This window comes from Pseudoduganella rhizocola, assembly GCF_045984285.3.
In the GTDB taxonomy this organism is placed as follows: domain Bacteria; phylum Pseudomonadota; class Gammaproteobacteria; order Burkholderiales; family Burkholderiaceae_D; genus Rugamonas.
Genome location: NZ_JBJQIK030000003.1, coordinates 224,237 through 281,085, shown reverse-complemented (window position 1 = coordinate 281,085; position 56,849 = coordinate 224,237). Strand labels below are relative to the sequence as shown.

Here is a 56,849-nt window from a genome sequence, read left to right as displayed (position 1 = left end):
ACAGCTCCGCTGCCTGGTCCGGATGGCGCAGCACGGATTCCGTCATGCGGTCGTGCAGCAGCGCAGCGACGCTTTGCAGCTCTTCCGTATCCAGCTTCTTGGCGGCGCCCAGGCCGGTGCCGAGAATGCCGCCCTTGAGAACCACACGGTAAGCCACGCCGCGCTCAACGCGGTGGATATGGCCCATGCCGCAGTTATGCACGATGTCGGTCGCCTTGGAGGCCCATGGCGAAATGGTGCCGAAGCGCGGAATGACGAAGAACTCTTCCACCACGCCGTCGTTCTGCTCCGGCAGCGCAGGCTCGCCGTAGGTCAGCAGGCCGTTGAGGCGTGCTTCATCATCGCTGGAAAGCGGCGCGGAAGCGTCAACGAAGTGGATGTATCGTGCCTGGATGGCCGTTACAGACGGCAGCACGGCTTGGAGTTGCGAGAGCAGGCGTTGGCTACGGAACGCGGACAGGGCGTTGGAGCCCGGCAGAATCAACATGTTTGGAGGGCGTTTGATGCAGCGTGGCTGCGGATTAAAAGAAGAATGGGCACGAGCTGATTGGTCTTGCTGAATTTCCTTTTGCGGGCATTATACTCGCAGTCACCCCTTCCCGTCCCGCCCTTCTCCCTCTGGCCGAGGGTGCATTTACTGCCATCGATGCAACATTTTCGCCTCTTATTGCACTAAATAAGGGCGTCCCCTATGAGAAATAGCTGATTTTTCCCGAAATTGGCATATTCTTGGCATATTCAATTATTTACTGCTTCATGATGCAAGAATTCCGCGATTTGTCGGTGCTGATTGTCGACCCGAATCCGGGCATGCGCGGCAACCTGCACAATATGCTGAGCCAGGCCTCGATCACCCGCATCGAGTACGCCGTGAGCTCCGGCACGGCAATCCGTCAGCTGGCCAAGGGCGGCTTCGACATCATCCTGTGCGAATACGATCTGGGGAACGGCAACGATGACGGCCAGGATGGCCAGCAGCTGCTGGAAGACCTGCGCCACCACAAGCTGATTACCCCCGCCGCCATCTTCATCATGCTGACCTCCGAGGGGATCTACAGCAAGGTGATTGGCGCCGCCGAGCTCACGCCGACCGACTACGTACTGAAGCCCTTCACGGCGGACGCGCTGCTGCAGCGGATCACCCGTGCCGTGGAACGCCGCGCCGCCCTGCTGCCCGTCTATAACCAGCTGGGCCAGGGCAACCTGCGCGAAGCCGTCAGGGTTGCGGTCGAGGGCTCCGAGAAATCGCAGCGCTATGCGGGCGATTTCGCGCGGGTGCGCGCAGAAACGCTGATGGAGCTGGGCGAACTGGCCGAAGCGGAAGTCGTCTACCAGAGCATCCTGCTGGGCCGCGCGCTGGGCTGGGCGCAACTGGGCCTGGCGCGCTGCCAGTTCCTGCAACAGCGCTACGAGGAAGCGCGCCAGACGCTGTCCGAACTGCTGCAGCAAAACCCGCGCTTCATGGCGGCATACGACCTGATGGCGCGCACGCTGGAAGCGCTGGACGAGGTTGTCGAAGCGAAGAAGGTGCTGGAAGAAGCAGTATCCATTTCGCCCCATATGGTGCGGCGCCTGCGGCACCTGGGCGAAGTAGCCTACCGCACCGACGATATCGGCGTTGCCGAGCGCGCGTTCAAGCAGGTGGTAACGAAGGCGAAGTACTCCGAATTCCGCGACCCCGAAGACCACGTGAACCTGGTGAAGGCCCTGATCCGCAAGGGCGACGCCTCGCAGGCCAGCGGCGTGATCCGCGACCTGGAGCGCAGCATGCGGGGCAACGCGAGCGCGGAAGTATGCCGTGCGCTGTCCTCCGCCCTGCTGCTCGACCTGTCCGGCAACCCCGCCGGCGCAAGCGAGGAACTGGCGAAGGCTGCCAGCGCGGTCAGCGCGGCGCAGGGACTGTCCGCACGGCTGAAAACCGGACTGGTGGAAGCCTGCATCAAGCACAACCTGGACAAAGATGCCTCCGACCTCGTGTTCGGCATGATGAACGAGAACCAGGGCATGTCCGCCGACGAAGCGATGGCGCTGTTCGAGAAGAACGGCCGCCAGGACCTGGCCGAGGGTCTGGGCGAACAGGTCACGCAGAAAGTGGCCGAGCTGATGTCGGACGCCGAGGCGAGTGCCGAACAGGGCGACCACCGCGCCGCAGTCAGCGCGCTCAATCAGGCGCTGCGCCGCACGCCGGGCAATGTGCCGGTGCTGATCGCCGCCGCCAAGGCCAGCATCCGCCAACTCGACGAACTGGGGTGGGAAGCGCCGCTGGGCGAGTCCGCCGGCGCCCTGCTCGCCCGCATCCGCGGCCTCGATCCCTCCAATGCGGCGCTGGAAATCCTGCTCCAGCAGTACGGCGCCACCCAGCGCAAATACGGTATCTCGACCACTGCTTAAAGCGATTGCCGCCATTTTTCTAAGGACAGACGTGAGCTTTTTCCCGGATTTGCAGCATCCGCTTCATTTGTGCGAGGTGAAGGTCGGTACGGACGATTCTCTGGAAATCATCGTCCGTCATGCTGTAGGGCAGCGCGAGACACCGGTTATCGGCCGCAATGGCTGGGACATCATGTCTCATCCTACTCAGATCGAACCCTCAAAAACTTTCTCCATTTCGTTCCGCTCGTATGTGGCAATGACTGTCCGAGTAGAGCACTTCGCTATGGAGGACACAAATGCGGAATTTGAAGGGAAACAGTTTGTCCGTTTTAAAGCATCGCGCTATCTGAGCTACATTAACGGGACTAGCTGGGGCGAAGAAGTACATCCTGGAACCAGCTTCCACTACGGCCTATATTGCCTGAATCAGCTTATTGATATCGTATCGAAGGAAGCTCCATACGTCGCATTCCTGGGGCATACCGCGCGTTAAAGAGTACCGTCAAACGGCCATACGGAGGTGCAAATGGTTTATGTTCTGATTGTGGTTTGCGCATGCCTGTTCTTTCTGACTTTATCTAAACGCGAATCGGGCCTTCCTCACATCTATCGGCTCCGCGCTTGTCAAGGGCGTTACTGGGGGCAGGCCTTCCCGTCAGCATCGAAACATGAGCTGCGCGCGTTTCTTCTGCTGTTCACCTCTGCCTTCGCGTTTAAGGACCAAGATAAGCTGAAGTTCGGGCCGGATGACGGGATTCTCGACATTTACCGAAACCTCTACCCGAACCGCTGGACGCCTGACGTGCTCGAAGTGGAAACCTTGGCCGCCCACCTTCACAAGCGCCATGCAATCAAGTTAGGCTCTGTTTGGAAGGATGATCTGACCTTAGGCGAGCTGTTTTCCCACATACATTCATCACCCTCAAGGGGAATCTGATGCGCCCTCTCCGCTATTCGATCAATATCAGCCTGGACGGTTGTTGCGACCACACCGCAGGGTTTGTCGATGAGGAACTGCATCGCTACTGGACCGAGCGCGTTGCCGAGGCGGATGCCGTCATCTATGGCCGGACCACTTACGAAATGATGGAAACGGCCTGGCGCCCCACGGCGCAAACGGGCGTGCGGCCGGATTGGATGACCGACTGGATGGAGCCCTTCGCCTACACCATCGACGCGGCAAAGAAGTATGTGGTGTCGAGCACATTGGAGCAGGTTGACTGGAACGCCGAACTGCTGCGCGGAGATCTCGCCACAGCAGTCCGGCAGCTGAAGCAAGCGCCCGGCAAGCTGCTTTCCGTCGGCGGCGTCACGCTCCCACTGGCCCTGGCTAAGTTGGGATTGATCGATGAGTACGAGTTCGTCGTGCACCCGACCATTGCAGGCCGGGGGCCGACCTTATTTGCGGGACTGCCGGAACGGCTTGACCTGAAGCTCGTAGACCGGTTTGAGTTTGGTTCAGGCGCATTGGCACTGCACTATGAAACGCGGAGCAGATAGGGCCAGCCGGGCTACGGTTTGATTGCAAGAGTTGCCTCTTCAATCCGATTGAATCGTCCATCCTGACTTCGTTCAGCAAACAAATACACCTCCTGGAGCATCCTTCCCCCGTCACGTTTCAGCAGGTCGATGACATGGCGTTCTGCGTAACGACTCTCCTCGGAAAATTCGTCCAGCACGGTGACGGTGACGCGATCCGCAATCTCCCGGAGCGAAACAATGGCAGCCAGGAAGCTGGCGTAGTCGATCCAATTCCCGTTCACCCGTTGCCGAAACGAGGGGGTAAAGTGCTGCGCCACCGCCTCTTCAACCTTCAGCCGCGGGTTGAATAAGTCGTCGATAGCGTCTTTGATCGAGGCCATAGCGCTCACCCTTCACCGGTGACAGAGAGAACTATCTTCCCCCGGATATGCCCCTGCGCCGCACGCTCATGTGCTTTTCTTGCGTCCTGCAAGGCGAAGGTGCTGTCGATTGCAACGCGAATCACTCCTCTGTCGAGCAAGGTGGCAAGCTGCTGAAGCTGCGCGCCACTTGAACGGACCTGCGTTGTCGAGACCATGACACCCAGTTTCTTTGCCTCTTCGGCGCCAGAAAAACCGAGGGGGAAAATCGGAAACAGCGCCCCGCCTCGCTTCAGTGTCCGCAAAAAGCGGCCAGTGGTGGGGCCGCCTACTGCGTCGACCACCAAGTCAACGTCACGGACGACTTCCTCGGCGGCGGTTTTTGTGTAATCGATGAATTCATCGGCGCCGAGCTCTCGCAGGAACGCTTCATGCACACCCGATCCCACGGCGATGACGCGCGCCCCCTTCCATTTCGCCAGTTGCAGCGCGAAATGGCCGACGCCACCCGCAGCGCCATTGACCAGGACTGTTTTTCCTTTGAGCGGAACCGGCTCATGTTTGTGCTGCTGCAGCGGGTTCTGTACGTCGTGCCCCTCTTCAATCAGGAACTGCCATGCGGTGAGCAGCGACATGGGGGCTGCGGCAGCTTGCTCGTGACTGATCATCTTTGGTTTGCGTGCGATCTCCTTCACCGGCACGGCGACATATTCGGCATACGCGCGGCTGCCGCCGGCCAGGCCGCTGGGGAAGCGAACCATTGAATACACTTCATCACCGGCCGCGAAATCCTTGACGTCATCGGCCACGGCTTCGATCACGCCCGAGATGTCAGTCCCAAGAATCACCGGGAAGGATACTTTCGGCTGCCATTCAGGGGGCAACATCTTGTACCCGTCGCGCAAGTACCAGTCGGGCGGATTCAGGCCGACCGCGTGCACCCGGACCAGTACTTCCCCCGCCTGCATTTCGGGAACGGGAGCGTTTTCATAATGCAATACGTCCGGTCCGCCGAACGCGTGCTGCTGGATTGCTTTCATCGTTTTAGGTGCCATGACTTTCTCCTTGGGCGGAAATCAGCTATATTTAACGGAACACTGATCCGAATATACGGATCACCGCTCCGTTTGTCAAGGAAACTTATGCGCGCTGATGCCAGAAAGAATTACGAACACCTGCTGACTGTTGCCAGGAAAGTCTTTACTGAACAGGGAAACGATGCCTCGCTACGCGATATTGCCCGCAGGGCTGAGGTAGGCTTAGGGACCCTGTACCGTCACTTCCCGACCCGCGAGGCCTTGCTGGAAGCCTTGCTGCGGACAAGTTTTGGGGCATTGGCTAAAAGGGCCGATGAACTTCAGGCATCGAGCGATTCCGCCGATGCACTAATAACGTGGTTACAGGAAATCATTGCATTCACTCACGAGCATCGTGGTGTCATTGCGCCGATGGTGAGCGCCATCGAAGATCACGAATCGGCTCTTCACGCGTCATGCGTCACCCTGCGAAGTGCGGGCGCCGCGCTCCTCGCTCGCGCACAGGCCGATGGCAAAGCGCGGGCCGATCTTGATGGTTCGGAATTGTTCGACCTGATTGCGGCACTCGCCTGGCTTCGCGAGCAGCCTTCGCATGCATCACGCGCGGATCGGATTTTCGGCGTTATTTCTGGCGCTATTCTTGCCAGACGTCCGTAGCGAACATGGGGTTAGCTGGTTCGGTGGCCGGTCCCGTAGCCTCCGCCACCGGGCGTTTCGATAACGAAGGTATCGCCCCGCTGCATGGAGGTCTTACCGATGTGTCCCAATTCTTCTACGCTACCATCTACACGCTCGACCCGGTTGCGCCCAAGTGCTCCGGGCTCTCCGCCTGCGGCGCCGAATGGCGGGTGGATGCGGTTATTTGAGAGGATGGCGGCCGTCATCTCTTCCAGGAAGCGCACCTTGCGGATGCCGCCGTTGCCGCCCCGCCAGCGGCCTGCACCACCCGAGCCTTGGCGGATCTCGTAACTTTCAAGGCGCACCGGGAAGCGGAATTCGAGCACTTCGGGGTCGGTCAGGCGCGAGTTGGTCATATTGGTTTGCACGACATCCGTGCCGTCGAAGCCCTGGCCTGCGCCCGAGCCGCCGCTGATCGTTTCGTAGTACTGATAGCGCGCGTTCCCGAAGGTGAAGTTGTTCATGGTGCCCTGCGAGGCGGCCAGCACGCCGAGTGCGCCGTACAGCGCGTTGGTGATGCAGGTGGAGGTTTCCACGTTGCCGGAGACGACCGAGGCGGGATAGTGCGGGTTCAGCATCGACCCTTTGGGGATGATGACTTTCAGCGGCTTAAGGCAGCCCGCATTCAGCGGAATCTCGTCATCGACCAGCGTGCGGAACACATACAGTACCGCCGCCATGCATACGGCGGATGGCGCGTTGAAGTTGTTGTCCAGCTGCGGCGAGGTGCCGGTGAAGTCAATTTCGGCGCTGCGCTCGTCCTTGTTCAGGCGCACGGCGACCTGGATCTGCGCGCCATTATCCAGCGGCAGGAGGAAGCTGCCGTTGCGCAGCGCGCCGATCACGCGGCGCACGGCTTCTTCGGCGTTGTCCTGCACATGTCCCATGTAGGCCCGCACTACACCGAGGCCGAAATGTTCGACCATCTTCAGCAGCTCTTCGGCGCCCTTCTGGTTGGCGGCGACCTGTGCGCGCAGGTCGGCCAGGTTCTGGTCGGGGTTGCGTGCCGGGTACCGTGCACCAGCCAGCAGTTCCCGCGTTTCCGCCTCACGGATGCTGCCGCTCGCCCCGTCCACCAACAGGAAGTTGCTGATCAGGACGCCCTCTTCTTCCACACTGCGCGAATCAGGTGGCATGGAGCCCGGTGTGGTGCCACCAATGTCTGCGTGGTGGCCGCGCGAGCCAACGTAGAACAGGATCTCCGTGCCTGCCTTGTTGAAAACGGGCGAAATCACCGTTACGTCGGGCAGGTGCGTGCCGCCGTTGTATGGATCGTTCAGCATGAAGACATCGCCGGGCCGCATCTTGCCTGCGTTCTCGCGCATCACGGTGCGGATGCTCTCGCCCATTGAGCCAAGGTGCACCGGCATGTGCGGCGCGTTGGCAATGAGGTTGCCGTCGGCATCGAAGATGGCGCAGCTGAAGTCCAGGCGCTCCTTGATGTTCACCGAGTACGCGGTATTCTGCAGGCGCAGGCCCATCTGGTTGGCGATGGACATGAACAGGTTGTTGAAGATCTCCAGCATGATGGGATCGGCTTCGGTTCCGATGGCCCGGCGTTCCGGCAGCGGCACTACTCGCGTCAGCACAAGGTCACCCTGATCCGTCGCCTGCGCACGCCAGCCTGGTTCCACAACCGTTGTCGCATTCGCTTCGGCGATAATCGCGGGACCATTTACGCATTCACCGGCTCGCAAGCTGTCACGCAAATAAAGTCCCGCATCCAGCCAGGCGCCGCCGCTATACATGCTGACCGTATGCTCTGCGCGCGCCTCGGGTCCGTGGCCTGCGGTCCCGCCATCGGCAGATATCGGCCCGGCGCTGCTTTGCCCGGAATGGCCGACTGCCTCGACCGAAACCGCTTCAACCACCAGGGCCTTGTGCGGCATGAGGAAGGAGAAGCGCTTGCGGTATGCCTGCTCGAACTCCACCTTCATCGCCGCCGCATCGCCATACTGGACCACAATCGCCGAATCCGTGCCTTCGTAGCGCAGGTGCACACGCGGCAGAAGCGTAATGCGTTCGTCCGGCACGCCCTGTGCGTGCAATTCGCCGCGGGCCTGCCCTCCAAGGATATCGAGCCGTGCGGCGAGATCGGCAGAATCGGCCAGGCGTGCCTCAACGGAGGCCTCGCGCATCACCGTCTGGTCTGCGAGCCCCATGCCGTATGCCGACAGCACGCCGGCCAGCGAATGAATGAACACGGTCTTCATGCCCAGGGCATCGGCAACCAGGCAGGCGTGCTGTCCGCCCGCGCCGCCGAAGCTCACCAGCGCGTATCCCGTGACGTCATGCCCGCGCTGCACGGAGATTTGCTTGATGGCGTTCGCCATATTGCCGACGGCGATTTCAATGAAACCTTCGGCTACCTGTTCCGGCGTTACGGCCTTGCCGCTGGCCGCACCGATATCCGATGCCATCGCCGCGAAGCCCGCACGTACCGCTTCCACATCAAGCGGCTGGTGGCCGTCCGCACCGAACACGCTCGGGAAGTGCCGGGGCTGGATTTTTCCCAGCATGACATTGCAGTCCGTAACCGCCAATGGCCCGCCACGGCGGTAGCTGGCCGGGCCGGGATTGGCGCCGGCGCTGTCCGGGCCTACCCGGAAGCGCGTGCCGTCAAAATGCAGTACAGAGCCGCCACCCGCTGCTACAGTGTGAATGCTCATCATCGGCGCACGCATGCGCACACCGGCTACCTGCGTCTCGAATTCGCGTTCAAACTCGCCCGCATAATGCGATACATCGGTCGACGTGCCGCCCATGTCGAATCCGATAATGCGGTGGAATCCCGCGCGTTCGGAGGCGCGCACCATGCCGACGATGCCGCCCGCAGGTCCGCTCAGGATGCTGTCTTTACCCTGGAAGGACCGCCCGTCCGTCAAGCCGCCATTGGACTGCATGAACTGCAGCGGAACGCCCGGCAGTTCAATCGCCACCTGCTCGACATAGCGCCGCAGCACAGGCGACAGGTAGGCATCGACCACCGTAGTGTCGCCGCGCGACACGAATTTCATCAGCGGGCTCACTTCGTGCGAGACCGATACCTGCGTAAAGCCAGTCTCACGCGCAATCTGCGCCACCGCCGCCTCGTGGGCACTATAGCGGTAGCCGTGCATGAATACGATCGCCACCGAACGCAGGCCGCGGCTGTACGCCGCCTGCAAAGCGCGGCGTGCGGCGCCGGCATTCAACGGCAGCACCACATCGCCGTGCGCGCCCATGCGCTCGTCGACCTCGATCACTTCGCTGTAGAGCAGCTCCGGCAACACGATATGGCGGTCGAACAGGCGTGGACGGTTCTGGTACGCGATGCGCAGCGCATCGCGGAAACCGCGCGTCACCAGCAGCAGCGTGGGTTCCCCTTTGCGCTCCAGCAGGGCATTCGTGGCCACCGTGGTGCCCATCTTGACGGCTTCCACCTGCGCGGCAGGAATCGCGTCGCCTGCCGCAATCCCCATCAGATGGCGAATGCCGGCGATGGCGGCATCACGGTACTGCTCCGGATTTTCCGACAGCAGCTTGTACGTTTGCAGCGCGCCATCAGGCCGCCGGGCCACAATGTCCGTGAAGGTACCGCCACGATCGATCCAGAATTGCCAGCGCATTGCGTCCCGTCCGAAAGCCAGAAAAAGCTATTGTAGACCGGAGTTGGTTCGATGCTAAAATTGCTCGTCTAATAACTGAACAGGGGTTGCGATCCGCTATGCACCCGCTCTATTCCGTCGCCGAGATTCGCGGCATTGAACACCTGGCTGCCCAGCGGCTGCCGGAGGGCGCGCTGATGCAGCGCGCCGGACAGGCGGGCGCCAACGCCGCGCTCGATTTGCTCCCGTTCTCGACCAGCCGCGCACGCGTGCTGGTGCTGGCCGGCCCCGGCAACAATGGCGGCGATGCGCTGGAAACGGCGGCGCACCTGGCCCACGCCGGCGCCCAGGTCACGCTCATGCACTTCGCGCCGAACGGCGAGCCGTCGCCGGAGCGTGCTGCGGCCCTGTTCCGGGCCCGCCATAGCGCGGTAACGTTCGCCGATCTCTCGCTGGCCGAGATTTCCGGCGGCGACTGGAGCCTTGTCATCGACGGCCTGTTCGGGATTGGTCTGAGCCGTCCGCTGGAAGGCGCCATGGCCATTCTGGTCAGCACCATCAACCAGCTGGGCTGCCCTCTCCTGGCCCTGGATGTGCCGAGCGGGCTCGATGCGGACAAGGGCTGTGTGATCGGCCCAAATGGCATTGCCGTACGCGCCACCCATACCGTGACCTTCATCGGCAACAAGCCCGGCCTGCACACCTGCGATGGCCGCGACCATGCGGGGCTGGTCCAGGTTAACAACCTCGACCTGGAAGCTTCACTGTTCCCCTCCTCGCGCACCCACCTGAACGACGTCAAGTTCTTCGCGCGGCATATCCACTCCCGCCGCCACAATTCGCACAAGGGCAGCTTCGGCAACGTGGCGGTGCTGGGCGGTGCAAACGGCATGGTCGGCGCCCCGGTGCTGGCGGGCCGCACCGCGCTGCTGACCGGCGCCGGCCGGGTTTACCTGTGCTTTGCAGGCGAGGCGCTGCCGTATGACAGCGGACAGCCGGAACTGATGTGCCGCTCGGCGCTGGGCTTCGATTTCGACAGTGCGATCGTGGTTGCGGGGCCCGGCCTGGGCACCAGCAGCGATTCGCGCGCGGTGCTTGCGCTTGCGGCATCGGGCGCACAGGCGCTGGTGCTGGATGCGGATGCGCTGAACATCATGTCCGAGGATTCCGCGCTATGCGATGCAATCGCCCAGCGCAGCGCAGAAACGGTGCTCACCCCGCACCCTCTGGAAGCGGCCCGCTTGCTCGGCGCTTCCGCTGCCTCGGTGCAGTCGGACCGGCTGCGTGCGGCCCGCGAGCTGGCATCGCGTTTCAAGGCCACCGTCGTACTCAAAGGCTCCGGAACCGTGCTGGCATCGCCGCGCGGCGACGTAGTCATCAACAATACCGGGAATCCCGGACTTGCCACCGCAGGCACCGGCGACGTGCTGGCCGGCCTGTGCGGCAGCCTGCTGGCGCAAGGCTGGCCTGGCTGGGAAGCGGCGCTGGCCGGCGTCTGGCTGCATGGCATGGCGGCCGATGTACTGGTAACGGAAGGCACCGGGCCAATCGGCCTCACCGCCAGCGAACTGGTGCCCGCGATCCGCGTGGCGCTCAACCGGATGGTCGAGCACCACGGCCGTTAAACCAGGCGGCCTGCCGCGATGGTGATGGTGCGGCCGCAGCGTGCCGCAATCGACGGGTCGTGCGTGACCAGCACCAGCGTGGAACCGCGTTCCCGGTTCAGCTCAAACATCAGCTGGATCACGGCTTCGCCGGTGGCGGCGTCGAGGCTGCCGGTCGGTTCGTCGGCCAGCAGCAGCGGCGGCTCGGTGACGAAGGCGCGCGCCAGCGCCACGCGCTGCTGCTCGCCGCCGGACAGGAATTTCGGATAGTGCTTCAAACGGCTGGACAGCCCAACGCGGCCCAGCATGGCCTCGGCCTTGGCGCGCGCATTGCCGTCTCCCGCCAGTTCCAGCGGCAGCATCACATTCTCCAACGCCGTGAGGTGGGCGAGCAGCTGGAAGGACTGGAACACGAAGCCCAGCTTTTCCTTGCGCAGCGCGGCACGGCCGTCCTCGTCCAGCGCGTAGATGTCGGCGCCGTCCAGGATCACTTTGCCGGTGCTGGGCGTATCGAGGCCGGCCAGCAGGCCGAGCAGGGTCGATTTGCCCGATCCGGAAGCGCCGACGATGGCGAGCGTCTCGGCCTTTTGCACTGTAAAATCCACGCTATGCAAAATGGTGAGCTCGCCGCTGGCATCGGCCACACGCTTGCTCAGCCCTGAGACGACGATTGCCGCCTGCGCGGCGCCGACGGGCGCCACGGATGGCATGGCGGGGGAATCGGGAATGAAATTGCTGGACGCTTTAGGAAAATCAGGCATGGTCTTATTCATCAGTTTGCGGAACCTCTCAGTAGCGCTGCTCGCTATGCTCAGCTGGAGCGTCAGCGCGAGCGCCTATTCTGCCCCAAAAACCGTGCTCGTGGTGGGCGATAGCCTGTCGGCCGAATATGGTATCGCGCGCGGCGCGGGCTGGGTGGCGCTGGCGGAGCAGAAACTCAAGGCGCAGAAAATGGATGTCAACGTGGTCAACGCCAGTGTGAGCGGCGAAACCACCAGCGGCGGGCGCACGCGCCTGCCGCAGCTGCTGGCGAAGCACAAACCGGATATCGTGGTGATTGAACTGGGCGCCAACGATGGCCTGCGCGGCCTGCCTGTCGCCGCCGCCGACTCCAATCTGCGCGCCATGGTCGACACGGCGAAGAAGGCCGGCGCCCGGGTGCTGCTGGTCGGTATCCGCATTCCGCCGAACTATGGCCGCGATTATTCGGAGAAGTTCTTTGCCATGTATGACACCATCAGCAAGGCCGCCAAGGTGCCGCTGGCGCCCTTCATGCTCGAAGGCGTGGTCACGCACCCGGAACTGTTCCAGCAGGACCGCCTCCATCCTCTGGCGGAGGCGCATCCGATTATCCTTGCTAATATCTGGCCTCATCTCCTCGCGATTGTGAAAGCAAAATGAAGTATCCAGAAATCCTGCGTATCGAAGACGTGCTGGCGCGGCTTGACGAATTCGACACCATCATCGATGCGCGCAGCGAGTCCGAATATGCGCTGGACCACCTGCCGAACGCGATCAACTGCCCGGTGCTCGACGACCAGCAGCGCATCCGGGTCGGCACCTTGTACAAGCAAGCCAGCGCCTTCGAGGCGAAGAAGATCGGCGCGGCGCTGGTGGCGCGCAATATTGGCGACCATATCGAGGCGCTGTGGCTCGGCAAGCCGCGCGAGTGGAAACCCCTGGTCTATTGCTGGCGCGGAGGGAACCGCAGCGGTTCGATGGCAACCGTGCTGGCCAAGATCGGCTGGCCCGTGGTGCAGCTGGAAGGCGGCTACAAGGCGTTCCGCAACCAGGTCAACCTGGACCTGGAAAAAACGCCCCAGCTGGACTTCCGCGTGATCTGCGGCACCACCGGCAGCGGCAAGACGCGCCTGCTCGATACGCTGGAATCCATCGGCGCGCAGGTGCTGGACCTGGAACAGCTGGCGGCGCACCGCGGCTCGGTGCTGGGCAATATTCCCTGCCAGCCGCAGCCCTCGCAGAAGGCGTTTGAAACCTCGATCTGGGACCGCCTGCGCCGCTTCGATCCGTCGCAGCCGGTGTTCGTGGAGTCGGAGAGCAAGAAGGTAGGCTCGCTGCGTGTGCCGGCGGCGCTGATGGACCGCATGCGCGCGTCCCCTTGCGTGGCGATGCAGGTGTCGCGCGCTGAACGCGTGAAGCTGCTGATCGAGGATTACCAGCATTTTGCGTGCAATGCGCCTGCGCTGAATGCCCAGCTGGACTACCTCACGCCGCTGCACGGACGCGAGAAGATTGCGAAGTGGCAGGAGATGTCCTCCGCCGGCGAAATGCCGGAGCTGGTGGATCAGCTGCTGGTGGATCATTACGATCCGGCTTATCTGAAATCGATCGACAAGAATTTCCAGCAGTTTGGCAAGGCAGTGCAAGTCGAGCTGGCGGATATTTCGCCCGCGTCGTTCCTCGCCGCAGCCCGCAAGCTTCACTCACAATAAACCGGGTCTGACCCCAATTAACAAAAAGCCGCCTCCGGGCGGCTTTTTTGCTGGGGCGAAGAGAATTATTTGGCTTCTTCGGTCTTCGCGGTCAGCGATGGACGCAGCATCTTCACTTTGGCCTTGGCCTTCAGCGATTCCACGTAGCCGTACATTTCCTGCTGCGAGATGATGTTGCCGATCTGTTCCTGCTCGGCCTTGCGGCGCGCTTCGTCCTGCTGCGCAGGCTGGTGCACCTTGCCGATGCGGTACAGGCCATAGCCCTGGCCCGGCAGGTCCACGCCAACATAGGCCGGCAGCTTGCTCACGTCGGCCTTCAGCACGGCCAGCGCAGCGGCCTGGTTGATGCCTTCCACTTTCGAGCGCGAGATGGATTTCACTTCGCCGAAGCCTTCGGTATTGCCATCCTTCTTCGCTGCGGCCAGTTTCGCTTCGCCGGCCTTGCGGGCCATGGACAGCGCTTCTTCCATCGTCACGCGCTGGCGGATCGCCGCGTCGACTTCGGCCAGCGGACGCTTGGATGCAGGCTTGTATTCAACGATGCGGCCTGCAATCAGCGTGCTCGGTGCGATTTCAACGGCTTCGGTGTTGCGCTTGTTCTTCAGCGAATCTTCCGAGAACAACGCGGTCAGGAACTTGGCGTTGTTGAACGGCGCAGCGCCCAGCATCGGCGACGGCGTGCGGCTCAGGCCAGCGGCAGATTCGATCTTCAGGCCGGTTTTGTCCGCAGCCGGCTTCAGGCTGTCAGCCTGTTCGTACACAGTGTTGGAGAAGGCTTCGGCCATTTCGGAATACTTCTTCGCTGCCTTCTGCTTTTTCAGGTCCGCAGCAATGTCGCCCTTCACTTCGTCCAGCGGCTTGGTGGTGGCCGCTTTCAGTTCGGTCACGGTCAGCACGTGATAGCCGAATTCGGATTCCACCGGCGTGCTGATGTCGCCCTGCTTCAGCGCGAAGATCGCGTCTTCCACAGCCTTCGGCAGCGCGCCCTTCTCGATCACGTTCAGGTCGCCGCCCAGTTCAGCGGATGCCGGATCTTCCGACTTGGCCTTGGCCACGGCAGCGAAGGTTGCCGGCGCCTTGCGCACTTCGGCGGCAATCGCGTCGGCCTTGGCCTTGGCGGCGGCCTTCTGCGCTGCGGTAGCGTCCTTGTTCACGGCCACCAGGATATGGCTGGCGCGGCGGGTCTCCGGCGCGGTGAAGCGCGCGGCGTTCGACTTGTAGTAGGCGGCGACTTCTTCGTCGCTCACCGTTACCTGCGCCGCAACCGCGTCGGCGTTCAGCAGCAGGTATTCGATTTTCGCCTGTTCAGGCAGTTCGAACAGCTTCGGGTTCTTGTCGTAGAACGCCTTCACCATCTCGTCGGTGACTTTCACCTGCGGCAGGAATTCGCTGATCGGCAGCACCAGTTCCTGCACGTCGCGTTCCTGCGCGCCGATGTCCGAAATCATTTTGGACACGGTGCGCGGCGCGAAGCCGGAGCTCTCGATGCCCGAGGTCAGCTGCTGGAAAGCCAGCTCCTGGCGCACGCGCGCTTCGTACATCTGCGGCGTCATGCCCTGGGCAGCGAGCAGCGCCTGGTAGCGCTCCATGTCGAAGGAGCCGTCGGCCTTGGTCAGGCCCTGGCCGAGGATGTATTTCTGCAGTGCCGCGTCGCCGATGGTCATGTGCGAACGGATCACTTCCGCATTGATCGAGCGCTCGGCGACCAGCGTTTCCAGGATGTTCTGTTTGAACTCGGGCGTGTCGAACAGCTTCTGGTCGTATTGCTGGCCCATGCGCTGGCGCAGGTTGTCCAGCTGGCGGCGCTGAGCGGCTTCCCAATCCTGCTGCGACAGCGTTTTGCCGTCGATCTTGGCGACGGCGGTTGCGCTGTCGTCAAACGACTGATAACCGCTCACGCCCACGAAGACGAAAGACGGGACGATCACGATCGCCAGAAGAATCTGCATCAGCTTTTGATGCGTGCGGATATATTCAAACATGTTCAGCCAGTTCCGGTGTGTGGATCTCTTCAAGAAAAAAGGCGAACCTTATGTTCGCCCTCTTTCAGCTCACGCGATTTTACAGTGCACTTTTCACTATAGCAAGGATGTACGGGGAAGGCGCAAAAGAAAAACCCCGCAGTCATTTCTGGCTGCGGGGTATCTGTTCTGGCGGAGCGGACGGGGCTCGAACCCGCGACCCCCGGCGTGACAGGCCGGTATTCTAACCAACTGAACTACCGCTCCTGGTTAGACGTTTCGTTGTATTTGCTGGCGGAGCGGACGGGGCTCGAACCCGCGACCCCCGGCGTGACAGGCCGGTATTCTAACCAACTGAACTACCGCTCCTGCAAATACAAGGTACTACGTGCTCCGGTTTAACTGGTGGGCGCTGAGAGGGTCGAACTCCCGACCTAATCCTTGTAAGGGATCCGCTCTACCAACTGAGCTAAGCGCCCGTTAAACCGGCCTGGTGAGCTGTCAAGCTCACCGAAGTCCGTTAGTTTACAGCATCTTTCAGCGCTTTACCAGCTTTAAATTTCGGTACTTTCGCTGCTTCGATGGTGATCTCTTCCTTGGTGCGTGGGTTGCGGCCGGTACGGGCTGCGCGCTCGCTCACCATGAAGGTGCCAAAACCGACCAGGGTGACGCTGTCGTTCTTGGCCAGAGTAGTGGTAACGCCATCGATCATTGCGTCCAGCGCGCGTGCTGCTGCCGCTTTCGAAATGTCTGCGGAAGTAGCGATATGGTCGATCAATTCAGTCTTGTTCACAAGCAGTCCCCGTCACAAAGGTTTATATCGTTTATACCGTTTTTGTGCCTGATTAACAGGCAGTAAAAAAGGGCAGAGAAAATCTCAGGCGGTATTAAACAGGCCACGATCACTTTGTGTCAAGGTTTCACACAGAGAAAACACGGAGAAAAATAAAAACAGGCGCCCGAAAGCGCCTGTTTTGTTTGCTGCGGATAAAGACTGCTTAGTGTTTTACCACCTCGCTCTGGCCTTCCGGCTTCGCCACCGCGGCCGCCACGGCTTCCACCGCAGGCGTTTCCACGATCGGCTCCGGCTGGCGTTCCAGCGCCACTTCCAGCACCTTGTCGATCCAGCGCACCGGCACGATTTCCAGCTTGTTCTTCACATTGTCCGGAATCTCGGCCAGGTCCTTCACGTTCTGCTCGGGAATCAGCACCGTCTTGATGCCGCCGCGATGCGCCGCCAGCAGCTTCTCTTTCAGGCCGCCGATCGGCAGCACTTCGCCACGCAGCGTGATCTCGCCCGTCATCGCCACGTCGGCCCGCACAGGAATGCCCGTGAACACGGACACCATGGCGGTCGTCATCGCGATACCTGCCGAAGGACCATCCTTCGGCGTCGCGCCTTCCGGCACGTGGATGTGGATGTCGGTCTTCTCGAACTGCTCCGGCTTGATGCCGAGGCGCGAGGCGCGGCTGCGCACCACGGTGCGGGCTGCCTCGATCGATTCCTTCATCACGTCGCCCAGCGTACCGGTTCGGATCACATTGCCCTTGCCCGGCATCGTCACGGATTCGATGGTCAGCAGGTCGCCGCCCACTTCGGTCCATGCGAGGCCGACAACCTGGCCAACCTGGTTCTCCTTCTCGGCCACGCCGAAGTCGTAGCGGCGCACGCCCAGGAACTTGTCCAGGTTTTTCGGCGTGACGGTCACTTTCTTTTCCGACTTCTTCAGCAGCAGCATCTTCACGACCTTGCGGCAGATCTTCGACACTTCGCGTTCCAGCGAGCGCACGCCGGCTTCACGGGTGTAGTAGCGGATGATGTCGCGCACGGCCGCTTCGCTCACCGCGATCTCGCCTTCTTTCAGACCGTTGTTCTTGATCTGTTTCGGCAGCAGGTAGCGCAGCGCGATGCTGGTTTTCTCGTCTTCCGTGTAACCCGACAGGCGGATCACTTCCATCCGGTCCAGCAGCGCCGGCGGGATGTTGTAGGAGTTCGAGGTGGCCACGAACATCACGTCCGACAGGTCGAAGTCCACTTCGATGTAGTGGTCGCTGAAGGTGTGGTTCTGTTCCGGATCCAGCACTTCCAGCAGGGCCGACGATGGATCGCCGCGGAAGTCCGCACCCATCTTGTCGATTTCGTCCAGCAGGAACAGCGGATTGCGCACGCCGACCTTGGCCAGCGACTGCAGCACCTTGCCCGGCATGGAGCCGATATAGGTGCGGCGGTGGCCGCGGATCTCGGCTTCATCGCGCACGCCGCCCAGCGCCATGCGCACGAACTTGCGGTTCGTGGCGCGGGCAATGGACTGGCCCAGCGAGGTTTTACCCACGCCTGGTGGGCCCACGAAGCACAGGATCGGCGCTTTCAGCTTGTCCACGCGCTGCTGCACCGCGAGGTATTCCAGGATGCGTTCCTTGATCTTGTCCAGGCCGTAGTGATCGGCTTCCAGCACCTTCTCGGCATTGGCCAGGTCGTTGTTGACCTTGGACTTTTTCTTCCACGGCAGCGACACCAGGGTGTCGATGTAGTTGCGCACCACGGTGGCTTCGGCCGACATCGGCGACATCAGCTTCAGCTTCTTCAGCTCGGCCTGGGCCTTTTCCAGCGCTTCCTTCGGCATCTTGGCGGCGGCTACCTTCTTCTCGAGTTCGTCGAGATCGGCGCCCTCTTCGCCTTCGCCCAGCTCTTTCTGGATCGCCTTGACCTGTTCGTTCAGGTAGTACTCGCGCTGCGACTTCTCCATCTGGCGCTTGACGCGGCCACGGATGCGCTTTTCCACCTGCAGGATGTCGAGTTCGCCTTCCAGCTGGCCGAGCAGGTGCTCAAGACGCTTGGCGACGTTGAAGATCTCCAGGATCACCTGTTTCTGTTCCAGCTTCAGCGGCAGGTGCGCGGCCACGGTATCGGCCAGGCGGCCGGCATCGTCGATGCCGGACAGCGATGCCAGGATCTCGGGCGGGATCTTCTTGTTCAGTTTTACGTACTGGTCGAACTGCTGCACGATGGCGCGGCGCATGGCTTCGATTTCGGAATCGTCGCCGATTTCCGATTCGAGCGGCACCAGGTCAGCCACAAAGTGCGTTGGCGAGTCCGTGATCTTGCGGATGCGCGCGCGCTGGGAACCCTCGACCAGCACCTTTACGGTGCCGTCCGGCAGTTTCAGCATCTGGAGGATATTCGCGACGCAGCCGATTTCATAAATATCGGTTGGAGAAGGTTCGTCCTTGGCAGCAGCTTTCTGTGCGGCAAGCATAATGCTCTTGCCCTGCTCCATTGCGGCTTCCAGCGCCTTGATCGATTTTGGGCGACCGACGAACAGAGGTATCACCATATGCGGGAAAACGACGACATCCCGTAAAGGCAACAACGGCAGTTGAGTCTGCTCAGTTAATTTGGAAGTTGTCATGGCGTACCTTATGTAAAAGCATGTTCATGATGTAGGCATTTAATGCCGAATCACAAGACCCCTAAAGCCCTGAAATAAATACGGCTTTAGTGCTATAAAAAAAGGCAGGCTCTTTTAATGAAAAAAAGCCACGCACGGCCTGCGCCGCGAGTGGCTTTTCGATTGAAGCCTGCTTCTCTTATTGGTTTTGATTGTACTGCCTTGCCCCACGGATTCAAAACGAATTTTGCGGGAGTGTGCAACCCTTAATTAGTTTTCACCTGACGCTTTGGCAGGTTCCTGGTAAATCAGCAAAGGTTTCGCGCCGCTGGTAATCGTATTCTCGTCGATCACCACCTTGGTCACGTTCTGCTGGTTCGGCAGGTCGTACATCACGTCCAGCAGCGCATGCTCCAGGATGGAACGCAGGCCGCGCGCGCCGGTCTTGCGGGCCAGCGCCTTGCGGGCGATGGCATGCAGTGCGGCCGGGCGGATTTCCAGCTCCGCGCCTTCCATTTCCAGCAGCTTCGAGTATTGCTTGATCAGCGCATTCTTCGGCTCCACCAGGATCTGGATCAGCGCCTCTTCGGTCAGCTCGGCCAGGGTGGCGACCACCGGCAGGCGGCCCACCAGTTCCGGAATCAGGCCGAACTTGATCAGGTCTTCCGGTTCCGCGTCCATCAGGATCTCGCTGGCAGCGCGCTGCTCCTGCGATTTGACGATGGCCGAGAAGCCGATGCCGCTCTTTTCCGAGCGGTTGGAGATGATCTTGGCCAGGCCGTCGAAGGCGCCGCCGCAGATGAACATGATGTTCGTGGTGTCGATCTGCACGAAGTCCTGGTTCGGGTGCTTGCGGCCGCCCTGCGGCGGCACCGAGGCCATGGTGCCCTCGATCAGCTTCAGCAGCGCCTGCTGCACGCCCTCGCCCGACACGTCGCGGGTGATGGACGGGTTGTCCGACTTGCGGGAAATCTTGTCGATCTCGTCGATATAAACGATGCCGCGTTGAGCTTTCTCAACATCGTAGTTGCAGCTCTGCAACAGTTTCTGGATGATGTTCTCAACGTCCTCGCCCACATAGCCGGCTTCCGTCAGCGTGGTGGCGTCGGCGATCACGAAAGGCACGTTCAGCATGCGGGCCAGGGTCTGCGCCAGCAGGGTCTTGCCGGAGCCGGTCGGGCCCACCAGCAGGATATTGGATTTCGCCAGTTCGACGTCATCCTTCTTGCCCAGGTGCTTGAGGCGCTTGTAGTGGTTGTACACGGCCACGGACAGGATGCGCTTGGCAGTCTGCTGGCCGATGACATACTGGTTCAGCAGTTCCGCGATTTCATGCGGCGTCGGCAGGTCCGACTTGGCGCCCGTGACAGATTCGATGCTGGAGGTTTCATCGCGGATGATGTCATTGCACAGGTCAATGCATTCGTCGCAGATGAAGACCGACGGACCGGCGATGAGCTTCTTCACCTCATGCTGGCTCTTGCCGCAGAACGAGCAATACAGGAGTTTTTCGCCGCTGGAGGATTTTTTCTCTGACATGGGACGGTATCGTTAGTTGCTATCAGTAAAACTTTTGCACTGTACAGAGGAAACATTCCCTCTACATAGGCACCATGCTACCCGATTTGAATGCAAAACGCCCGGAACGTTGTAGCGTCCGGGCGCTTTTTGTCACAGATGAGGCTGGGACAGATCAGGCACGGGTGGTCAGCACCTTGTCAATCAGGCCATACTCGGCTGCTTCGTCGCCGGACATGAAGCGGTCGCGGTCGGTGTCCTTGGCAATCTGCTCGATGGACTGGCCGGTGCGTTCCGCCAGGATGCTGTTCAGGCGATGGCGCAGGTAGAGGATTTCCTTGGCCTGGATTTCGATGTCCGAGGCCTGGCCCTGGGAGCCGCCCGAGGGCTGGTGAATCATGATGCGGGAGTTCGGCAGCGAGAAACGCTTGCCCTTCGCGCCGGCAGCCAGCAGGAAGGCGCCCATCGAAGCCGCCATGCCGGTGCACAGGGTCGACACGTCCGGCTTGATGAACTGCATGGTATCGAAGATGGCGAGGCCGGCCGAAACCGAGCCGCCCGGCGAGTTGATGTACAGGGAAATGTCCTTGTCAGGATTTTCACTTTCCAGGAACAGCAGCTGCGCCACGATCAGGTTGGCCATCTGGTCATTGACCGGGCCCACCATGAAGATCACGCGCTCTTTCAGCAGGCGCGAGTAGATGTCATAGGAGCGCTCGCCACGGCCGCTCTGTTCGATGACCATCGGCACCAGGCCGAGCATTTCGGTGTCGAGTGCCGGATTACGGTTCATTCCAGTCATTCCTTTTCCTTGTGAAGCAGCGCCGGACACCGCCGGCGCTGGAATACGCAAACCTTATGCCTGCGCTGCACTGCCCATCAGCTCGTCGAAAGGAATCTCTTTCGCGGTCGTCTTGGCCAGGCCCAGGACATAAGTAACGACGTTTTCTTCCAATACAAGAGCTTCCACTTCGCCCAGGCGGCGGCGGTCGCTGTAGTAGTACTTCAGCACTTCGCGCGGATCTTCGTAGCTCTGCGCGAAATCTTCCACCTGCGCCTTGACCTGCTCAGGGGTTGCCTGCAGGTTGTTGTCGCCAACCAGCTGGGACAGGATCAGGCCCAGGCGCACGCGGCGCTCGGCTTTGTCCTTGAACAGCTCTGGAGGGAATGGTACATCTTTTACGTTCATGCCGCGGGCGGCCATGTCCTGGCGGGTCATTTCGGCCAGGCGCTCGGTGTCCTGGGCTACCAGGGCTTGCGGCACGTCCAGGGTGGCGGTCTTCACCAGCGCATCCATCACGGCTTCCTTGTTGCGCGCTTTCACGCGGCCGGCCACTTCACGCTCCAGGTTGACCTTGATGTCTTCGCGCATTTTGGCCAGGTCGCCGTTTTCCACGCCCAGCGATTTGGCGAACTCGGCGTCCACTTCCGGCAGGTGGGCCCACTCCAGCTTCTGCAGGGTGATGGTGAACTCGGCGGTTTTGCCGGCCACGTCCTTGCCGTGGTAGTCCTCAGGGAAAGCCAGCGGGAAGGTCTTGGACTCGCCCACTTTCAGGCCCACGGTGGCGGCTTCGAATTCCGGCAGCATGCGGCCTTCGCCCAGCACGAAGGCGTAGCCGTCGGCTTTACCGCCCGGGAATTCCACGCCGTCGATCTTGCCCACGAAGTCCACGGTCACGCGGTCGCCGTTGGCAGCGATAGCCTCGCCGCCGTCGCCGTGCTCGCCGGCTTCGCCCTTGGTGTGGAAGTGCACACGCTGCTTGCGCAGGATGTCGATGGTCTTGTCGATTTCGGCGTCGGTAACAGTGGACTTCACGGTCTCGATGTCAACCTTGGTCAGGTCGCCGATTTCGACTTCAGGATACACCTCGAAGGTGGCGTCGAAGGCCAGCTGGCCTTCAGCGGAATCCTGCTTCGGTTCGATTTTCGGGAAACCGGCGACGCGCAGGTTGTTCTCGTTGGCGGCGTCGTTGAAAGCGCGGCCGACTTTGTCGTTCAGCACTTCGGTTTCGATTTGGTAGCCGTATTGCGCAGCAACCATCTTCATTGGCACTTTGCCTGGACGGAAGCCTGGCGCACGGGCGCTGCGGGCTTGCACTTTCAGGCGCTTCTCCACTTCGGTGCGGACATCCGACAGCGGGAAGGAGATGGTCATGCGACGTTCAAGTTTGCCCAGGGTTTCGACTGCAGTTGCCATGTAAAAATCGTCCAATGAAATAAGAATACTGTTGGTGCGAGGAGGGGGACTCGAACCCCCACACCATTGCTGGCGTCAGGACCTAAACCTGGTGCGTCTACCAATTTCGCCATCCTCGCGGCGTATTTGCACAAAAGCAAAGGGCGACCATTAAGTGAAAACGGGTCGCCCTACCCTGTTTACAAACAGGGGCTTTCAACTTCAACGCGGTATTTTACTGTGTTTTTCCTCAGCGGGGAGGTTTTTTTGACTGAACCACAACATTCGCCGCCTGGAGTTTGCCGCCGAACAGGCGGGCCGGTTTGAACAGTGCCCCTTCCCCCTCTTTCAAAGGCGGATTATCAGGATCGGCCAGCGCTGCAGCAGTGATTGCTGCATCCTCTTCCTCAGTAGGCCAGACCGCAGACCGCATCAGCTCCCGGCGCAACTCTGCTCGTTGCGCATCATCAAGCTCACGCTCGGTTTGCGGTTTCATTTGATCAGTAGTTCTCTTCATATTCCCGGTACTCACGACGACTTGCCTTACGGAGGCTAATTATCCGCCTTAGATTGTTCCGATCCACATAAACGACCGCATAGAGCAGGCCTTCAATGAAACCAAGCACCTTGTATCTGTCTTCCCCATAGTCGTCGCGGTCGTCCAGCTTTTCCAGTACTGCCGCCCAGTTTATCCGGGCGGCTACGGCGAGCGAGATGCCATGCCGCTGCACATTAGCGCGATCCTTCGCTGCATCGTATGCGATGTCCATATCATTATGGACCTATTGCGGGAGCTGGCAAGTGGGCGGATGCATGCGGGACCATGGGTAGCCGTTGTTCAGGCTACCTATGAGATCACCGCACGCGAGCGACAGGATTGTCGCGGAACAAACTCAGGCGGGCTTTTTGACGCGGAACCAGGCGGCGTAGAGGGCCGGCAGGAACAGCAGCGTCAACGCGGTGGCGAGCACCAGGCCGCCCATGATGGCCACCGCCATCGGCCCCCAGAACACGGAGCGTGAGAGCGGGATCATGGCCAGCGCGGCGGCCGCGGCCGTCAGCAGGATCGGGCGGCAGCGGCGCACCGCGGACTCCACGATCGCATCCCAGGCCGAGTGCCCCGCCGCGATGTCCTGCTCGATCTGGTCGACCAGGATCACCGAGTTCCGGATGATCATGCCGAACAGCGCGATGATGCCGAGGTTGGCCACGAAGCCCAGCGGACGTCCCAGCAAGAGCAGCGCAAACGCGGCGCCCGCCACGCCCAGCGGACCGGTGAGGAAGACCAGCAGCGAACGCGAGAAGCTATGCAGCTGCAGCATCAGCAAGGTGAAGATAATGAACAGGGCGAGCGGCAAGTTGGCCGCAATCGAGGCTTCGGCCTCCGCGCTGTCCGATGCGGCGCCCTTCACCTTGATGCGGTAGCCCGGCGGCAGCTTGGCGCGCAGGTCGGCCAGTTTCGCGTTTACCTGGTCGGATACGGTCGGGCCCTGGATGCCCTCCACTACGTCCGACTGCACGGTGATCGCCCATTCGCGGCCCAAACGCCACACCACACCGGGCTCCCAAACGAAGTGCACGCGCGCCAGCTGCGAGATCGGCACCGACTTGCCGCTGGCGGTCGGAATGTTCGTGTTGTTCAGCACCGAGATCGTGGCGCGCTCGTCCAGCGGCTGGCGCACCTGGATATCGATCAGGCGGATGCCTTCGCGGAACTGGCCGATCGGCGTGCCGGACAGGATGGTGTTGGCGGCCCGCATCACGGTCTGCGAAGTCACGCCAAGCGCGCGCATGCGGTCCTGGTCCAGGTCGAGGCGCAACACCTTCACCGACTCGTTCCAGTTGTCGTTCACGCCCACGGTATTCGGGTTGGCGCGCATGATGTCCTTCACCTGGTCGGCGATATGGCGCACCTGCTCCACCTCGGTGCCGGTCACGCGGAACTGCACCGGATACGGCACCGGCGGACCATTAGGCAGCAGCTTTACGCGGCCGCGCACTTCCGGGAAGCCGGTCTTGAAGGCCTGCGTGATCTTCTGGCGCAACTCCTCGCGCGCTTTCAGGTCCTTCGGCAGCACCACGATCTGCGATACGTTCGTCTGCGGGAAAATCTGGTCCAGCGGCAGGTAGAAGCGCGGGCTGCCGGTGCCCACATAGCTGGTCACGCTCACCACGCCCGGCTGCTGGCGGATGAAGGCCTCGAACTTCTTCACCTGCGCCTCATTGGCCTTGAAGGCAGTGCCTTCCGGAGACCACATCTCCACCATCAGCTCCGGACGGCTGGAATCGGGAAAGAACTGCTTCTCGATGAAGTTGAAGCCGTAGATGCCGAGCGCGAAGACCAGCATGGTCAGGGCAATGGTCGTTTTGCGGAACTCAACGCACCACGTTACCAGGCGGCGGAAGCGCATGTAGCCGGGGGTGTCGAACAGTTCGTGGCCATGCTCGCCTTCCGCGTGCGGCTTCACTTTCAGCAGCAGATAGCCGATATAGGGCGTGAATACCACCGCCACGAACCAGGACATGATCAGCGCAATCGCGTTCACCGAGAACAGCGAGAAGGTGTATTCGCCGGCGGCCGATTTGGCGAGGCCGATCGGCACAAAGCCCGCCACGGTAATCAGCGTGCCGGTCAGCATCGGCATGGCCGTGGAGGTATAGGCAAACGTGGCCGCCTCGAAGCGGGACATGCCCTCCTCCATCTTCCGCACCATCATTTCAACGGCAATGATCGCATCGTCCACCAGCAGGCCGAGGGCGATGATCAGCGCACCGAGCGAGATCTTGTGCAGGTCGATATCCAGCATGCGCATGAACAGGAACGTCACGGCCAGCACCAGCGGGATGGTGAGCGCCACCACCAGGCCGGGGCGCACGTCCAGGCGCAGCCTGGGTTTGGTATGCAGGCCGAGCGCAACGAAGCTCACCGCCAGCACGATCAGCACCGCCTCAATCAGCGTATGCACGAACTCACCGACCGATGCGGTAACGGCCTGCGGCTGGTCGGACACGCGCTCAAGCTCGATCCCCACCGGCAGCTTGCGCTTCAGGTCCGAGACAGTCGCTTCCAGCGCTTTGCCCATCTCGATGATGTTTCCGCCCTTTTCCATCGACACGCCAAGGCCGATGACTTCCTTGCCATTGAAGCGCATCTTGTCGCCGGGCGGATCCTGGTATTCGCGCTTGACGGTAGCGAAATCGCCGAGGCGGAAGGTGGTGCCATTGGCGCGCAGCTCGAGGTCTTCCAGATCCTTGACCGTCTTGAGCGCGCCAGTGACACGCACCTGCAGGTTATCAGTCGGCGTTACCAGCACGCCGGTGGATTGCACCGTATTCTGCGCCGCGATCTGGTTAACAATCTGCTCGAAAGGCACACCGAGCTGGGCGAACTTCTGGTGCGAGAACTCAATATTGATCTTCTCGTCCTGCACGCCGAACAGTTCAACCTTGGATACCTTGCCGACGCTGAGGAGCTGCTGGCGCACGAAGTCCGCATAATCCTTCATCTCCGCGTAAGTGAAGCCATCGCCGGAGAGTGCGAAGATGGAGCCGTAGGTATCGCCGAATTCGTCGTTGAACATCGGGCCGATCACACCTTGCGGCAGCGTGGCCTTGATATCGCCGATCTTCTTGCGCACCTGGTACCAGGACGCCGAGGTCTCTTTCGGCGGCGTGGACTCCCTCAGGCTGATGAGCACCAGGGTCTGGCCGGGCTTGGAATAGCTGCTGATCTCATTCACATAAGGGACTTCCTGCAGCTTCTTCTCCAGTTTGTCCGTCACCTGGTCGGCCATCTGCAGCGCCGTGGCGCCGGGCCAGAAGGCCTGCACCACCATCACGCGGAAGGTGAACGGCGGATCTTCGTCCTGCCCCAGATTCTTATAACTGAGCATGCCGCCGATGAGGATCACGGCGATCAGGTAGCGCGCGAGCGGAATATGTTCCAGCGCCCAGCGCGAGAGGTTGAAGCCTTTCATTGAGCGGCCTCCGCGCCCAGGATCTTCACTTTCTGCCCCGGCTTCAGCATATGCACGCCGGCCGTCACCACGGTCTGGCCGGGCTTCACGCCGCTGCCCAGCACCAGCTCATTGCCGGCGGCGCCGGCAACGGTGACAGGCACCAGCTTCGCGACGCCGTTTTCAACCGCCCACACCGACGTAGCGCCCTTCTCATGGAACAGCGCGGTCAGCGGCACCTTGATCTGCGGCTGCGCAGTCTTCGAGGAGAAGGAAACCACGGCGGTCATGCCCAGCTTCGCCTCCGCCAGTTCCTGCGGAATGGTGACTTTGAAGGTATAGGTGCGGGTCGCCGGGTCGGCCACCGGCGAAACTTCGCGGATCTTGCCGGGCACCGCGCGCTGGGGATCCGCCCACAGGCGTACCTGCACATCGCTGATCTTGCGCAGCTCATCGACCCGGCCTTCCGGCACGCCGATCACGACTTCCTTCTCGTCCGTGCGCGCCACGCCGACCACCGGCGTACCGGCGGCAACCACCTGCCCCACTTCCGCGCTGACGCTCGTCACTACGCCGTCGATATCAGCCACCAGGGCGGAATATCCGGCCTGGTTCGACTGGCCGCGATAAGCTGCCTGCGCGGAATCCACCGTGGCCTGCGCCGCCTTGTAGGCCGACTCCTTACTATCCAATACGGTCTGGCTGACGAAATTCTGGGTCTTCAGGTCCTGGTAGCGCTTCAATTCGGCGCGCGCGAAGTCGCGGTTGGTTTCGGCGGCACGCAGGGAAGCCAAAGCCTGGGCCTGCGAGAGCTTCAGATCCTGCGGATCCAGCTGCATCAGCACCTGGCCGCGCTTGACCACGGTGCCTGTGTCCACCTTGCGCGAAACGATTTTGCCGCCGACCCGGAAGCCCAGGCGCGACTCCACGCGCGGCCGCACCTCGCCGGAGAACTCGGCATTCACGTCGATATCGCTGCTCTTGAGCACAATCGCGCGCACGGGACGGATATCCTCCGTCTTTTCGGCGGGCCTGGAGCAGGCCGCAAGCAGCGCCGCCATGCCGAAAAGTGTGACTAAAGTGAGACGGTGCGGGGTTTTCGGGTCATACACGGTATTTTTCCTTCGTTAAGGCCACAGCCGAATTGCAGTAGTGCCAGATTGCCACTATGATTGCGTGCTGAAAATTAAATGACTTTCCGTTAAGTTAGAAAATTATAGACAAGTAACAACCATTTGAAAATGACTTTTGCGTCATTTATTTGAGATTGCTGCCTCCATGCCCGTCGAGCACTACGAAAATTTCCCGGTTGCGTCCTACCTCCTGCCTCGCCGCCTGATCCCGGCGGTGGAGGCGATTTACGCCTTTGCGCGCAGCGCCGACGATATTGCGGACGAAGGCGATGACGGCCCGGAGCTGCGCCTGGCAGGGCTGGCCGCCTATGACATGGAGCTGGACCGCATCGAACGCGGCGAGGCCAGCGCGGACCCGATGTTCCAGCGCCTGGCTGGCGTGATCGCGCAGTACGAACTGCCGCTCAAGCCCTTCCGCGACCTGTTGTCGGCCTTCCGGCAGGACATCACCGTGCAGCGTTATACGACCTACAACGACCTGCTGGACTACTGCGCGCGTTCGGCCAATCCAGTGGGCTACCTGATGCTCTGCCTTTACGGCGCGGCGGACGAAGACAACGTGCGCGACTCGAATGCCATCTGTTCCGCGCTCCAGATCATCAACTTCCTGCAGGACGTGGCGATCGACGAAACCAAGGAACGCATCTACATTCCGATGGAAGACCTGGCCCGCTTTGCCGTGCCGCCCGCAGCCATGCACAGCCTGGAAGGCCAGGCCAAGTGGCGCGCGCTGATGCGCTTTGAAGTGCAGCGCGCCCGGGCCCTGATGCTGAGCGGCGCCCCGCTGGCGCTGCGCCTGAAAGGCCGTATCGGCCTTGAACTGCGCATGATCGTGCAGGGCGGCCTGCGCGTGCTGGAACTGATTGAGGAAGTGGATTACGACGTATTCCGGCGCCGCCCGGCGCTGGAAAAGCGGGACTGGCTCAAAGTTTTCTGGCGCGCGCTTCGGATGCGGGCGGCTTCCCTGTAGAATTGCGGGTTTGACAGCATCATCCTTGCAAACCGTACATGTCTCCTGACGAATACTGCCAGCAGAAGGCCGCGCAAAGCGGCTCCAGCTTCTATTACAGCTTCCTCTTCCTGCCGCCCGAACGCCGGCGCGCGATCACGGCGCTGTACGCCTTCTGCCGCGAAGTGGACGACACGGTCGACGAGTGCTCGGACGAATCGCTGGCGCGCATCAAGCTGGCCTGGTGGCGCACCGAGATTGCGGCCATGTACGCCGGCAATCCAACGCACCCGGTGACGAAGGCGATGCAGCCGCATCTCGCCGCCTATGACCTCAAGCAGGAACATATGCAGGCCATTATCGACGGCATGGAGATGGACCTGAACCAGACGCGCTACCTCGATTACGCAGGCCTGAGCAAATACTGCTGGCATGTGGCGAGCGTGGTGGGCATCCTGTCCGCCAGCATTTTCGGCGTGACGCGTCCGGAGACGCTGGCCTACGCGGAGAAACTGGGACTCGCATTCCAGCTGACGAATATCATCCGCGACGTGGGCGAAGACGCGCGCAAGGGGCGCATCTACCTGCCGGTCAATGAACTGCAGCAGTTCAATGTGACGGCCGCGGATCTGCTGAATGCGCGCCATACCGAAAACTTCGAAAAACTGATGGCTTTCCAGGCCGAGCGTGCGCAGCGCACCTACGACGAAGCGCTGGCGCTGCTGCCGAAGGAAGACCGGCGCGCGCAGCGCCCGGGCCTGATCATGTCCGCCATCTACCGCACGGTGCTCGAAGAAGTGCAGCGCGACGGCTACCATGTGCTCACGCAGCGCATCTCGCTCACGCCGATCCGCAAGCTGTGGCTGGCGTGGAAGACCTGGGTTCGTGGCTAAGCAGGTAGCCGTTATCGGCGGCGGCTGGGCGGGCTGCGCGGCGGCCGTGGAGCTGGTGCGCGGCGGTGCGCAGGTCACGCTGTTCGAAGCGGCACGCACGCTGGGCGGCCGGGCACGGCGTGTATCGGTGGACGGCCGCACGCTGGACAACGGGCAGCACATCCTGCTCGGCGCCTATGCCGAATCGCTGCGGCTCATGAAGCTGGTGGGCGTGGATCCCGGCGCCGCCATCCTCAAGCTTCCGCTCCAGATGCGCTATGCATCCGGCAGCGGCATGGACTTCATCGCGCCGCGGCTGCCCGCGCCGCTGCACCTGGCGGTCGCGCTGCTGCGGGCGCGTGGCCTGGAGCGCGAAGACAAGCTCGCCTTGGCGCGCTTCTCGACCACCGCGCGCTGGATGGGCTGGCGCCTGGACGTGGACTGCACGGTCAGCGAGCTGCTGGAACGCTTCGACCAGACGCCGCGGCTGATCCAGCTGATGTGGCGTCCACTATGCCTCGCCGCACTCAATACGGTGCCGGAAAAAGCGTCGGCCAGGGTATTCCTCGCCGTGCTGCGCGACAGCCTCGGTGCGCGCCGCTCGGCCTCGGACATGCTGATCCCCCGCATCGACCTGAGCGCCCTCTTCCCCGACGCCGCCGCCGCTTGGCTGGCGCAGCGCGGCGCCACCGTCCATAGCGGCGCCAAAGCACGCCTGGCGCGCAGCGCCGGCGGCTGGTCCATATCCACTGCCGAGCCCGTGTCCACCTTGGGGTCAGACCCCAAAGTGGACACGGGCTCGGCCGTGGCCTCGCAGTTTGATGCGGTAGTGCTCGCTACTTCCCCCGCCGCCGCAGGGCATCTGCTGGCGCCACTGGACGAGGCCGGCGCACTGTGCGCGACATTGTCGGCGCTGCAACCGGAACCGATCACCACCTGCTACCTGCAATACGAGGCCAGCGAATCGCTGCCGCTCCCCTTCTGCGCGCTGATCGACGATCCGGCCCGCCAACACTGGGGCCAGTTCGTCTTCGACCGCGGCCAGCTCGATCCCGCCCAGCGCGGCCTGCTGGCGGTGGTCATCAGCGCCTCCGAAGCAGCCTCGGACCTGCCGCAAAGCGAGCTGGCCGCGCAACTGGCAGCCCAGCTGGCTGGCGTTTTCGGGCGTGCCCAGCTTGCCGCGCCGCAGTCCAGCCGCGTGATCACCGAAAAACGCGCGACCTTTTCCTGCACGCCGGATCTGGCCAGGCCGGGCAACCGGACACCGTTGCCCGGCCTCTGGCTGGCAGGCGACTACACGGCCGGCGACTACCCTGCCACCATCGAAATGGCCGTCCGCAGTGGCATTGCCGCAGCGAAAGGCATTCTCAAGGAGAAGACGGCATGATTTCTGCTCGCCGTCCGTCCCGGCTCCCTGCATCCTGCTCCCCGAATAGTGCAGCCCGTCGCACTCCGGTGGTCTATACCGCTTCCCTTCCGTACGATGGCACCATCGAAAAAGGTTTTGATACGGAGAAGCACCATGAAACTCGGATTGAGCACTATTGCTGTTTTGACAATCGTCGCCCTCAGCACCGCATCCATCATCTGCATGGAACTGCACACCGGTCCCGGTCCGGCGTTCGCCCAGCAAATGGCCATGAAATAAGCGGGAGCAAGTGATGGGCAAGCAGGAATACCTCGACGCGCTGAAGAAGGCCATGACCGGCCTGCCGCCGGAACTGGTGGCCAAGACGCTGGCCTACTACGAGCAGCGCTTCATCGATGGCCTGACGGTCGGCCGCAGCGAGGAGGAGATCTACAAGGAGCTCGACGAGCCCCGCAAGATCGCCATGACCTTGCGCGCCAACGCCCACCTGAGCGCATTCGAACAGAAGAAAACCCCGGCCACGGCGGCGCGCATGATCGTGTCGCTGGCCGGGCTGGCCGTGTTCAACCTGTTCATGGTGATTCCGGCCATCGTCTTCTCGGCACTGCTGATTGCGGTGTACACCAGCTCCTTCGTGTTCTACGTGAGCGGCATCGCCATGACGGCCAGCGGCATGGCGGGCGCCAACGAAATGGTGTTCAACGGCCCGCTGCGCCACCTTACCGTGTATGACGAAGACGGCGAGGCGCATTACGAGCGCCTGCCCACCAAGGTATCGATCGGCGCGGACGGCATCCAGGTGTTCCAGGATCCTTCGCCCGAGCTGAACGCCGAACTGGATGATGAAACCAGCCGCTCCGGCAAATTCCTCGACCGCGCCGAAGCCATGGCGGACAGCGGCGTGCGTATCAGCATCGACCCCGACAATGAATCGCGCACCACGCAGACCCTGATCGGCGGCGGCCTGATCCTGGGCGGGATTACCCTCTTCCTCCTGAGCCTGGTGGTGACGCGCTACACGATGTCCGGCATCAAACGCTACGTACAGATGAACAAAACCTTGCTGCGGGGACGCTGACATGCGCTTCCGTACCTTAACCAAGGTCGGCCTCGGCCTTCTCCTCCTCGCGGGCGTGCTGGTCGCCATCTCCTACAGCATGCTGCGCACCAAAGGCGTGGTGAACCCGACCAGCACGGCGGGCAGCGTGCTGCGTACCGAAATGCGCGAGATCGGGCGCGGCATCTCCTCGGTGGAACTGGTCGGCCCGATCGACCTCACGCTGCGCCAGGGCGACGTGCCCTCGCTCAAGGTCAAGGGCGAACAACGCCGCCTGGGCAATGTGGAAACCGTGCAGGAAGGCAACCGCCTGCGCATCGGCATCACCGGCGTGCTCCTGTACCACCGCCGCCCGCTGCAGGTGGAGCTGGTGCTGCCATCGATCAACGAACTTGAGATTCACGGCAACGGCGACAGCGTGGTGCAGGGCTTCAGCGGCGAGCGCCTGTCGGTGCGGCTGGATGGCGCGGGCAGCCTGGAATTCGTGGGCCGCTACCGCCACATCGACGCCGGCCTGAACGGCAGCGGCGACATGAAACTCAACACCGGCGGCAGCGAGCGCGTGGTGCTCGAGCTGTCGGGCTCCGGCCAGATCAGCTCCAGCGGCAACTGCAAGGCGCTGACGGTAGACGTGACCGGCTCGGGCAAGCTGGACGCCGAACACATGGCCTCGGACGTGGTGCAGGTCAGCCTGAAAGGCAGCGGCACCGCGCAGGTCTTCGCCCGCAAAGTCGCCGAAATCGAAATCGAAGGCACTGGCGACATCACGGTCTACGGCAACCCCGACCAGCGCCGCGTCAGCCGCACCGGCAGCGGCAGCGTCAGCTGGGCCAACTGATCAGCCCGCGACACCATGGGGCCAGGCCCCAACTGTCGCGAACCCAACCATTGCGGAGAACCGCCGAACGTCCGCTGGCGAAGGCCGCGACGCTCGAGTTCGCGACAGGAGGGGCCTGGCCCCACGGTGTTGCGGACTCGGCTATTTGAGGCGGGCGGCGGCCTGGTGGCCGGCGGCGAGGCCGGTGGCGAGGCAGGCGGTGAGGAGGTAGCCGCCGGTCGGGGCTTCCCAGTCGAGCATTTCGCCGGCGATGTAGATGCCGGGCTGGGATCTGAGCATCAGGCCGTCCAGCGCGTCAAAACGAATGCCGCCGGCGGTGCTGATGGCTTCGTCGATTGGCCGGGTGGCCCGCAAAGTCAGCGGCAGCGCTTTCAGGGCCTGCGCCACACGCCGCGGATTCGCATAGTCTTCCTTGCCCAGCGCTTCATGCAGCAGCCCCGCCTTCACGCCCTTGATGCCCAGGCGCCCCTGCAGATGGCTCGCCATCGACCGCGAGCCGCGCGGCTTGCTGGCTTCGTCCAGTACGCGCTCTGCGCTCAGGTCGGGCAGCAGGTCGAGTTCCAGATGCGCCGTGCCGTTCGCCAGCAGCTCGTCGCGCAACGCGGCGGACAGCGCATAGATCAAACTGCCTTCGATACCGGTCGCGGTAATCACGAACTGCCCCTTCTTCCCGCGCGCGGCCACGGTCGTCAGCGGATGTCCGGCATACTTTTCCATGAAGTGCCGGCTCCAGCCGACATCAAATCCGCAGTTCGATGGCCGCAGCGGCGCCACCGGTACGCCGCGCCCTTCGAACAGCGGCGCCCACGCGCCATCCGACCCCAAACGCGCCCAGCTTGCGCCGCCGAGGGCGAAAATCGCCGCCTCCGCCTGCACGGTGCGCTCGCCATCCGGCGTGGCGAAGCGCAAGGCGTCATCCTGCCAGCCGAGCCAGCGGTGGCGCTGGTGGAACTGCACGCCGCTTTCGCGCAGCTGGTGCAGCCATGCGCGCAGCATCGGCGCCGCCTTCATCTCCGTCGGGAATACGCGGCCGGAGCTGCCGACAAAGGTGTCGATGCCGAGGCTATGCACCCACGCTCGTACGTCGTCCGGCCTGAAGGCATCCAGCATCGGTTTCAGCACGGCGCTGCGCGCGCCATAGCGGGTGACGAACTGTTCGTACGGTTCCGAATGCGTGATGTTCATGCCGCCGCGCCCGGCCAGCAGGAACTTGCGGCCGACGGAAGGCATGGCATCAAAGACGTCCGCGGCGATGCCGGCCTGCGCCAGCGCCTGCGCGGCCATCAGCCCTGCCGGGCCGCCGCCGATGATCGCGGCGCGGGTTGTCTTGGGGGTGTCCATAAGGTGCAGCATTGTAGTCCACAACGGCAGCGGATTGAGGCATACTGGTAAAAAACCTCAAGGGAGACCTGCGATGGGCGCCGCTTTCTGGATCAAACGCTATTTCCTGGCCGCCGTGCCGCTGTTTGCCATCCTCGCCGGATGGGAATGGGTCAAGGGCACCACCACCAGCGCCGACATCATCAGCGCAGCCATCTGGTCAGCCCTGGCCGCGGGCATTTTTGTCGGCGCCGCGTACCGCCGCTACCGCAAGGCACTGGCCTGCGAAGCTTGCGACGCGGGCCGCAAGCCCTGATTCAGCCGCCCGTCACGGGCGGGAAGAATGCTACCTCACAGCCCGCGCTCAGCTGGGTCTCGGGTGTGCACATAAGCTGATTGCAGGCCATGCGCAGCGCACGCCCTTCTGCCAGCGCTTCGGACCACGGCGCACCGCGTGCGACCAGGAAAGCGCGCAAGGCGCCAACAGTCCGCACATCCTCCGGCACGGTAACCGTATCGCCGCTGGTGCCCAATGCTTCACGCACGCTGGCAAAGAACTTCAGGTTGATATCCATCTCAGTACAGTAATTCGCTGAAGGGAATGAAGCGTACGGTATCGCCGCGCTTGATGACCTGCCCCGGCGGATTGTCGATCAGTCCATCGCCCCACACGGTCGACGTGAGCACGCCCGAGCTCTGGTTCGGGAACAGATCCAGCCCGCCCTCCCCGTTCAGGCGCGCACGCAGGAATTCGTTGCGGCGGTCGGCTTTAGGCCAGTCGAAATCGGCGCGCACCGCAAAGGCACGCGGCGGCTTCGCTTCGCCGCCACCCTGCAGCTTGAGAATGAAGGGCCGCACGAACAGCAGGAAGGTGATGAAACTGGAGACCGGATTGCCCGGCAGGCCAAGGAAGAAAGCCTTCTGCACTTCGCCGAAGGCCAGCGGCTTGCCCGGCTTGACGGCGATCTGCCACATATTCAGTTTTCCCTCCGCTTCCACCGCAGGCTTGATGTGGTCTTCCTCGCCGACAGATACGCCCCCGGAGGTGATGATGAGGTCATTGCCATCGGCAGCGCGGCGCAACACGGCGCGGGTTGCATCGAGCGAATCGGGCACGATGCCGAAATCGTCCACTTCGCAGCCGAGGTTTTCCAGCAGCGCGCGCAGCGTGAAGCGGTTGGAGTTGTAGATGGCGCCCGGCGCCAGTGCTTCGCCCGGCATCGCCAGCTCGTCGCCGGTGAAGAACACGGCCACGCGCAGCTTGCGGAACACGTCCAGCTGCGCCAGGCCCACCGAGGCGGCCAGCCCCATCTCCTGGCTGCGCATGCGCGTGCCGGCGGGCAGGATTACGCTGCCGTTGCGGATATCCTCACCCGCACGGCGAATCCAGTCCCCGGACTTCGGTACATGGCGCACAATCACCTTGTCGCCGCTCGCCTCGCATTGTTCCTGCATCACCACCGCATCGGCGCCCGGCGGAATCAGCGCACCGGTAAAGATGCGCGCGGCGGTACCGGGCTGCAGCGGCTCGCCGACATGGCCGGCGGGAATGCGCTGCGAAACGGGAAGCTCCGCGGTACCGCTTACGCAGTCTTCGGCGCGCACTGCATAGCCGTCCATCTGCGTATTGTCGGCGCCGGGAACATCCATGCCGGATACCTGCGCTTTGGCGAGCACGCGGCCGTTTGCCTGCAGCGTGTCCACGATTTCGGTCTCCGTTACCGGACGGGCAGCATTCAGCAGGAAGTCCAGCGCCTCCTTCACTGCCAGCATCGGTTTCGGTTTGTATTCGCTCATTTACAGGCCTGTGTTGGAGGCGATATAGGCTTTCATTTTCTCGACGTCAGCCGGCATCACCACAAAGCGCTGCGGCAGCGCCTCGATGTCTTCAAAGCCGGCCGGACGCTCGGCATCGTCACCCAGCGCTTCCAGGATGGTTTCATTGAACTTGGCCGCCAGCGCGGTTTCGAGCACGATCATCGTCACGCCCTCTTCCAGGTTCTCTTTCGCCACCTTGATGCCGTCCGCCGTGTGCGTGTCGATTACGATGCCGTAATCGTCGGCCACGTCGCGAATGGTCTGCACACGCTCGGCGTGCGTGGATTTGCCGGACTTGAAGCCGTACTTCGACACCAGCTTGAATTCGTCGCCGTCCGGACCGGTGAGATCGAAACCGCCTCGCGTTTCGACCTTGTGGAACAGTTCACGCACACGTTTCGGATCGCGGCCCACGAGATCGTAGACGAAGCGCTCGAAGTTCGAGGCCTTCGAGATATCCATCGACGGGGAGCTGGTATGGTAGGTCTCGGCCGATTTGCGCACGCGGTAAGCGCCGGTGCGGAAAAATTCATCCAGCACGTCGTTCTCGTTGGTGGCCACCACCAGCTTGTCGATGGGCAGCCCCATCATGCGTGCGATGTGGCCGGCGCAGATATTGCCGAAATTCCCCGACGGAACGGTGAACGACACTTTCTGGTCGTTGCTGGTGGTCGCCGCCAGGTAGCCGCGGAAGTAATACACCACCTGCGCCACCACGCGCGCCCAGTTGATCGAGTTCACGGTGCCGATCTTCTGGCGCTGCTTGAATTCCAGGTCGTTGGACACAGCCTTGACCATATCCTGGCAGTCATCGAACACGCCTTCGACGGCGATATTGAAGATGTTCGGATCCTGAAGGCTGAACATCTGCGCCGTCTGGAAGGCGCTCATCTTCTTGTGCGGGGACAGCATGAAGACGCGGATGCCCTTCTTGCCGCGCATGGCGTATTCCGCCGCGCTGCCGGTATCGCCGGATGTCGCGCCGAAGATATTCAGCTCCGCGTTTTTCTTCGCCAGCGCATACTCGAACAGATTGCCGAGCAGCTGCATGGCCATGTCCTTGAAGGCCAGCGTGGGACCGTTCGACAGCGCCTGCAGCACCAGCTTCTTGCCATCGCCCTCTTCCAGCACGCGCAGCGGCGTGATGTCGGCGGCGTTCTCGCCTTCGCGCGCATTGCGGTAGACATCAGCGGTATAGGTCTTGTCGGCCAGCGCCTTCAGGTCCGCTTCCGGAATGTCGGTGGCGAACTTTTTCAGGATCTCAAATGCGAGCGCCGCATAGGGCAGTTTGCGCCATGCATCCAGCTCAGCGCCGGTCACTTGCGGGTATTCAGTGGGCAGATACAGGCCGCCATCAGGCGCCAGGCCGCCAAGCAGGATATCGGAGAACTGTTGCGGGGACTGCGATGCGGCCGACGCGTCGGCGCGGGTGGACACGTATTGCATAGAGTAGAAAATCCGGGTTAAGCACGACAAATGGATATCTATTATAGTGCGGCCGGACTTTCTATGTGAATTTGACCAGGATTCCGAACGAAATCTTGCCTCAGCAGGCGGCGTGGTTCACCGTCACCACGTGGATGGCGAGGCCGCCCAGCGAGGTTTCCTTGTACTTGGCCTGCATGTCGGCGCCGGTCTGGCGCATGGTTTCGATCACCTCGTCCAGGCTCACGAAGTGGGTGCCGTCGCCCTTCAGTGCCAGCGATGCGGCGGTAATCGCCTTCACCGCACCCATGCCGTTACGTTCGATGCAGGGAATCTGTACCAGTCCGCCGATCGGATCGCAGGTCATGCCCAGGTGGTGTTCGATGCCGATTTCGGCCGCGTTCTCGATCTGCAGATTGCTGCCGCCAAGCGCGGCAACCAGGCCTGCCGCCGCCATCGCGCATGCCACGCCCACTTCGCCCTGGCAGCCGATCTCCGCGCCGGAAATCGACGCATTGCGCTTGCACAGCATGCCGATGGCCGCAGCCGTCAGCAGGAAGTCGCGCACGCCGCGTACCGGATCCAGCGGTTTGCAGTCCTCCGCATAATATTTGAGCACTGCCGGGATAATGCCTGCGGCGCCATTGGTCGGCGCAGTCACCACCCGGCCCCCGGCCGCATTCTCTTCATTGACGGCCATGGCGTAGAGGCTCACGCCATTCAGCGCATCGTGCGGCAGCTGGTTGGCGCGGTCGCCGTTTGCCGCCTGGCGCCACAGATCGGCGGCGCGGCGTTTCACTTTCAGGCCGCCCGGCAGCTGGCCACTGGTCTCAAGGCCGTGCGCGATGCAGTCGCGCATCACGTGCCAGATGCGGTCAAGGCCGGCGTCGAGCGCTTCCTCGTCCATCCGCGCCAGTTCGTTCGCACGCAGCATGGCGGGAATCGTCATGCCGCTCGCCGCGCCGTGCGCCAGCAGGTCGGCCATGGTGCAGAACGGGAATGGAATCTGCACGGTGGGCGCAGCCTCGGTCTGCGCCAGCTCCCCTTCGGCGCGGATAAAGCCGCCGCCGACCGAATAGTAGACTTTGTCGGTGACGCTGCCGTCGGCGCGCTTCAGCGTGAAGCGCATGCCGTTCGGATGCTCGGGCAGGTTCTCCGTTTTGTGGAAGATGAGGTTGACGGCGGCGCTGAAAGGCACGGCTTTGGCGCCAAGCAGTGCCAGCTGCTTGGCCTCTTCCGCCGCCGCCAGCATCGCATCCACCTGGCCGGGCGCCACGCCTTGCGGCGTTTCGCCCATCAGGCCAAGGATCACGGCCTTGTCGGTGCCGTGACCCACGCCAGTCAGCGCGAGCGAGCCATACAGCGCGGCCTCCACGGCCACGACATCGTCCAATGGACTGTTTTCGAGCAGGAAGCGGCGCGCCGCCACCATCGGGCCCACGGTGTGGGAACTGGAAGGACCTATCCCGATCTTGAACAGGTCGAAAACACTCATATCCATTGAATTTTGTCTCGCTTTATATTTATGGGTGGTGCTTGGGACGTCAGGCCGGTTCGCCGATCTTCACGTCGATATTGGCCAGCATGTCCTTGACCATTTCGGCCACGCCGATGCGGGCTTTCCAGCCCCAGTCGGCATTGGCCTTTGCATCGTCCAGGCTCTTTGGCCAGGTGTCGGCGATGGCCTGGCGGCTGTCCGGCTTGTAGGCGATGCTGAAATCGGGCACCTGGGTCTTGATCGCAGCGGCCAGTTCCTCCGGATTGAAGGACACGCCCGCCACATTGTAGGAAGAACGGATCCTGATCTGTTCCGCCGGCGCTTCCATCAGTTCGATGGTGGCGCGGATGGCGTCGGGCATATAGATCATCGGCAGCGTGGTCTTCGGGCCGAGGAAGCAGTCATAGGTCTCACCGCGCAGCGCCGAGTGGAAGATGGCGATGGCGTAATCCGTGGTGCCGCCGCCCGGTGGCGACTTGAAGCTGATGATGCCCGGGTAGCGGATCGAGCGCACATCCACGCCGTATTTGCTGTGGTAATACTCGCACAGGCGCTCGCCGGCCAGCTTGCTGATGCCGTAGATCGTGGTCGGATCCATCACCGTCATCTGCGGCGTATTGTCCGCCGGGGTATTCGGGCCGAAGGCCGCGATGGAGGAAGGCCAGAACACGCGCAGGGGCTTGCCGGCTTCGCCGCGCTCGCGCGCCACTTCGAGGATATTCAGCAGGCCGTCCATGTTCAGGGTCCAGGCTTTCAGCGGCGCCGCTTCGCCGGTGGCGGAGAGCATGGCGGCCAGCTGGTAGACCTGGGTGATGTTTTCCTGTGCGACCAGGGCGCCCAGCGCCTCCTTGTCGAGCACATTCAGCACCTGGTAGCGCGCTGCGTTGTAGAGGTTCTTCGGGCTGATATCGGTGGCGACCACATTTTGCGCACCGTGTTTGGCGGCCAGCGCTTCAACCAGTTCGCTGCCGATTTGTCCGTTGGCGCCAATGACGAGAATACGTTCCATGCTAAATCCTGTTCAGTTCTTGAGAGTGCCGAGTTCCTTGCCGGCCTGCTCGAAAGCGGCCAGCACCTTGTCCAGTTGCTCACGGGTGTGAGCGGCGGAAAGCTGGACGCGCACACGGGCCTGGCCCATTGGCACCACCGGGTAGAAGAACCCGCTGAGCAGCACGCCCAGCTCGTACATTCGTGCAGCGAACTTCTGCGCCACGGGTGCATCGAACAGCATCACCGGCACTACAGGGTGCGTACCGGGCTTGATGGTGAAGCCGATACGCTCGATCTCCTTGCGGAAGTATGCGGTGTTCTCGTGCAGGCGGTCGCGCAGTTCGGTGGACTCGCTCAGGCGTTTCAGCACTTCCAGCGAAGCACCGGCAATCGATGGCGCCAGCGTGTTGGAGAACAGGTAAGGACGGGACTTCTGGCGCAGGGTATCGATGACTTCCTTGCGGCCGGAGGTGAAGCCGCCCATTGCGCCGCCGAGCGCCTTGCCCAGCGTGCCGGTGATGATGTCGATCTTGCCCAGCACATTGTGGTGCTCATGCGTGCCGCGGCCGGTCTTGCCCATGAAGCCGGATGCGTGGCATTCGTCGATCATCACCAGCGCGCCATATTGCTCGGCCAGCGCCACAATCTTGTCCAGCTGGGCGATGGTGCCGTCCATCGAGAACACGCCGTCGGTCACGATGACCTTGTGGCGCTTGTCCTTGGCGGCCTTCAGCTGGGTTTCCAGGTCGGCCATGTCGTTGTGCGCGTACCGGAAGCGGGCGGCCTTGCACAGGCGGATGCCGTCGATGATGGAAGCGTGGTTCAGCGCATCGGAGATGATGGCGTCGTTCTCGTCGAACAGCGGCTCGAATACGCCGCCGTTGGCGTCGAAGGCCGCTGCGTACAGGATGGTGTCTTCGGTGCCGAGGAATTTCGAGATCGCCTGCTCCAGCTGCTTGTGCACCGTCTGCGTGCCGCAGATGAAGCGCACGGAGGACAGGCCATAGCCGTACTGCTCGGTGGCGGCGATGGACGCCTGGGCCACCCACTCCTGGCCGGACAGGCCGAGGTAGTTGTTGGCGCACATATTGATCAGGGTGCGGCCATCCTCGCTCGTCACTTCGGAGCCCTGGCGCGACGCCAGCACGCGTTCCGGCTTATACAGGCCCTGCTCGCGCAGCGTGTTCAGGTTCTGTGCCAGGCCGCTGTAAAACGCATTCTTTGCTTGCTCGCTCATGATCTTCCTCAGGACAGGTGGGGATTTCGGCCGCTTGACCGCATGTTGCCTATGTTGTACCGTGCTTCAACACAGAACAGGTTTCGAAAGTTTACTCCTTTTTCGATAACCGCTCCGGATTCCACTATTTTGAACTCAAGTTCAATATAACGAATCCTACATAAGCTTATTGAACTTTGCAAGCATGAAACCAGCTATTTCACCGAATGCCCCGCCCGAAGTCGGGGCGGCCCTGCAGAAACTGCGCCTGGCGCGCGGCCTGACGCTTGAAGATCTATCGCGGATCGCGGGGGTATCGAAGTCGATGCTGTCCCAGATCGAGCGTGAAAAGGCCAATCCGACCATTGCCATTACCTGGCGCCTGGCCAATGCCCTGGGCGTGGCCATCAGCGAACTGCTGGCGGACGGCGAAAAGAATGTCGAAACGATAAGAGTGCTCGACGCCCATGAGACTCCCACCCTGCCCGGCAACCACGCCGGCTACGTGCTGCGCATCCTCGGGCCGATGGAGCTGGCCGGCAAGCACGAATGGTACGAACTGACCTTGGCGCCGGGCGGCGAGCTGGTATCGCAAGCCCACGATCCCGGCACCAGCGAGCACCTGACAGTACTGCACGGTACGATGGAGCTCGAGGTGGGCCCCGACCGCAAGAAGGTCAAGCACGGCGGCACCGCGCGCTACCCGGCCGACCACCCCCACGCCATCCGCAACCCCGGCAAAACCGAAGCCAAAGCCCTCCTCGTCGTCATCCACCGCTGACTGACACCATGGGGTCAGGCACTCCGTGTCACATGACATACGGTGCCTGACCCCAAGGTGTCAGCTTATGGGCTACCAACTGCGCTAGCGGGGGCGCTCATGTTGAGGGCGCGGGTGAGGAAGCCCCAGCGGTCGGCGACTTCTTCAATCTGCTTGGAGGTCGGCTTGCCGGCGCCGTGGCCCGCCTTCGTTTCGATGCGGATCAGGATCGGCGCTGCGCCGCCCTGCCCGGCCTGCGCTGCCGCCGCGAACTTGAAGCTGTGTGCAGGCACCACGCGGTCGTCATGGTCGGCCGTCGTGATCATCGTCGCCGGGTAGCAGCCGCCTGCCTTGATGTTGTGCAGCGGGGAGTATTTCACCAGCGCGCCGAATTCGTCGGCGTTGTCCGAGGAACCGTAGTCCGAGGTCCAGGCCCAGCCGATGGTGAATTTGTGGAAGCGCAGCATGTCCATCACACCCACCGCAGGCAGCGCGGCGCCGAACAGCTCCGGACGCTGCGTCATCGCCGCACCAACCAGCAGGCCGCCGTTGCTGCCGCCGCCGATCGACAGCTTCGCCGGCGACGTCACCTTGTTTGCGATCAGCCATTCCGCCGCGCCGATGAAGTCGTCGAACACGTTCTGCTTCTGCAGCTTGGTGCCGGCCTTGTGCCACGCTTCGCCGTATTCGCCGCCGCCGCGCAGGTTGGCCATCACGTACACGCCGCCCATTTCAACCCATGCCAGGTTGGCCACCGAGAAGGTTGGCGTCAGCGAGATGTTGAAGCCGCCGTAGCCATACAGGTAGGTAGGATTGCTGCCGTCCAGTTTCAGGCCTTTCTTCGATACGATGAACATCGGTACCTTGGTGCCGTCCTTGCTGGTGAAGAATTCCTGGCGTGTTTCGTAGGCGTTCGGGTCGAAATCGACCTTCGGCTGGCGGTAGATGCTGCTCTGGCCAGTCTTCATGTCGTAGCGGTAGATGGCCGTCGGCGTGGTGAAGCTGGTGTAGGAATAGAAGGTTTCGCCGTCGCCGCGCTTGCCGTAGAAGCCCGCCGTGGAGCCCAGGCCGGGCAGCGCAAGATCACGCACTTCCTTGCCCTTCAGGTCGAATACCTTGACGGCGCTGTGCGCGTCCTTCAGGTAGTTCACCACCAACTGGTTGTTCAGGATGTTCGCGCTGGTCAGCGTCTGCGCCGCTTCGGGAACGATCTCTTTCCACTGGTCCGGGGCCGGCTTGCGCGTGTCGATCGCGATGATGCGCGACTTGGGCGCGTTCTTGTCCGTGACGAAGTAGAACACTGCGCCGTCGTTGTCGATGAATTCATAGGACGCATCGAAGCCCTCCAGCAGGCCCGTGACCTTGCTGTCCTTCTTCGTCAGGTCCTTGAAGAACACGCGGTTGCGGGTTTCCGTGCCTTGCGAGGAGTTGATCAGCAGGTAGCGGCCGTCGTCCGTTACCTTGGCGCTGAAGCCCCATTCCTTCTGGTCAGGACGGTCGTAGACCAGCACATCCTTGGCCTGCTCCGTGCCCAGTTTGTGGAAGTACACCTTCTGGAAGTAGTTGATACCGGACAGGCGCTGCGCCTCGGTCGGCTCGTCGTAGCGGCTGTAATAGAAGCCGCTGCCGTCGTGCGCCCATGCGGTGTTGGAGAACTTCACCCACTTGATGTGGTCCGCCACATCCTTGCCGCTCTCGATGTCACGCACCTTGATTTCGTTCCAGTCGGAGCCGGATGCGGCCGTGCTGTAGGCCAGGTACTTGCCGTTCGGGCTCACTGCCACGCCGGCCAGCGCCACCGTGCCGTCGGCGGCCAGCGTGTTCGGGTCGAGCAGCACGCGCGGCGTGTCGTTCAGCGTCGTCATCGTGTAGAGCACGGACTGGTTCTGCAGGCCGTCGTTGCGGCTGTAGAAGTAGCGGCCGCCTTCCTTGAAAGGCACCGAGTAGCGCTCGAAGTTCCACAGCTTGGTCAGGCGCTGCTTGATGGCGGCGCGCGCAGGAATCTCATTCAGGTAGCCGTAGGTCAGCTTGTTCTGCTGGTCCACCCATTCCTTGGTCTCGGCGCTGTTGGCGTCTTCCAGCCAGCGGTATGGATCCGCCACCATGGTGCCGTGATAGTTATCCTGCTGGTCCACCTTCCTGGTGCCTGGATAGCTGATGGTGCTGCTGCCGGCCGGGCAGGATTGAGCCATGGCGCTGCCGCCGAAGGCGGCGAGCAAAGTCAGTGCGAGGGTAGCGCGTCGAAGTTGCATGATTGTCCGTGTCTGAAAATACCGCCTCCACATGGGCGATTCGCGAACGATCATAGCCGGATTTGCAACGAATAAGAAAGGCAAGCAAGGCCCTTCCGGCAGTTTTTATTCGGCCAGACTGGCCTCGTGCTGCGGCGCGCGCCACTGCTGCACCCAGCCTGCCAGCTGGTCGGCCGGCATCGGGCGGCTCATGAAGTAGCCCTGGCCCTGGTCGCATCCCAGTTGGCGCAGCAGGCGCCATACGGCTTCGCTTTCAATGCCTTCCGCCACCACGCGCAGGCCCATATTGTGGCCAAGGTCGATGGTGGAACGGACGATCTTCGTGTCGCCGATATCGTTCTCCATATTGAGCACGAAGGATTTGTCGATCTTCAGTTCATCGACCGGCAGGCGTTTCAGGTAGGCCAGCGAGGAATAGCCGGTGCCGAAGTCGTCGATTGACAGGTCGCAGCCCATGGCGTGCAGCCCTTCCAGCGTTTGCTGGGCGCGCACCGGGTCGTCCATGATGGCGCTCTCGGTAATCTCCAGGCAGAAGGATCCTGCCGATACCTGGTGCCGCGACAGGATGGCGGCGAACTTCGATGGCAGGTCCTGGTCCAGCAGGTCGCGCGTGGACAGGTTCACCGACACCTTGAGGTGCACGCCCTGCAGCGCCAGTGCGTGGCACAGCGCCGCGGACTGCTCCAGCACCCATTGGGTCAGCACGCGGATAAAGCCGGTCTGCTCCGCGAAGGGAATGAACTGGTCGGGGAACACATTGCCGCGTTCCGGATGCACCCAGCGCACCAGCGACTCAACGCCTACCACGGCGCCACTGCCCAGCGTGATCTTCGGCTGCACGAACAGGCGCAGCTCATTGCGCTCCACCGCGTTGCGCAGTTCCGTCAGCAGCGACAGGCTCTGCGCGCTCGATTTGTCGAAGGAAGCGTCATACACCACGGCGCCGTCGTTACGCTGCTTGGCGGTATACATCGCCACTTCGGCCATGCTCAGGAGGGCTTCACCGTCTTCCGCATGTTCGGGATAGCCTGCAATGCCAAGGCCCGCCCCCAGGTCCACCATCTGGTCGTCCAGCGACAGCGGGCTTTCGAGCGCCGCCAGGATTTCCGCGGCGATGACGATGGCCTGGTCCAGGCTGGAGCGCGGCAGCAGCACCGCAAACTCGTCGCCGCCGAGACGCGCCACCTGCGCGGCCAGGTCATGGCGGTTAGCCAGCTGCAGCTGCAGCCGCCCCGCCACCTGCTTGAGCAGTGCATCGCCGAAGCTGTGGCCCATCACGTCGTTGACGTGCTTGAAGCGGTCCAGGTCCATCATCAGCACGAACACGCTGCCGTCCTGCGCGCGCGCTTCGGCGATGGAGTCGTTCAACAGCAGCAGGAACTGGGCGCGGTTCGGCAGGTTGGTGAGCGTGTCCCAGTACGCGAGATGGCGGATCTCCTGCTCGCGTTTCGCAATACCGTTGCGCATGCTGTCAAAGGCCTGCGCCAGTGCGCCGATTTCGTCGCCGCGCTTGGATTCGATCTGCACCTTGTAATCGCCCTGCTCCAGCCGCTTGGCGGTCTGCGCCAGCTCGCTCAGGGGCTGCGCAATGCGCTTGGCGGTCAGCACGCTGGCGATCGCGGACACGATAATGCCCGCCACCGTCAGCGCCATCAGCCAGTGTTCGAGACGCGAATACTCAGCAGTCGCCTCATCGATCGAGCGGCTCAGCACCACCACGGCGCGGTGGCCATCGTCTTCGCCCACCGGCATCAGGCGTGCGCTGTATTTGTCGCCATCGATATCGGCGTCAAAGGTTTCCGGCGCCGGATGCGGCATCGTCTGCAACTGCGCCAGCAAGGCGCCAGTCTGCAAGGGCGACATGGTGCTCGCTGCGGCCAGCCATTGGCCTTTGGGGTCGCGCGTGAGGATAGTCGTATGCACGCCGGTAATCTGGCGCATCTCGGCGACCTGCTGTTCGTTGATCGGGAAGGTCATCACCACCCAGCCGATCGTGATCGGGGCCTTCACCGGCATTACCACGACCTGGTAGGGACGGCCCTCGACGATGGCGATGCCGTTGGCGCCATCGGACTGTTCGGCCTCGTCCAGCATGCTGAGCACCAGCTTTTCCAGGCCGTTGGAACGCACGCCGGTGGATGCGGAGATCTGGCGCTCGGAGTTGACCAGCATGGAGGCCGATGCCTTGATGCGGCGCGCGCTGTTGTCCAGCGCGGATTCGATGGTAGCGCGGTCGTCTTCGTCGTTGTTGCCGATGGCGGCCAGGAAGGCCGTGTCGCGCGCCAGCAGGCGGGCGCCGAAACGCAGGCTTTGAGCATTCTGTTCGAGCAGGCGGCTGAACACCTTGGTGCCGTTCACCAGCTCGGAGCTGATGGAACTGCGTGCATTGGAATTGATGCCGCGCTGGATCACCAGCAGGCCCACTACCTGCACCACCACCAGCAGCACCAGGAACAGGGTGACAATCCGGCTTTCCAGGCTACGGAAACGCATCATGGCCTCAGTAATTGCTGAACGGCGAAGGCTCGTTATCGAGGCTCGGCGGCTTCATGGGCATGCGGAAAGCGACCGGCGTCATGGCGTCGCCCGCCTTCACCGCAACCGCCTGTTCCGCGGGCTGGCTTGCCACCATATCGTAGTGCCAGGCCTTCACGATGTATTTGCCGCCAGCCGCGGGCATGTCCACCTGCGCCATGCCTTTGGCATCGGTCTTGGCGAAGAACGGGGTATCCACCACGCGCACGTAAGCCACCATCTTGTCGTGGATATTGCAGCCGAGGACCACCACGCCGGGCTTCTCGAAGGTCTGCGGCTCGGCCGTGGTGCCGGAATACAGCTTCTGGTCGAATTTGTGCGCGGGCGAGAACGAGTAGATGTGATGGCGCACGCGGTCGTTGTTCGGGAAGGAGATGCGGCTGCCGGTCTGGATCACGGTAACAGTCGGGATGAACTTGAGCCCCTTCTGCGCGATTTCCGCCGGCTTCATGGTTTTCGGCACAGCCTGGCCCGGCTCGGCCTCAACGTAGACCACGGCGTCCTGGATCGGCTTGCCCGCCGCGTCGCTCAGTTGAACCGTGACGCCCGAAGCGAAGGCAGCAGATGCCGGAATCAGTGTTAACAGGGCGGCGAGTCGTGTCGGCATTGTGGCGTTTATTGGCTGAAGGATATGGACAAACGTAGTTTAACTGCAAAACTTGCTGCCTGTGTTCATCAAGCTGTCATAAAGCATTTCTATCATAGAAACGATTGTTAATTTGAGACCATGATTGTGAACCTCGCCAATATAAGCTATCTGAGCACTCCCGCCCAGCCCAATGGGGCGGTGGCAGACGAACAGCTTGGCGGGCATCTGCAGCAGATCCTGGCCGGACGGCAACTTAGCGCCCTGTTCCAGCCCATCGTGCAGATGCAGACCGGGACAATCATCGGGTATGAGGGGCTGATTCGCGGCCCATCGGACAGCCCCCTGCACTCTCCCTTGCGCCTGTTCCAGGCCGCGCGGACGCTGAACCTGACGCAGGAAGTGGAGTTCCTGTGCCGCTGCGTGGTGCTGGAACGCTTCGCCGAGCTGGCCCTGCCCGGCAAGCTTTTCCTGAACGTCAGTCCCGAATGCCTGTTGCCGCAACGCGACGGCAAGCTCAGCCATACGCTGGAAATCGTGCGCCAGGCGGGCTTGCAGCCGGACCAGCTGGTGATCGAGCTGACAGAAAACCAGCCCACATACGATTACGAGCAGATGCGCAATGCGGTGCTGCACTATCGCGAACTCGGCTTCGAAATTGCGATTGACGACCTGGGCGAAGGCTTCTCCAGCCTGCGCCTGTGGTCGGAGCTGCGCCCGGAGTATGTGAAGGTGGATATGCACTTCATCCAGGGCGTGAACAGCGATCCCGTGAAGCTGCAGTTCGTGCGCTCGATCCAGGAGATCGCGGAGAAGTCGAACACGCTGGTCATCGCGGAAGGCATCGAACAGCAGGCCGAGTTGCTGGTGCTGCGCGACCTGGGCGTGGCGTTTGCGCAGGGCTATCACCTCGGGCGGCCGCATGCGAATCCGGCGAAGGCGCTGCCGGCTGAGGTGGCGAAGGCATTAAGCCGCAACGGAGTGTCGGTGTATCCGCAGCAGACTGCGGAGAACCAGACGGCCAGCATAATGAAGCTGCTGCACAAGGTGGCAGCCGTGCCGCCGACGATGAACAACAACGATGTCTACGACATCTTCCTGGCCGACCCGAAGCTGCTGATTATTCCGGTCGTGGAGAACGACAAGCCGCTGGGGCTTATTTCGCGTTTCGAGATGATCGACCATTTCGCGCGGCCCTATCAGCGCGAGCTGTATGGCAAAAAGTCCTGCAAGCAGTTCATGGACAGCAAACCGCTCGTCGCCGACAAGTCCACCAGCCTGCAGGACCTGTCCTTCCGCATGGTGGAGTCGGACGCGCACCACCTGTTCAATGGCTTCATCATCACGGACCGCGGACGCTATCTTGGCATGGGCACGGGGCACGACCTGATGCGCGAGATCACGCAGATGCAGATCAACGCGGCACGCTACGCGAATCCGCTCACGCAGTTGCCGGGCAATGTGCCGATCAATGAACATATCGACCGGCTGCTGCAGAGCGGCACGAAGTTCTGGGCCTGCTACTGCGACCTCGATCACTTCAAGCCCTTCAATGACGTGTACGGCTACCGGCGCGGCGACGACGTCATCCAGATCACCGGCCGCATCCTCACCAGCCATACGGACCGCGACCGCGATTTCGTGGGCCATATCGGCGGCGACGATTTCATGATCCTGTTCCAGAGCGAGGACTGGGAAGAACGCTGCCGCGCCATCCTCGATGAATTCGCGGCCTGCGTGACGGAGTTCTACAGCAATGAGGACCGGGAGCGCGGCGGCTACATCTCGGAAGACCGGCAGGGCAAGAAGGTATTCTATTCCCTGATGAGCCTTTCGCTCGGGGTCATCAAGGTGGCGCCGCGCCAGTATTACTCGCACCACCAGATCGCCACCTCCGCTTCCGAAGCCAAGAAACAGGCCAAGAAAATCCACGGCAACAGCCTCTTTCTCGACCGCCGCGACGGCCCCGGCCGTTAGTCGCGCTCAAGCAGCCTCGCCTGCAATGCTTTCACCTTGCGGCGCAACCGAAGGTTCTCGCCAATCGTGACCAGAAGCGTGGCGCCGGCAAATGCCTGGGTCGCAGTCTCCCCCAGAAAATACCAGAAGGCCCACGCTATGCCGGCGCACACCAATGCAGTCAAGAGCAGGTAGATGGAATCTTTCATTTCCTGGCCTATGTCGGCTTGTCGTGCTGACGCAACTGTCTACGCAATCGAGCGTTGTCGATTGTGAGCGTCAATACGATCACCGACATAATTATGCCAAAACCGTAAACATCGAAAATTCGCCAGAACAGTGCTGCTGATGCGGCACAGATGACACCCGATACCAATAGAAGAACAGAATCTTTCATGCCCGCCTCGCAATCTGCACGTACATATGGCGGCTGCCAACACTTGCATCGAAGATGCCCGGCCACCGCATAAGAGTAGACTGTAGCCAGGGCCGGTGAGTTCCCGTCCTGAGCGCCAATTCCAGCACGTCGGCGAGCGAAGTTCCGCCTGCAAGCGAGCGGCCAGTGGCGACCGCCATGCTGCCAATGACCGCGCCAATGTAATAGCTCGCCCACACAGTGTGTCCAACAGCCAGCTTTTCCAAACCTGTGGTCGCGCCAATCAGCTCTCCCATGGTTGCATTCCTTCCAAACTTCTTGAGCGCCGCGAGTAAAGTCTCGACATGACCTACCACCAGCCCTTGATTTGCATACAGGGACTCGGGTGCAGGCAGGCCAAGTGCCAGCATGTTTTCGCGAAAGTATTTGTAGAACTGGGACATGACGTTCCTCCAGAGTGGAATAAGCAGACTCTAGAGGAAGCGGACCGCGGCAGCGTTGGGGAAGCTCAAGCGCGGTGAGTGTCGCGCCAGCGGCGGGTGAGGAGCTGGGCGGAGCCGAGTTCCTCGCGGGTGAGGCGGGTTTCGATCAGCTTGCGGTTGCTGCTGGCGGTCTGGTCGCCGGCTTCGGCTGCCAGCGTAATCCACATATAGGAACGGATCGGGTCGCGCGCCACGCCGCGCCCGTGGCTGTACATGCCGCCGAGGTTGTATTGCGCCAGCGCGTGGCCCTGCTCGGCCGCCTTGCGGTACCAGCGCACCGCTTCCGCATCGTCCTGCGGCACGCCCTGCCCGTTCGCGTACATCACCCCGAGATTATTCTGCGCGCTGGCGTCGCCCTGCTCCGCCGCGAAGCGGTACCAGGCCGCCGCGCGCACATCGTCGCGCGGCACACCGTGGCCGTTCGCATAGATCACGCCCACGTTGAACTGCGCATTCGCCGCGCCCTGCTCGGCCGCCTTGCGGTACCAGGCCAGCGCCGACGCAGCGTCGCGCTCCACCCCGCGCCCATGCGCATACATGCCGCCGAGATTGTATTGCGCCATCACGTGCCCGGCCTGCGCGGCGCGGTGATACCAGCGGGCGGCTGCGGTGTCGTCGCGCGTGCAGCCGTAACCGTTGGCCAGCATCACGCCAACATTGAACTGCGCGTCCGCGTCGTCCTGCTCCGCCGCGCGCTGCAGCCAGGAGAAGCCCACTTCAAGATCGGTCGCAATGCCACGCCCCTCCGCATAGGCCACGCCAAGATGGCGCTGCGCCACCGCATGCCCCTGCAGGGCCGCGCGCCGGTACCAGGACACGGCATGTGCATCGCTCTGCGTAACGCCATGTCCATGGCGGTACATGAAGCCTACATTGAGCTGCGCCACCGGATCGTCCTGCAGCGCCGCCTTGCGGAACCATGCCATGGCCAGCGGATAGTTGCGCGGCACGCCCAGCCCCTGCAGATAGGCCTCGCCCAGCAAATTCTGCGCGCCTGCCGCGCCCTGCTCGGCGGCGCGGCCGAACCAGCTCGCCGCCATTTCATCGCTCTGCGGCACGCCGCGCCCTTTGCGGTACATGGTGCCGAGATTCTGCTGCGCGGAGGGATCGCCCTGCCGCGCCGCCTTGCGGAACCAGAACACGGCTTCGGCATCGTCCTGTTTGACGCCGGCGCCGCCGTAGTACATGGCGCCGAGATGGTTCTGCGCGAAGGCCAGCCCCTGACCGGCCGCCTGGCGCATCCAGTTGAACGCTTCGGCCGCGTTTTCCATCACGCCGCAGCCGCGTTTGTAGAGCAGCGCCAGATTGAACTGGGCATAGGCATCGCCCTGTTCCGCTGCCTCAAGGAACCAGGCGAAGCTGCCCCGGTCCTCATCCAAGTCTTGATTCTTCATGCCAGCTCCCCCTCTCCAGCACGTCGATGTTGTTTAAATTTTAACTACCGATATGCTGCTCCGTTTGAGGGACCTCAAAAGAAAGCCCGCTCTGCCGGCGGGCTTCGGGAAATGCTGCGGACTCAGCCGGGTTGCGGCGACTGCTTCAGCAGCCAGGCATCCACCTTGGCCGCCGCCAGCTTGTTGACGGACACCAGCAGCGCGGGATCGACACTCGCAATACCGTAGCGCTGCGCGATATGGCGGCCGATGTGCAGCAGTACTTCCGCCGCCACTTCCGCATCCGATTCGGCCCGGTGGGCCGCGCTGCGGAAGCGGATACCCAGCTGGCCGCTGAGCTGGCCCAGCTTGTAGCTCGGCAGTTTCGGGAAGACGCGGCGCGACAGCTTGAGCGAGCAGACCGTCGCTTCGTGCAAGGGCGCCAGGCCCTGGCGCGCACTTTCCGCTTTCAGGAATTTCTCGTCGAAGCTGGCGTTATGGGCCGACAACGCATCGCCGCCGATGAATTCCAGCAGTTGCGGCACCACTTCCGATGCGGGCGGCGCCGTGTCCACCATCTGCTGCGAGATGCCGGTCAGGCTGGTGATGAACGGCGGAATGCGCACGCCGCAATTCACCAGCGACACAAAACGTTCCACCACCCTGCCATCGGCAATGCGCAGCGCCGCCACTTCCGTGATGCGGTCGCCCATGTCCGGCGACAGGCCGGTGGTCTCGAAGTCGAGCATGACGATAGGTTTGCCCAGCATATGCTTCCTTATGCGAACTTGCGTACGGCGTCGAGCGCAAGTCCGGCGCCGATGCTGCCAAACAGGTCGCCTTCGACCTTGCGCGCGGATGGCACAACGGCGCCGATACGTTCGCGCAGCAGGCCCACGCCGCTTGAACCGCCGGTAAAGAAGATGGTATCGATCTGTTCCTGCCTCACGCCGGCATCGGCCAGCATGCCGGTAACGGTATTGCCCACATCGTCCACCAGGTGGCTGATCGCGCGCCCGAACAGCTGGCGCGGCACATCCAGCGCTGCGGGCGGCGACAGGCGGTCAAGGTCGAGCACCACGCTGTCCTCCGACGACAGGCCGATCTTCGCTTCTTCCACCTGCATCGCCAGCCAGTGGCCGGCGCGGTCTTCGATCAGGGCCTGCAGGCGCTGCATCTTGTCCTGCTCCTTCGCATCGCGCACCAGCTCCGCCAGCTGCGCCGTCATCTTGCGCGTGTAGGCCAGGTTGATGGTGTGCCAGGTGGCGAGGTTAAAGTAGTAGCTAGATGGGACTTCCACCCCGCTCAGCAGCTGCGTGCCGTAGCCGAGCAGCGGCATCACGGCCGCAAGGCTCAGGTATTTGTCGAAATCGGTACCGCCGATGTGCACGCCCGCCGTGGCGAGGATATCGTCGCGCCGCTCGGGCTTCATGGCGCGGCCGGGCGACAGGCGCACCAGCGAGAAGTCCGACGTGCCGCCGCCGATGTCGGCAATCAGCACCAGCTCTTCGCGGTCGATCTGCGATTCATAATCGAATGCCGCCGCAATCGGCTCGTACTGGAAGGCGATATGGCGGAAACCGACCGAGCGCGCGATCTCCGCCAGCGTGTCTTCACCGGCCTTGTCGGCCACCGCATCGTCGTCGATGAAGTGCACCGGGCGGCCCAGCACCACCGAGTCGAAGCTGCGGCCGGCCGCCTGTTCGCCACGGCGTTTCAGCTCGCCGATGAACTGCGCCAGCAGCATGCGGAAGGACAGGGAGCGGCCGGCCACTTCGGTCTGGCCATCCATCAGGCTGGTGCCCAGCAGGCTTTTCAGGGAGCGCATCAGGCGGCCTTCGTAGCCGGCCAGGTAGTCTGCCAGTGCCGCGCGGCCGTAGCTCACCTCGTCGTCGTCGGCATTGAAGAACACCACGGACGGCAGGGTCGGCTTGCCCTCCTCCAGCACCAGCATGGTCTGCTGGCCCGGACGCACCCATCCCATGGTGGAATTGGAAGTGCCGAAATCGACGCCGCATGCGTTGCCCATCAACAGGTGTCCTCGATTGTTTCGCTAAAGGGGCGGTATTTTAGCAGAGCGGCTTGTTCGCGATCAAAAACCGGCATGGCGGACGGCGCTAAGCTGCTCATTTGCCTCGAAGGGAGAGCGCCATGGCCAAGCCCGACTCACTCCACCACTCCAGCCTGCATCATCTCCAGCGCCGCCGCTATCGTCGGGCCGCCGCTGCCCTGCCCCTGCTGCTGGCAATCGTATGCGCGCTGGCATTCTTGTTCGGCTAGCAAGGCCACGGTCGCGCGCACGCGACAGTTCATTCCTTGAATTCGAGAAATAATTGCCATCAAGTAAGATGAAAGGTATGCTCAACAAGAAAAACGAACGCCCGCTGGCCCTGCTGGCCCATAGCGCCGCCAGGCGCGCTTCACCGAGACATGAGAAAAACCAAGCCCGAACCAGCGCTCACCGCGGCCGAACACAAGGCCGCCATCCTGCGTGAAAACCGCCGCGTCACTTCCTATGATGTGGCGCTGCTCGCAGGAGTATCGCAATCCGCCGTGTCGCGCTGCTTCAAGCCGGGCGCCAGTGTCTCCAAATCGACCTACGCGCGCGTGATGAAGGCCGCCGCGGGGCTGGACTATATTCCCAATGCCGCCGCGCGCAGCCTGATTACGCGGCGCTCCAATATGGTGGCGCTGATCATCTCGAATTTCGTCATCCTCTACCATCCGGGCGCGCTGGCGGAACTGAGCCAGCAGATTACGCGGCGCGGCAAACGCGTGCTGCTGTTCACCACGCAGCATGAATCCGACGTCGAGCAGATCCTTTCCAGCGTCTGGCAATACCAGGTGGACGGCGTGATCGCCGCGGCCGCATTGAGCGAACAGCAGGTGCAGGAGTTCGAACGCCGCCAGGTGCCGCTGGTGGTCTTCAACCGCAACCTGCACGAACAACAGGTCAATTCGGTGTTCTGCGACCAGTACGAAGCGGGCCGCCTGATGGCGGCGCACCTTGCTGCGGCCGGCCACCGCCGTTTCGGCCTTATCACGGGACCTGAAGAATCGCCTATCGCCAGCGAACGCCGGCGCGGCGCCCTTGAATACCTGGCGGAGATCGGGCTGCCGCCCCCTGTCATTGCGACCGGGCAGTTCGACTATGCCAGCGGAGCGCGTGGCCTGCGCGAGATCGTCAGCCGGCTTGGGCATGCGCCGGATGCGGTCATGTGCGGCAACGACCTGATGGCGATCGGCTGCATCGAGTGCGCGCGCCATGAGCTGGGCATCGATGTGCCGGGCCAGATGTCGATTACCGGTTTCGATGCGGTGGAAGCGGCCAGCTGGCCGAGCTACAACATCACGACAATGCGCCAGCCGATCCAGAAGATGGCGCAGGCCGCCGCAGACATGCTGGCGGCGCTGATCGAATCGAATGGCGGCGAGGCGGAGAAACGCGTGTTCCCGCCCCTGCTGGTGGACGGCGGCACGGCGCGGATAGCGCCATCAGTGCGCGATTCGCTGGCAGCATAAAAAAACCCGCCTTCAGGCGGGTTATTCGTATCAGCCTTCGGCGATGCGTTTGGAAAGGTGGGCCAGCGCTTCTTCCACCTGGTCCACCAGGATCAGCGCGAGGTCGCCGTCTTTCAGGCGGGCCAGTGCTTTGTCGATAGCGATGAATTCGCCGTCGATTTCATCCACGTAGCTGGTGCGCGGCGCCCCCGCCAGTCCCTCGCGCAGCAGCGCGATCACTTCACCGTCTTCGCGGCCGCGCTGGCACTGGTCCTGGTACAGCAGCACGTCGTCGAAGGACTTGCCGAGGATCTCGGTCTGCTGGCGGATATCTTCGTCGCGGCGGTCGCCGGCGCCGGAGATCAGCACCAGGCGGCGCTTGGCCGGCATGGCTTCCACCGCCTGCACCAGGGCCAGCATGGCGTCCGGGTTATGGCCGTAGTCGGCGATCACGGTCGCGCCGCGGTAGTCGAACACATTGAAGCGGCCCGGCGCGTTATGGCTGTCCGTGGTGAAGGTGGCCAGGCCAAGGCGGATGGACTGCCAGTCGATGCCCGCGGCCCACGCCGCCGCGACCGCCGCCATGGTGTTCTCCACCTGGAAGCCGATGGCGCCGCCGCGGGTGATCGGCACGTCCGCCAGCGCAATGCGTTCTTCGAACTTGCCTTCCACCGCCACCAGCTGGCCGTTCTCCACATACACCGTGCGCTTGCCCTGGGCGATATGGGTGGCCACCACCGGATGGTATTTGTCCGCGCCGAAGAAGGTAATCCTGCCCTTGCAGCTCGATGCCATTGCGGCCACGATCGGGTCGGTCGCGTTCAGCACGGCCATGCCGTTCTTGTCCACATTCTGCACGATCACGCGCTTCAGCACCGCCAGGTCTTCCACCGTGGTGATGTAGTTCAGGCCGAGGTGGTCGCCCGCGCCGATATTGGTGACTACCGCCACCTTGCAGCGGTCGAACGCCAGGCCTTCGCGCAGGATGCCGCCGCGCGCGGTTTCAAAGACTGCCGCATCCACATCCGGATGCTGCAGCACATTGCGCGCGCTGCGCGGGCCGGAGCAGTCGCCGCTGTCGGTCTGGCGGCCATTGATGTAGACGCCGTCGGTATTGGTCATGCCCACGCGCAGGCCGCTCGAGGCCAGGATGTGCGCGGTCAGGCGCACGGTCGTGGTCTTGCCGTTGGTGCCGGTAACGGCGATCACGGGAATGCGGCCATCGTCGCCTTCCGGGAACATGGCGGAGATAATCGCCTCGCCCACCGGACGGCCCTTGCCGTAGGACGGCGACAGGTGCATGCGCAGGCCGGGCGCGGCGTTCACTTCCACCACGCCGCCGTTCTGTTCTTCGATAGGACGCAATACGCTGTCCACCACCACGTCCACGCCGCAGATATCGAGGCCGATCATCTGCGCCGCTTCCACGGCGCGTGCGGCCACTTCCGGATGCACGTCGTCGGTCACGTCGGTGGCAGTGCCGCCGGTCGACAGGTTGGCGTTGTTGCGCAGGATGACGCGCTGGCCATGCGGCGGAACCGAATCCGCCTGCAGGCCCTGCAGCGCGAGGCGCGCCAGCGCGATATCGTCAAAACGGATCTTGGTCAGCGAAGTAGCGTGGCCGCTGCCGCGGCGCGGGTCGGCATTGACGATCTCCACCAGCTCGCGCACCGAGTGCACGCCATCGCCCACCACATGCGGAGGATCGCGGCGCGCAGCGGCGATCAGCTTGTTGCCGATCACCAGCATGCGGTAGTCGTGACCAGCGAGGAAGCGTTCGACCAGGATATCGTCGCGGAATTCGCGCGCCGTGTTGAAGGCGGCCGTCATCTGCTCCTTGGTGGTCACATTGACGGTAACGCCCTTGCCCTGGTTGCCGTCCTTCGGCTTCACCACCACCGGCAGGCCGATTTCCAGTGCTGCCTTCCATGCGTCTTCCGCATCCTCGGCGACACGGCCGACAGGTACCG

General features: G+C 62.5%; 50 protein-coding genes and 4 tRNA genes (2 of these 54 running past the window's edge). 18 read left to right on the top strand and 36 right to left on the bottom strand.

Features of this window, described 5'->3' with window-relative positions; genetic code table 11:
- Positions 1-487 carry the beginning of a phosphoribosylformylglycinamidine synthase gene (gene purL / locus ACJRPG_RS08525; RefSeq protein ID WP_407999631.1) on the bottom strand. 3,560 nt of this gene lie to the left of the window's left edge, so only the first 487 of its 4,047 coding nucleotides appear in the window; its start codon is at positions 485-487; its stop codon lies off the left edge, out of view.
- 269 nt (positions 488-756) lie between these two features.
- Between purL and ACJRPG_RS08520 the strand changes: the two genes are divergently transcribed.
- From ACJRPG_RS08520 to ACJRPG_RS08505, 4 genes are read left to right on the top strand one after another with little or no spacing between them, the layout of a single operon-like run.
- Positions 757-2,391: a tetratricopeptide repeat protein gene (locus ACJRPG_RS08520; RefSeq protein ID WP_407999630.1), complete on the top strand. Its 1,635-nt coding sequence runs from the start codon at positions 757-759 to the stop codon at positions 2,389-2,391.
- A gap of 31 nt (positions 2,392-2,422) precedes the next feature.
- Positions 2,423-2,866 (top strand): hypothetical protein, encoded by a 444-nt coding sequence (locus tag ACJRPG_RS08515; protein WP_407999629.1) that lies wholly within the window; start codon positions 2,423-2,425, stop codon positions 2,864-2,866.
- Positions 2,867-2,899: 33 nt separating this feature from the next.
- Complete coding sequence (locus ACJRPG_RS08510) at positions 2,900-3,310, top strand: hypothetical protein (protein ID WP_407999628.1); 411 nt, start codon at positions 2,900-2,902, stop codon at positions 3,308-3,310.
- On the top strand, positions 3,310-3,873 hold the full coding sequence (locus tag ACJRPG_RS08505) for a dihydrofolate reductase family protein (RefSeq protein WP_407999627.1): 564 nt from the start codon (positions 3,310-3,312) through the stop codon (positions 3,871-3,873). Before ACJRPG_RS08510 ends, ACJRPG_RS08505 begins: the two co-directional genes overlap by 1 nt.
- An 11-nt stretch (positions 3,874-3,884) precedes the next feature.
- Here ACJRPG_RS08505 and ACJRPG_RS08500 read toward each other — a convergent pair whose 3' ends face one another.
- Together ACJRPG_RS08500 and ACJRPG_RS08495 are read right to left on the bottom strand one after the other, a co-directional pair.
- Positions 3,885-4,235, bottom strand: a complete 351-nt coding sequence (locus ACJRPG_RS08500; RefSeq protein WP_407999626.1) for a nuclear transport factor 2 family protein — start codon at positions 4,233-4,235, stop codon at positions 3,885-3,887.
- A gap of 5 nt (positions 4,236-4,240) precedes the next feature.
- Positions 4,241-5,269, bottom strand: a complete 1,029-nt coding sequence (locus tag ACJRPG_RS08495; RefSeq protein ID WP_407999625.1) for an NADP-dependent oxidoreductase — start codon at positions 5,267-5,269, stop codon at positions 4,241-4,243.
- Between the two features lie 87 nt (positions 5,270-5,356).
- Between ACJRPG_RS08495 and ACJRPG_RS08490 the strand changes: the two genes are divergently transcribed.
- A complete protein-coding gene (locus ACJRPG_RS08490) occupies positions 5,357-5,908 on the top strand; it encodes a TetR/AcrR family transcriptional regulator (protein ID WP_407999624.1) in 552 nt (183 codons plus the stop codon).
- Positions 5,909-5,919: 11 nt separating this feature from the next.
- Here ACJRPG_RS08490 and ACJRPG_RS08485 read toward each other — a convergent pair whose 3' ends face one another.
- Positions 5,920-9,537: a hydantoinase B/oxoprolinase family protein gene (locus ACJRPG_RS08485; protein ID WP_407999623.1), complete on the bottom strand. Its 3,618-nt coding sequence runs from the start codon at positions 9,535-9,537 to the stop codon at positions 5,920-5,922.
- Positions 9,538-9,635: 98 nt separating this feature from the next.
- Between ACJRPG_RS08485 and ACJRPG_RS08480 the strand changes: the two genes are divergently transcribed.
- A complete protein-coding gene (locus ACJRPG_RS08480) occupies positions 9,636-11,141 on the top strand; it encodes an NAD(P)H-hydrate dehydratase (protein WP_407999622.1) in 1,506 nt (501 codons plus the stop codon).
- Here ACJRPG_RS08480 and ACJRPG_RS08475 read toward each other — a convergent pair.
- A complete protein-coding gene (locus ACJRPG_RS08475; RefSeq protein WP_407999991.1) occupies positions 11,138-11,830 on the bottom strand; it encodes an ABC transporter ATP-binding protein in 693 nt (230 codons plus the stop codon). The two genes, ACJRPG_RS08480 and ACJRPG_RS08475, sit on opposite strands and share 4 nt — an antisense overlap.
- A 49-nt stretch (positions 11,831-11,879) precedes the next feature.
- Here ACJRPG_RS08475 and ACJRPG_RS08470 point away from each other — a divergent pair, with 49 nt between their 5' ends.
- Together ACJRPG_RS08470 and mnmH are read left to right on the top strand one after the other, a co-directional pair.
- The gene (locus ACJRPG_RS08470) at positions 11,880-12,521 is read left to right on the top strand and encodes an arylesterase (RefSeq protein ID WP_407999621.1); all 642 of its coding nucleotides are present in this window, start codon (positions 11,880-11,882) and stop codon (positions 12,519-12,521) included.
- Positions 12,518-13,573: a tRNA 2-selenouridine(34) synthase MnmH gene (gene mnmH, locus ACJRPG_RS08465; RefSeq protein WP_407999620.1), complete on the top strand. Its 1,056-nt coding sequence runs from the start codon at positions 12,518-12,520 to the stop codon at positions 13,571-13,573. Before ACJRPG_RS08470 ends, mnmH begins: the two co-directional genes overlap by 4 nt.
- 65 nt (positions 13,574-13,638) lie before the next feature.
- Here mnmH and ACJRPG_RS08460 read toward each other — a convergent pair whose 3' ends face one another.
- The 14 genes from ACJRPG_RS08460 to ACJRPG_RS08395 form a co-directional block, all read right to left on the bottom strand.
- Positions 13,639-15,555: a SurA N-terminal domain-containing protein gene (locus ACJRPG_RS08460; protein WP_407999619.1), complete on the bottom strand. Its 1,917-nt coding sequence runs from the start codon at positions 15,553-15,555 to the stop codon at positions 13,639-13,641.
- A gap of 169 nt (positions 15,556-15,724) precedes the next feature.
- Positions 15,725-15,801: transfer RNA gene (locus ACJRPG_RS08455), tRNA-Asp, on the bottom strand.
- Positions 15,802-15,826: 25 nt separating this feature from the next.
- Positions 15,827-15,903 (bottom strand) — tRNA-Asp (locus ACJRPG_RS08450).
- 34 nt (positions 15,904-15,937) lie between these two features.
- Positions 15,938-16,013, bottom strand: a tRNA-Val gene (locus ACJRPG_RS08445).
- A gap of 41 nt (positions 16,014-16,054) precedes the next feature.
- Positions 16,055-16,327 (bottom strand): HU family DNA-binding protein, encoded by a 273-nt coding sequence (locus ACJRPG_RS08440; protein ID WP_134383520.1) that lies wholly within the window; start codon positions 16,325-16,327, stop codon positions 16,055-16,057.
- Positions 16,328-16,532: 205 nt separating this feature from the next.
- Positions 16,533-18,944, bottom strand: a complete 2,412-nt coding sequence (lon, locus tag ACJRPG_RS08435; RefSeq protein WP_407999618.1) for an endopeptidase La — start codon at positions 18,942-18,944, stop codon at positions 16,533-16,535.
- 249 nt (positions 18,945-19,193) lie between these two features.
- The gene (gene clpX, locus ACJRPG_RS08430) at positions 19,194-20,462 is read right to left on the bottom strand and encodes an ATP-dependent Clp protease ATP-binding subunit ClpX (protein WP_407999617.1); all 1,269 of its coding nucleotides are present in this window, start codon (positions 20,460-20,462) and stop codon (positions 19,194-19,196) included.
- 154 nt (positions 20,463-20,616) lie between these two features.
- Positions 20,617-21,234: an ATP-dependent Clp endopeptidase proteolytic subunit ClpP gene (gene clpP, locus ACJRPG_RS08425; protein ID WP_407999616.1), complete on the bottom strand. Its 618-nt coding sequence runs from the start codon at positions 21,232-21,234 to the stop codon at positions 20,617-20,619.
- A 63-nt stretch (positions 21,235-21,297) separates the two neighbouring features.
- Entirely contained in the window at positions 21,298-22,638 is a 1,341-nt protein-coding gene (gene tig / locus ACJRPG_RS08420) for a trigger factor (RefSeq protein ID WP_407999615.1), read from the bottom strand.
- 32 nt (positions 22,639-22,670) lie between these two features.
- Positions 22,671-22,757, bottom strand: a tRNA-Leu gene (locus ACJRPG_RS08415).
- Positions 22,758-22,867: 110 nt separating this feature from the next.
- Positions 22,868-23,113: a hypothetical protein gene (locus tag ACJRPG_RS08410; RefSeq protein WP_407999614.1), complete on the bottom strand. Its 246-nt coding sequence runs from the start codon at positions 23,111-23,113 to the stop codon at positions 22,868-22,870.
- A 4-nt stretch (positions 23,114-23,117) separates the two neighbouring features.
- On the bottom strand, positions 23,118-23,387 hold the full coding sequence (locus tag ACJRPG_RS08405; RefSeq protein WP_407999613.1) for a BrnT family toxin: 270 nt from the start codon (positions 23,385-23,387) through the stop codon (positions 23,118-23,120).
- Positions 23,388-23,510: 123 nt separating this feature from the next.
- Positions 23,511-26,594 carry an efflux RND transporter permease subunit gene (locus ACJRPG_RS08400; RefSeq protein WP_407999612.1) on the bottom strand — a complete coding sequence of 1,028 codons (3,084 nt, stop codon included), beginning with the start codon at positions 26,592-26,594 and terminating at the stop codon, positions 23,511-23,513.
- Complete coding sequence (locus ACJRPG_RS08395) at positions 26,591-27,685, bottom strand: efflux RND transporter periplasmic adaptor subunit (protein ID WP_407999611.1); 1,095 nt, start codon at positions 27,683-27,685, stop codon at positions 26,591-26,593. Before ACJRPG_RS08395 ends, ACJRPG_RS08400 begins: the two co-directional genes overlap by 4 nt.
- A gap of 166 nt (positions 27,686-27,851) precedes the next feature.
- Between ACJRPG_RS08395 and hpnC the strand changes: the two genes are divergently transcribed.
- The 6 genes from hpnC to ACJRPG_RS08365 all read left to right on the top strand — a co-directional run bounded on the left by hpnC (position 27,852) and on the right by ACJRPG_RS08365 (position 32,791).
- Positions 27,852-28,676, top strand: coding sequence for a squalene synthase HpnC (gene hpnC, locus ACJRPG_RS08390; RefSeq protein ID WP_407999610.1), 825 nt, complete (start codon positions 27,852-27,854; stop codon positions 28,674-28,676).
- Between the two features lie 38 nt (positions 28,677-28,714).
- Complete coding sequence (hpnD, locus tag ACJRPG_RS08385; protein WP_407999609.1) at positions 28,715-29,548, top strand: presqualene diphosphate synthase HpnD; 834 nt, start codon at positions 28,715-28,717, stop codon at positions 29,546-29,548.
- Positions 29,541-30,914 (top strand): hydroxysqualene dehydroxylase HpnE, encoded by a 1,374-nt coding sequence (hpnE, locus tag ACJRPG_RS08380; RefSeq protein WP_407999608.1) that lies wholly within the window; start codon positions 29,541-29,543, stop codon positions 30,912-30,914. The genes hpnD and hpnE overlap by 8 nt, the downstream gene beginning before the upstream one ends.
- A 135-nt stretch (positions 30,915-31,049) precedes the next feature.
- The gene (locus ACJRPG_RS08375; RefSeq protein WP_407999607.1) at positions 31,050-31,175 is read left to right on the top strand and encodes a hypothetical protein; all 126 of its coding nucleotides are present in this window, start codon (positions 31,050-31,052) and stop codon (positions 31,173-31,175) included.
- A 13-nt stretch (positions 31,176-31,188) separates the two neighbouring features.
- Complete coding sequence (locus ACJRPG_RS08370) at positions 31,189-31,974, top strand: DUF1700 domain-containing protein (RefSeq protein WP_407999606.1); 786 nt, start codon at positions 31,189-31,191, stop codon at positions 31,972-31,974.
- Between the two features lies 1 nt (position 31,975).
- Positions 31,976-32,791, top strand: coding sequence for a GIN domain-containing protein (locus ACJRPG_RS08365; RefSeq protein WP_407999605.1), 816 nt, complete (start codon positions 31,976-31,978; stop codon positions 32,789-32,791).
- 141 nt (positions 32,792-32,932) lie between these two features.
- Here ACJRPG_RS08365 and ACJRPG_RS08360 read toward each other — a convergent pair whose 3' ends face one another.
- On the bottom strand, positions 32,933-34,132 hold the full coding sequence (locus ACJRPG_RS08360) for a TIGR03862 family flavoprotein (RefSeq protein ID WP_407999604.1): 1,200 nt from the start codon (positions 34,130-34,132) through the stop codon (positions 32,933-32,935).
- A 73-nt stretch (positions 34,133-34,205) separates the two neighbouring features.
- Here ACJRPG_RS08360 and ACJRPG_RS08355 point away from each other — a divergent pair, with 73 nt between their 5' ends.
- The gene (locus ACJRPG_RS08355; RefSeq protein ID WP_407999603.1) at positions 34,206-34,427 is read left to right on the top strand and encodes a hypothetical protein; all 222 of its coding nucleotides are present in this window, start codon (positions 34,206-34,208) and stop codon (positions 34,425-34,427) included.
- 1 nt (position 34,428) lies between these two features.
- Here the strand turns inward: ACJRPG_RS08355 and moaD are convergent, their stop codons facing one another.
- The 6 genes from moaD to kbl all read right to left on the bottom strand — a co-directional run bounded on the left by moaD (position 34,429) and on the right by kbl (position 41,079).
- On the bottom strand, positions 34,429-34,686 hold the full coding sequence (gene moaD / locus ACJRPG_RS08350; RefSeq protein ID WP_407999602.1) for a molybdopterin converting factor subunit 1: 258 nt from the start codon (positions 34,684-34,686) through the stop codon (positions 34,429-34,431).
- 1 nt (position 34,687) lies between these two features.
- Positions 34,688-35,908, bottom strand: coding sequence for a molybdopterin molybdotransferase MoeA (locus ACJRPG_RS08345; RefSeq protein ID WP_407999601.1), 1,221 nt, complete (start codon positions 35,906-35,908; stop codon positions 34,688-34,690).
- Positions 35,909-37,375, bottom strand: a complete 1,467-nt coding sequence (thrC, locus tag ACJRPG_RS08340) for a threonine synthase (protein ID WP_407999600.1) — start codon at positions 37,373-37,375, stop codon at positions 35,909-35,911.
- 100 nt (positions 37,376-37,475) lie between these two features.
- A complete protein-coding gene (locus ACJRPG_RS08335) occupies positions 37,476-38,855 on the bottom strand; it encodes an L-serine ammonia-lyase (RefSeq protein ID WP_407999599.1) in 1,380 nt (459 codons plus the stop codon).
- Between the two features lie 43 nt (positions 38,856-38,898).
- Complete coding sequence (locus tag ACJRPG_RS08330; protein WP_407999598.1) at positions 38,899-39,861, bottom strand: NAD-dependent epimerase/dehydratase family protein; 963 nt, start codon at positions 39,859-39,861, stop codon at positions 38,899-38,901.
- A gap of 12 nt (positions 39,862-39,873) precedes the next feature.
- Positions 39,874-41,079 carry a glycine C-acetyltransferase gene (kbl, locus tag ACJRPG_RS08325; RefSeq protein WP_407999597.1) on the bottom strand — a complete coding sequence of 402 codons (1,206 nt, stop codon included), beginning with the start codon at positions 41,077-41,079 and terminating at the stop codon, positions 39,874-39,876.
- A gap of 184 nt (positions 41,080-41,263) precedes the next feature.
- Here kbl and ACJRPG_RS08320 point away from each other — a divergent pair, with 184 nt between their 5' ends.
- Entirely contained in the window at positions 41,264-41,839 is a 576-nt protein-coding gene (locus ACJRPG_RS08320; RefSeq protein WP_407999596.1) for a helix-turn-helix domain-containing protein, read from the top strand.
- A 65-nt stretch (positions 41,840-41,904) separates the two neighbouring features.
- Here the strand turns inward: ACJRPG_RS08320 and ACJRPG_RS08315 are convergent, their stop codons facing one another.
- The 3 genes from ACJRPG_RS08315 to ACJRPG_RS08305 form a co-directional block, all read right to left on the bottom strand.
- Positions 41,905-44,070, bottom strand: coding sequence for a prolyl oligopeptidase family serine peptidase (locus ACJRPG_RS08315; protein WP_407999595.1), 2,166 nt, complete (start codon positions 44,068-44,070; stop codon positions 41,905-41,907).
- Positions 44,071-44,175: 105 nt separating this feature from the next.
- Positions 44,176-46,563, bottom strand: a complete 2,388-nt coding sequence (locus tag ACJRPG_RS08310) for a bifunctional diguanylate cyclase/phosphodiesterase (protein ID WP_407999990.1) — start codon at positions 46,561-46,563, stop codon at positions 44,176-44,178.
- Between the two features lie 7 nt (positions 46,564-46,570).
- Positions 46,571-47,212 carry a methylamine utilization protein gene (locus tag ACJRPG_RS08305; RefSeq protein ID WP_407999594.1) on the bottom strand — a complete coding sequence of 214 codons (642 nt, stop codon included), beginning with the start codon at positions 47,210-47,212 and terminating at the stop codon, positions 46,571-46,573.
- Positions 47,213-47,332: 120 nt separating this feature from the next.
- On the opposite strand from ACJRPG_RS08305, the gene ACJRPG_RS08300 reads away from it, so the two are divergent.
- Positions 47,333-49,168, top strand: a complete 1,836-nt coding sequence (locus ACJRPG_RS08300) for a GGDEF domain-containing protein (RefSeq protein ID WP_407999593.1) — start codon at positions 47,333-47,335, stop codon at positions 49,166-49,168.
- Here the strand turns inward: ACJRPG_RS08300 and ACJRPG_RS08295 are convergent.
- From ACJRPG_RS08295 to ACJRPG_RS08270, 6 genes are all read right to left on the bottom strand, one after another.
- The gene (locus ACJRPG_RS08295; protein ID WP_407999592.1) at positions 49,165-49,356 is read right to left on the bottom strand and encodes a hypothetical protein; all 192 of its coding nucleotides are present in this window, start codon (positions 49,354-49,356) and stop codon (positions 49,165-49,167) included. The two genes, ACJRPG_RS08300 and ACJRPG_RS08295, sit on opposite strands and share 4 nt — an antisense overlap.
- A 184-nt stretch (positions 49,357-49,540) precedes the next feature.
- On the bottom strand, positions 49,541-49,966 hold the full coding sequence (locus tag ACJRPG_RS08290) for a hypothetical protein (RefSeq protein WP_407999591.1): 426 nt from the start codon (positions 49,964-49,966) through the stop codon (positions 49,541-49,543).
- 65 nt (positions 49,967-50,031) lie between these two features.
- On the bottom strand, positions 50,032-51,399 hold the full coding sequence (locus ACJRPG_RS08285) for a tetratricopeptide repeat protein (RefSeq protein ID WP_407999590.1): 1,368 nt from the start codon (positions 51,397-51,399) through the stop codon (positions 50,032-50,034).
- A 122-nt stretch (positions 51,400-51,521) separates the two neighbouring features.
- Complete coding sequence (locus ACJRPG_RS08280; RefSeq protein ID WP_407999589.1) at positions 51,522-52,148, bottom strand: 3'-5' exonuclease; 627 nt, start codon at positions 52,146-52,148, stop codon at positions 51,522-51,524.
- An 8-nt stretch (positions 52,149-52,156) separates the two neighbouring features.
- Complete coding sequence (locus ACJRPG_RS08275) at positions 52,157-53,407, bottom strand: Hsp70 family protein (protein ID WP_407999588.1); 1,251 nt, start codon at positions 53,405-53,407, stop codon at positions 52,157-52,159.
- Positions 53,408-53,544: 137 nt separating this feature from the next.
- Positions 53,545-53,679, bottom strand: coding sequence for a hypothetical protein (locus ACJRPG_RS08270; protein WP_407999587.1), 135 nt, complete (start codon positions 53,677-53,679; stop codon positions 53,545-53,547).
- Positions 53,680-53,808: 129 nt separating this feature from the next.
- Here ACJRPG_RS08270 and ACJRPG_RS08265 point away from each other — a divergent pair, with 129 nt between their 5' ends.
- Positions 53,809-54,900, top strand: a complete 1,092-nt coding sequence (locus ACJRPG_RS08265) for a LacI family DNA-binding transcriptional regulator (protein WP_407999586.1) — start codon at positions 53,809-53,811, stop codon at positions 54,898-54,900.
- A gap of 30 nt (positions 54,901-54,930) precedes the next feature.
- Here ACJRPG_RS08265 and cphA read toward each other — a convergent pair whose 3' ends face one another.
- Positions 54,931-56,849: the 3' portion of a cyanophycin synthetase gene (cphA, locus tag ACJRPG_RS08260; protein ID WP_407999585.1), read on the bottom strand. The gene runs 652 nt beyond the window's last position; only the last 1,919 of its 2,571 coding nucleotides appear in the window; its start codon lies off the right edge, out of view; the stop codon is at positions 54,931-54,933.

Bases quoted from the DNA above. Each gene is read 5' to 3' on its own strand.
- kbl (WP_407999597.1), bottom strand. From the start codon at position 41,079: ATGAGCGAGCAAGCAAAGAATGCGTTTTACAGCGGCCTGGCACAGAAC.
- clpX (WP_407999617.1), bottom strand. From the start codon at position 20,462: ATGTCAGAGAAAAAATCCTCCAGCGGCGAAAAACTCCTGTATTGCTCG.
- ACJRPG_RS08490 (WP_407999624.1), top strand. From the start codon at position 5,357: ATGCGCGCTGATGCCAGAAAGAATTACGAACACCTGCTGACTGTTGCC.
- ACJRPG_RS08335 (WP_407999599.1), bottom strand. From the start codon at position 38,855: ATGGATATGAGTGTTTTCGACCTGTTCAAGATCGGGATAGGTCCTTCC.
- ACJRPG_RS08410 (WP_407999614.1), bottom strand. From the start codon at position 23,113: ATGAAACCGCAAACCGAGCGTGAGCTTGATGATGCGCAACGAGCAGAG.
- ACJRPG_RS08280 (WP_407999589.1), bottom strand. From the start codon at position 52,148: ATGCTGGGCAAACCTATCGTCATGCTCGACTTCGAGACCACCGGCCTG.
- ACJRPG_RS08315 (WP_407999595.1), bottom strand. From the start codon at position 44,070: ATGCAACTTCGACGCGCTACCCTCGCACTGACTTTGCTCGCCGCCTTC.
- ACJRPG_RS08505 (WP_407999627.1), top strand. From the start codon at position 3,310: ATGCGCCCTCTCCGCTATTCGATCAATATCAGCCTGGACGGTTGTTGC.
- ACJRPG_RS08295 (WP_407999592.1), bottom strand. From the start codon at position 49,356: ATGAAAGATTCCATCTACCTGCTCTTGACTGCATTGGTGTGCGCCGGC.
- ACJRPG_RS08310 (WP_407999990.1), bottom strand. From the start codon at position 46,563: ATGCGTTTCCGTAGCCTGGAAAGCCGGATTGTCACCCTGTTCCTGGTG.
- ACJRPG_RS08300 (WP_407999593.1), top strand. From the start codon at position 47,333: ATGATTGTGAACCTCGCCAATATAAGCTATCTGAGCACTCCCGCCCAG.
- ACJRPG_RS08405 (WP_407999613.1), bottom strand. From the start codon at position 23,387: ATGGACATCGCATACGATGCAGCGAAGGATCGCGCTAATGTGCAGCGG.
- ACJRPG_RS08400 (WP_407999612.1), bottom strand. From the start codon at position 26,594: ATGAAAGGCTTCAACCTCTCGCGCTGGGCGCTGGAACATATTCCGCTC.
- thrC (WP_407999600.1), bottom strand. From the start codon at position 37,375: ATGCAATACGTGTCCACCCGCGCCGACGCGTCGGCCGCATCGCAGTCC.
- moaD (WP_407999602.1), bottom strand. From the start codon at position 34,686: ATGGATATCAACCTGAAGTTCTTTGCCAGCGTGCGTGAAGCATTGGGC.
- ACJRPG_RS08460 (WP_407999619.1), bottom strand. From the start codon at position 15,555: ATGTTTGAATATATCCGCACGCATCAAAAGCTGATGCAGATTCTTCTG.
- ACJRPG_RS08470 (WP_407999621.1), top strand. From the start codon at position 11,880: ATGGTCTTATTCATCAGTTTGCGGAACCTCTCAGTAGCGCTGCTCGCT.
- ACJRPG_RS08330 (WP_407999598.1), bottom strand. From the start codon at position 39,861: ATGGAACGTATTCTCGTCATTGGCGCCAACGGACAAATCGGCAGCGAA.
- clpP (WP_407999616.1), bottom strand. From the start codon at position 21,234: ATGAACCGTAATCCGGCACTCGACACCGAAATGCTCGGCCTGGTGCCG.
- ACJRPG_RS08305 (WP_407999594.1), bottom strand. From the start codon at position 47,212: ATGCCGACACGACTCGCCGCCCTGTTAACACTGATTCCGGCATCTGCT.
- ACJRPG_RS08510 (WP_407999628.1), top strand. From the start codon at position 2,900: ATGGTTTATGTTCTGATTGTGGTTTGCGCATGCCTGTTCTTTCTGACT.
- ACJRPG_RS08290 (WP_407999591.1), bottom strand. From the start codon at position 49,966: ATGTCCCAGTTCTACAAATACTTTCGCGAAAACATGCTGGCACTTGGC.
- ACJRPG_RS08365 (WP_407999605.1), top strand. From the start codon at position 31,976: ATGCGCTTCCGTACCTTAACCAAGGTCGGCCTCGGCCTTCTCCTCCTC.
- tig (WP_407999615.1), bottom strand. From the start codon at position 22,638: ATGGCAACTGCAGTCGAAACCCTGGGCAAACTTGAACGTCGCATGACC.
- ACJRPG_RS08360 (WP_407999604.1), bottom strand. From the start codon at position 34,132: ATGGACACCCCCAAGACAACCCGCGCCGCGATCATCGGCGGCGGCCCG.
- ACJRPG_RS08355 (WP_407999603.1), top strand. From the start codon at position 34,206: ATGGGCGCCGCTTTCTGGATCAAACGCTATTTCCTGGCCGCCGTGCCG.
- ACJRPG_RS08275 (WP_407999588.1), bottom strand. From the start codon at position 53,407: ATGGGCAACGCATGCGGCGTCGATTTCGGCACTTCCAATTCCACCATG.
- ACJRPG_RS08345 (WP_407999601.1), bottom strand. From the start codon at position 35,908: ATGAGCGAATACAAACCGAAACCGATGCTGGCAGTGAAGGAGGCGCTG.
- mnmH (WP_407999620.1), top strand. From the start codon at position 12,518: ATGAAGTATCCAGAAATCCTGCGTATCGAAGACGTGCTGGCGCGGCTT.
- hpnD (WP_407999609.1), top strand. From the start codon at position 28,715: ATGTCTCCTGACGAATACTGCCAGCAGAAGGCCGCGCAAAGCGGCTCC.
- ACJRPG_RS08265 (WP_407999586.1), top strand. From the start codon at position 53,809: ATGAGAAAAACCAAGCCCGAACCAGCGCTCACCGCGGCCGAACACAAG.
- ACJRPG_RS08285 (WP_407999590.1), bottom strand. From the start codon at position 51,399: ATGAAGAATCAAGACTTGGATGAGGACCGGGGCAGCTTCGCCTGGTTC.
- ACJRPG_RS08320 (WP_407999596.1), top strand. From the start codon at position 41,264: ATGAAACCAGCTATTTCACCGAATGCCCCGCCCGAAGTCGGGGCGGCC.
- ACJRPG_RS08520 (WP_407999630.1), top strand. From the start codon at position 757: ATGATGCAAGAATTCCGCGATTTGTCGGTGCTGATTGTCGACCCGAAT.
- ACJRPG_RS08495 (WP_407999625.1), bottom strand. From the start codon at position 5,269: ATGGCACCTAAAACGATGAAAGCAATCCAGCAGCACGCGTTCGGCGGA.
- ACJRPG_RS08370 (WP_407999606.1), top strand. From the start codon at position 31,189: ATGGGCAAGCAGGAATACCTCGACGCGCTGAAGAAGGCCATGACCGGC.
- ACJRPG_RS08485 (WP_407999623.1), bottom strand. From the start codon at position 9,537: ATGCGCTGGCAATTCTGGATCGATCGTGGCGGTACCTTCACGGACATT.
- ACJRPG_RS08375 (WP_407999607.1), top strand. From the start codon at position 31,050: ATGAAACTCGGATTGAGCACTATTGCTGTTTTGACAATCGTCGCCCTC.
- ACJRPG_RS08475 (WP_407999991.1), bottom strand. From the start codon at position 11,830: ATGCCATCCGTGGCGCCCGTCGGCGCCGCGCAGGCGGCAATCGTCGTC.
- lon (WP_407999618.1), bottom strand. From the start codon at position 18,944: ATGACAACTTCCAAATTAACTGAGCAGACTCAACTGCCGTTGTTGCCT.
- hpnC (WP_407999610.1), top strand. From the start codon at position 27,852: ATGCCCGTCGAGCACTACGAAAATTTCCCGGTTGCGTCCTACCTCCTG.
- ACJRPG_RS08480 (WP_407999622.1), top strand. From the start codon at position 9,636: ATGCACCCGCTCTATTCCGTCGCCGAGATTCGCGGCATTGAACACCTG.
- ACJRPG_RS08500 (WP_407999626.1), bottom strand. From the start codon at position 4,235: ATGGCCTCGATCAAAGACGCTATCGACGACTTATTCAACCCGCGGCTG.